We start from the raw sequence: 57,297 nt of genomic DNA on the forward strand, positions 1-57,297 counted from the left end.
TTCCTGGCTATCAAACTGATACGGCTCACGCAGGGTAGCGACAATTGCTTCTGCGAGTGCTTTTGCCTCGTTGGTAGCGCTACGCACAACGCGTTGAATGATGGCAAACTCATCGCCACCAAGGCGCGCCACCAAATCATTGTGGGTAAGCAGCCCCTGCACTCGCTGACTGACTTCAACTAACAGAGCATCACCCGCCGCGTGACCAAGGCTATCGTTCACTGCTTTAAAATGGTCAAGATCAAACAGCATGACATTAAATACGTCGCCTTGAAGCAATGAGTTCACCGCTGTTTTCAACGCATTATTGAGCTGCACGCGATTGGGCAACTTGGTCAGCTCATCATGATGAGCAAGGTGCTGAAAGCGGAGCGCTTCGTCTTTAACTTCAAGTAAGTGTTCACGCTCAATGACTTTTTTACGAAGCGCATCTATGGCCTTTGCCATCCGGCCAATTTCATCGTTTCGGTCAGTATAAGGCGTCCTATCAGCGGTATGATTTTTAGCAATTTCGGTGAGCGATCTAATTAATACCGGCACAGGGGTAAATAACTGACGCATTAAAATAGTGACTAACAGCGCTGTTGCGATCAACACCACCAGCAGCGCCATAAATGCTTTTCTGATCAGATCGTTACGCATCTGATACAACCCTTCTTCCTGGCCTATAGTGGCGACTAGAGTACCTAACAGTTGGCCATCGGGAGTAACAATGGGCAGCGAACTAATAAAATGCTCTTCTCCACCAATGCTGGCAAATCCAACATAAAAATCAGCGGCATCCGATGCTGTATGCCATGTATCGACCGTCAAGTGGTCAGGGGTGTCTGATGGTGTATTAAGTGCATCTGCCACTACGGTAAGAGCTCCCTCTGATGCCTTCGCGAACAGCCATACATTGTTACGCGTTTGAGCACTTGCCAGCGCCAATACATCAATTGGGCTAAACCCAGTTTCCAGAACCGACTCTTCATCGCCAATCGGGCGCTGGGAAATGATATGTGTGACTTGACCAGTACCATCTGTCTTAACTGCCACGGATGTATAAATACGCCTAATCGTCGCGCTCACTATCTGAGCATTGACCTGCGCTTCGCGCGACCACTGCTCCCGTGCCCCGCGTTCAACCATAAAAACACCCGACAGTGCCCCCGTTAGATACGCAAACAGCACGCCCAGCAGCATAAACATCACCACCTTACCCACCAGGGTATGATGCCAAGGAAGTTTAGCCGCAGGCAGTGAAACACTCCTATACTGGGGTTCTGGCATCTACTCCGGTTCCTTCATGGCTATAGCTGCAGCGGGCCTATCTAGGCTTAATCGCAGTGAGCGATCATTTCTTTAACAAGCGAGCTTTTTGACCTAACTGTTTTATGCGGCAAGCGTACACAAACAGTTAGGTTTTATTTACTAAAGTATCATTAAAATGAGTTGATATGTCTTAAAAAAATGACAAGATTAATCATGCTTAACCACCTACCCTTTTGGCATATCTCTTGCTTTATAAACAGCTAACAGGTTCGCTTATTTATGCTAGGAGAGCGTGATGCAGACGTCAGATTATCCCCTTAGTGAAGTCCCTACCAGCGCCCGCAAGGGCCTGCTTTCTACCTCGGCAGTACTGCTTGGATTTACGTTTTTCACCGCCACCATGTGGGCGGGCGGCACGTTAGGCCAAGCCTTTCCGATTGGCCAACTGCTATGGGTCATCGTGATTGGCAACTTGCTGCTGGGGATGTATGCGGCGGCACTTGCTTATATCGCTTGTCAAAGCGGGCTCAATTCGGTGCTGATGGGGCGCTTCTGCTTCGGCGAAAAAGGCAGCAAACTTTCCGACTTTATTCTTGGCTTTACCCAGATCGGCTGGTACGCCTGGGGCACCGCCACGATTGCACTAGTGTTAGTACGCACCACAGGGATGCCTGAGTGGCTGGAAATCCCCTTAATGGTGCTGTTTGGGTTTGGTTTCTGCGTGACCGCCATGATTGGCTACAAGGGCATGGACTGGCTTTCACGCTTTGCCGTTCCCGCCATGATGATGTTTATTCTGATAAGCCTATTTACAGGGCTGGTGGATGTGCGCGGCTTCGCGGGGCTGAGCCAGCAAACGCCCACGGAAAGCATGAGTGTAGCGGCGGCGATTACCGTCATCATTGGCACCTTTATCAGCGGCGGCACCCAAGCCACCAACTGGAGCCGCTTCGCCAAGACCCCGAAAATTGCCGTCATCTCCACCCTGGCGGCTTTTTTTGTCGGTAACGGCTTAATGGTACTGACCGGCGCACTGGGTACCATGATTTACCAGCAGGCGGATATCGTCGATGTGCTGATCGCTCAAGGGTTTGTCTCTATCGCCGTGCTGATGCTGTTTCTGAATATCTGGACGACCCAGGACAACACCATCTACAACTTCGCCGTGGCGGGCTGCAATTTGCTGCGTACCGAAAAGCGTCGGCTGGTTACCGTAGGCGGCGCAGCGATTGGCACCGTGCTGGCGGTAGGGGGCATGTATAACCTACTCATCCCGTTTCTGGTGTTACTCGGCACCTTTATACCCCCCATGGGCGGGGTGATCATGGCGGACTTCTGGCTTAAGCATAAAGGCCGCTATCCCGCATTGGATAAAGCACGACTACCCGACTTCAACCGGCGAGGGTTAGCTGCCTATGCGCTGGGCGCCGGGGCGGCTTACCTCTCCCCGTTACTGCCTCCGTTGGTGGGTGTGATAGTGGCAGCGGGCAGCTACGCCGTGTTACTTCGTTTAAACCACGCTACGCTAAGCGATACGCTTCCCTCTACTGCCAAACAATAAGTGAGCCCCTGTTTTATATGAGCATGCAAATTATCAACGCCCGCCTACGCCAGCGCCCTGAGCTTTACCGACTTGAGATTGAGAACGGTAGGTTCACTGCTATTACCGCCCAAGATGCCCCGCAAACAGCCATTGAGGGGCAGATTGATGCGGGCGCCAAGCTCGTTTGCGCGCCCTTTATTGAGCCCCATATTCATTTGGACGCTGCCCTTACGGCGGGCGAGCCTAGCTGGAACCAGAGCGGCACGCTGTTTGAAGGCATTGAGCGCTGGGGCGAGCGTAAGCCTATGCTCACCGAAGCGGATATTCGCGAGCGAGTACTGAAAACGCTTAACTTGTTGATCGGCAATGGCGTGCAGTTTGTGCGCACCCACGCAGATACCAGCGACCCAAGCCTGATTGGCCTTAAAACCCTGTGCGCCTTGCGCGATGAATTAAAAGATAAAATCGACATTCAGGTGGTGGCCTTCCCTCAAGATGGCCTGCTCTCCTACCCCGGCGGTGACAGGCTTATGGAAGAGGCGCTGGAAATTGGCGCCGATGTGGTAGGTGGCATTCCCCACTTCGAATACACCCGCGAGCTGGGAGTGGCCTCCATGAAACGGGTAATCGAACTGGCGATCAAGTACGACCGCCTGGTGGATGTGCACTGTGACGAGATTGATGACCCCAATTCGCGATTTCTCGAAGTATTGGCCTGCGAAGCACTGTTTAACGACTTAGGCAGCCGTGTCACCGCCAGCCACACCACGGCGATGCACTCCTACGACAACGCCTACTGCTCCAAGCTGTTTCTGCTGCTCAAGCGTTCGGGTATTAACTTTGTCTCCTGCCCTACCGAAAGCATTCACCTGCAAGGGCGCTTTGACACTTACCCGAAACGGCGCGGCGTGACGCGTGTTAAGGAGCTCAACGCAGCGGGCATTAACGTCTGCTTTGCCGAGGACTCCATCTTTGATCCCTGGTACTCCCTGGGAAATGGCAAGCTGTTGCGAACGTTGGATTTTGGCCTGCATATCTGCCAGATGATGGGCTATCAGGACTTCAGCCAGGCGCTCTCACTGATTACCGACAACAGCGCCCGCACGCTCAATATTGAAGCGCGTTACGGCATCGAGGTCGGCAAACCCGCCAGCTTCAATCTGCTGGAGGGCGAGGATGACTACAGCGTGCTGCGCACTCAAGGCGAAGTGCTGCTTTCCGTACGCCACGGCGAGATCATCATGCAGCGTGAGCCTGCCAAAATCACCACGCCCCAGTGGCTTGGCTAATCCACCAAAGGCACGTTAGATTAGTCATTTAAGCGTCTAATGTTACCGACGAATGTTAATGACCGAGGAAATCCAAGATGGGCATCGAAACCGTTCGTCAGTTTTTTGCCGAGCACGCGCCGGATGTAAACATCGAAGTACTTGAAACCAGCACAGCTACCGTTCAGCTCGCCGCTGACGCCCACGGCGTAGTGCCAGGGCAAATTGCCAAAACCCTAGCGTTCAAAGTCGGTGAAAAACCGCTACTCATTGTCGCCAGTGGCGATGCGCGTATCGACAACCGCAAAATTCGCGATACCTTCGGCGGCAAGGCCAAAATGCTCGACGCCGAGACGGTCATGGAACTCACCAGCCACCCCATAGGCGGCGTTTGCCCCTTTGGCCTCGCCACTGACCTGCCGGTGTACTGCGATGAATCGCTCCACGCTTTTGATGAAGTGCTGCCCGCCGCAGGCTCGCCCAACAGCGCCGTGCGTCTAAGCCCCAAGCGCCTGGCCGAGCTGGTCAATGCCGAATGGGTGGATGTGTGTAAGTTGCCGGAGAACGCCACTTAAGCACGCATCTATGCGCAGTATTATTTAACGTCCAGCAAATAGCCGTAAAAAGCAGTATTACGCTGCCAGCCCAATGATTCATAAAGGTGCTGGGCACACTCGTTCTCTACCTGGGTCATTAATATCAAGCGTGCTACGCCGTGATCGTGGGCAAGCTGGGTGGCGGCTTCCATTAACGCCCTGCCCGTGCCCGTATCGCGACACTCTGGCAGCACAAACAGATCATTGAGCGTCCAGCGCGCATTCAAGCCCACCGTGGAAACGCCTGGGTATAGCTGCACAAAACCGGTCAGCTTCCCATCAGCGCCTTCACTGACCAAGACGCGCGAATCGGCCTGACCAAAGCGCTGGCGCAGAAAAGTACGTGCCGCATCAAGGTCACTCGGCTGCTGATAAAACTGGCGATAGCCATCCAGCAGAGTTGTTAAAGCATCAAGATCGTTAATGGTAGCTAAACGAATCGTGGTCACTGTGTAGCCTCCTGGCATGCATTACTGAATAAACTGCCTACTTTCTAACCTGAGTTTTTCAACATTCAGTAAACAACGTATCGCCAATGAAATACAGTATGTGTAACAGAAACGGAGAGGTTGCCATGCCCGCATTTATCGCCCCCGATGGACACTCTCGCTGCCAATGGTGTGGCGGCGCGCCGGAGTTTCTACCCTACCACGATAACGAGTGGGGCTTCCCGGTAGACAATGATCAGCGGCTATTTGAGAAGCTTTGCTTAGAGAGTTTTCAGTCTGGCCTGAGCTGGCGCACCATTCTCAATAAACGTGAGAACTTCCGCACCGCTTTTCACCATTTCGATTTTCATCAGATTGCCCACTTTAGCGAAGATGACGTGCAACGCTTGCTGCAAGACGCGGGGATTATTCGCCACCGAGGTAAAATTGAAGCCGTCATTAATAATGCCCAGCGGGCACAAGCAATGGTGGAACAGGAAGGTTCTCTGGCTGCCTTCTTCTGGCGTTACGAGCCAGACGCTGATTCACTCGCCGCTCCGCAAACCCAGACCACCTCGCCTGAATCCATCGCACTCTCCAAAGAGCTGAAAAAGCGCGGCTGGAAATTCGTTGGCCCAACAACCGCTTTTGCTTTTATGCAGGCGATGGGACTGCTCAATGATCACTCGCCAAGCTGCATCACCCGCGAGCGGGTCGAAAAGGCAAGACAGCGGTTTCAGCGACCGGTGTAACAAAAAAGGCGTGAGGCACTATACTTCTTGCATGCTTGGCAAACGAAGACGCCATAGACAGATGGCCTACCTGCGTATTATCTGGGCATCTTCTTGTAGTAAGGTATGGTTCTTTAAGCACTCATCTATAAACCGAACAGCACGGGGACACCACGTTCCCAATGGGGTTAATGTGGCTCAACCGCTCTCTTCGCAGGCAGAATCCCGCGCATCGATTTGCAAGGCATGGAGCGTCCACGTATTTACTGCCAGCGGAGTGCTGCTCGGCACGATGGCGCTACTCGCACTGGTCGATGATAATCCCGTTGCTTGCCTGCTCTGGCTAGGTGCCGCAATGATGATAGATGGGGTCGATGGCACGCTAGCACGTAAGTATGAAGTGAAAGCCATACTGCCCCATTTCGATGGCTCAACGCTTGATATGGTCATTGATTACCTGACCTGGGCCTTTATTCCTGCCCTGTTCATCTACTACTTCGTTGAATTGCCACCCTATTTAGGGCTGCTATCCGTATTTATCATTCTGCTGTCATCGATGTTCTGTTTCTGCAATGTCGATATGAAAAGCCAGGATAATTACTTTGTTGGCTTTCCTGCCGCCTGGAACATCGCCGCCGCCTATTTCTATATTCTCGATTTCCCACCGTTCATCACCTTTGCCGCTATCGTCTTTCTGGCCATCCTTACCGTCACTAAGATGAAGTTCCTTCACCCTTTCCGGGTGCGCTTGTTCATGCCGTTCAATATCGCCATCACGCTAGTGTGGTGCGCGTGTACAACGTCGTTGGTACTCTCAAGCCCTGAGCACGCCACCTGGGCGCTATGGGGATGGGGCATCGCATCTGTTTACTTTGCCGGTATGTGTCTCTGGCGTACGGCGCAAGAGTGCTTTTATTGAACTCGCTGCCTAACATCACCAAGGAGCATGGAAGATGTCACTGACCCCGCGGCAACAGGAGAAGTTCAGAGCGCTGGCGGCAGAGATCGAAGGAATCGATATCGAGGTCTACAAACGCTTTGAGCGCGATCCTCTGGAGCCGATCATCGGTCTTGGCAAGCCGAACTTGCGCATTGGCTTTTTCGGGCGCGACCCGGGGCGCGATGAGGTACGCCATGGCGAGCCCTTTATCGGCGCTGGCGGGCAACTGATTCGAAAGGCACTTTACGCACACCTGTATGACGAGGAGATGCCGGACTTCGAGGCCTCGCGTGCCGTAGGAGAACACTTTTTCTGGATCAACACCGTTCCCTACAAGCCCGTCGGCAATAAGGCGTGGTCAATGAAGGTCAAGCGCCACTTTCACGGCCTGATGAACGAAGTTCTGATCTCGCGCTGGGAGGGGCGGACGCTGATCACGCTGGGACGCGAGGCTTTCCTGTGGTTTGGCATTGGTCGTTCAAAGGAGGAGCGTGCGCGCCTGGAGAGCTTCTGGAAGAGTGAGAATCGCTTTGAGAGCAGTATCGAAGTGACGCTGGAGGATGATCGGGGTGAAGAACAGGCCTTTACACTCTACCCACTGCCTCACCCCTCTCCCCTCAATCAGACCTGGTATACCCGCTTCCCGGGCCTCTTGAAGCAGCGTCTGGAGCAGTTGAATGTGCGTCCCGGCAATCTCACACTGTAAAGACGCGCCCATCCTCTTTAAGGCGACCGCTGAGGTTGGAAGCTAATCATGCAAGTGTGAAGTCCAGAAGCACCTTCTGGCCGCTTGGGCAAAGTGCCCTCTCGACCGCTTGCCGCCAATCTTGGCTAGGAAATACTTGATAATTTGGCATATCTACCTCGCTCAAAAGTCGCCAGATATGGGAGAACTTATGCTGCCAAACCTCGGCAGACATCCTGGCTAAACTGTCGCGTAGATGAAACCTTCTATAGTGAGCCCTAGGTTTGGTATCCAACTGAATGGCCTGCCCAGTCAATAATCCATAGGCAAAAAACATCGCGCCAGGCGCCATTAACTGCAGGATATTCGATGCCACTGGGCCGCCCAAAGAATCAAATACCAACTCAGACTCCAGCGCAACATCCGAGATCTTCGACGCATCTCGAATCGACACCGGTTTGATACCGAGCTGTTCCAAGCGGGCAACTCGACTCTCGGAGCGGTATATGCCAGCAACTTCCCTGGCGCCGTGATGATATGCCCATGCTCCAAGATAATCAGCGCAATTCGACCCAGCTCCACTTAGAAGAACACGCTTCCCCCTTACAGGCCAAGTCTCAAGCATTGTTAGGGCAGCTAAAGGGTTAATGTAGGCACGTGCTGCGACCACATCAGGAATAGCATCTGGGACGGGCACTGCGAGAGCAGGATCACAATCCAAAATGGTCTGCCAAGTGCCATCGCCTCGTAATGGGAGAACTCGCTTTCCGATCAAGTGGGCGTATTTTCGCGGGGCATAAATAACCCGGCCAACCCCTTCGTAACCAGCGACAGCGGGGAGCTTTATGCGGTGAGAATAAGCACCGGAGATGGGAATCAAGTCAGATGGGTTAACTGGGGCACATAACATCCTCACCCTGAGCTTACCCTCACAGCGTGGAACGTTCGCGGTTTCCATGTTCAATGTTTCAAGCGGCTGTCCGAACGCGCGATAGGTGAGAGCATGACGACGCATGGGTACCTCGAAAATAGAGGGTGAATTCCCATGATCTAATATGAATAAGAATAAATGCTCAAGGTTGCGGTCTAGACGTGAACTTAGATAATACTTGCCGAATGCGCCTGCGCTTCCTCCACCATCTCGGAAGCAAACTCCCCCACGGTACGCACGGCGTCTTCGATGCTGGGTGTTAACGTGAACGCATAGTTAAGGCGTAGGCATTGACGAAACTTACCCGAGGCGGAAAAAAGCGACCCCGGCGCTACGTGGATAGCATGCTGCGCCAAGCGTTGGTTAAGGCGTACGCAATCCACGGCGGCGGGTAGCTCTACCCATAGCAAAAAACTGCCTTGGGGGTAGCTGATCCCCGCATCCTTAGGGAAGTAACGCTGCACCCAACTGATCATGATATCGCGCTGACGCTGATATTGGCGGGTGGCATAGCGGACGTGGCGCTCGTAGTGGCCTTTGGCGACGAATTCCGCTATGGCCAGCTGCGGCAGCGTGGCGGAGGCACCGGTGGAGACATACTTCATATGCAGTGCCTGATCGCGGTAGCGGCCCGGCGCCAGCCAACCCACCCGCAGCCCTGGCCCCACGGTTTTGGAAAAGCCGCTGCACAGCATCACTCGCCCGTCGTCGTCGAAGGATTTTACGGTGCGCGGCCTGGGCAGAGTAAACGACAAATCGCCATAAATATCGTCTTCGATAATCGCCACATCAAAACGCTGGGCGAGCTGAAACAGTGCCCGCTTGCGTGCCTCACTCATGGTGTAGCCCAACGGGTTGTTGTAGGTGGGCGTGACCTGTATCGCGCGGATCGGCCACTGCTCCAACGCCAACTCCAGGGCTTCCAGACTGATACCCGTCTGTGGGTCGGTGGGTATCTCCAGGGCTTTTAAGCCGTTGGCCTTGAGTATCTGCATGGTGCCGTAAAAGCTGGGCGAGTCCACAGCCACCACATCGCCAGGCTGGGTAAGCGTGCGCAGCGCAATAGCGAGCGCCTCCTGACAGCCGGTGGTCACCATGATGTCGTCCGGGTGCAGCAAACAGCCAGAATTAATCGCCAGCCGTGCCACCTGCTGGCGCAGTTCGGGGCTACCGCTCAACTTGTCGTAGTTGAACCCGTGCAGGTCATTGCTGCGATGCAGGCCAGCAAGGATTTTAGACAGCGGTCGCAGCGTCTCATATTCAAAATTCGGTATGCCTCGCCCCAAAAGCAGCCGCACATCATCACGCTGGGTCGCGACAAGCTCCAGCACTTGATCCCATTGAGAAATATCCAGCGGGCGCTGGGCAGGCCGAGAGACCGATGGCAACACCGATGGCACGCGACTGGGTAGCACGAAGTAGCCCGATTTAGGCCGCGACTCAATCAACGCTACATCTATCAGTTGCCGATAGGCTTCCTGGGCCGTTGAAATACTAACGTCTAGCTCCTGGCACACCGCCCGGATAGACGGTAGGCGGTCACCCACGCGGTAAATACCGTGCTCGATACGTTCCCGCAAAATGGTAGCGACTTCTTCATAGCGCGTCATAATACCCTCCCACCCACAGTCCGATAACAATACAGATGCCCTTTCCAGCGACCATACAGAGGTATAACACGCCCTTCTGTATCCTGAAAATAATAAATCCTATATCTGTATTCAAACAGTCGCACTGAGTAATCTGGTTAGGCACTTAGCATTCAAGGAGAGCCGCCATGCCACGCTTCAGCCTTACTCAGCTTCGCTACCAGTTAAGCTATCAACTGCGCCAGTATCGTCACTACCGCCGTAGCCGCCGTCAACTGCTATCACTGGATGACAGGCTTCTTGAAGATATCGGTATTAACCGTACACAGGCGCTCAAAGAGGGTCATAAAGCGTTTTGGAAGCATACACCACTAGATGAGAGGTCTTATGAAAACCGCTGAGTATTATCTACTCGACGTCTTTACCGATCAGCCGTTTACCGGCAACCCATTGGCGGTGTTTCTGGATGCCGATGGCTTGGCAACCAGTACCATGCAGACGCTGGCCAATGAGCTTAACCTAGCCGAAACGGTGTTTTTAAGTTCCGCCACTGAACCAAATCACTACCCGATGCGGATCTTTACGCCTACTCGTGAACTCCCTTTTGCAGGCCACCCCACGGTAGGCACTGCGCATCTGCTAGCGGGACTGAATTTAGTGAACCGCGAGCAAGGCGTTGTGTTAAAGCCTCCCATAGGCGAGCTAGTGGTTAATTACGAATATGATAGGGCAACGTTTAAGACCGCCCAGCCCGCCATGGTCACCGACAGCACTATTGACCGCATCACTGCCGTTGAGCTGCTGGGATTGGACATCCATCAGGTGATTGGCGATCCGGTGATTGCCTCCTTCGGGCTGCCCTTTCATTTAATCGAACTCGCTGACGTGGCAGCGTTAGAGAGCGTGCATATTTCGACGACGACTTGGGCAAGTGCTGTTATGTCTAGCAGTGCCGTCCAGATTTACCTGTATGTGATTGAACAACAAGGCGAGACAGAAACGGTGATTAAAAGCCGCATGTTCTGTATGCATGCCAGTATTTGCGAAGACCCCGCTACCGGCAGCGCCGCAGCCGCCTTAACCGGTTATTTAGCATCACTCCAGCCAAGCGTATTGCAGTGCAAGATTCATCAGGGTGTGGATATGGGGCGGCCCAGCGTTATCTATACCGCCGCCAATGGCGAGATTAAGCCCGGTTATGTAAAGGTTGGCGGTAACGCTGTGGTGGTGGGGAAGGGCACGCTTTATCTAAAGCAATAGCTAACAAGACAAAAAAAGAGTGCCCACGGTATCGCGGACACTCGGCCTGATAGTCATCTGTAGCTAACTGTTATGCCGCCTGCACCTCAATACGGCGCGTGCGGTGGCTATCTTTCTTGGGCAGCGTTAGCGTCAACACGCCATTAACAATAGTGGCAGTAATAGCATCACCATCAACCTCGTGACTGAGGCTAAAACGCCGTGCGAAGCGCTGGCCACTTACCTCGGCATGCAGTGCGCTTAGCCCTTCTGGCATATTCAGCGCTATCTCACCTTCCAGGCTCAACACATTGTTGTCGAGCTCTACTTTCAGCGTTTCGTGGGTAACGCCAGGCATATCTGCCACCAGCTTAAGAGCATTGGACTCCTCGATAATATCCACCGCTGGCAGTAGCGTTTCTCTGCGTCGCTGATCATTGCCACGCTGCTGAAGCGGGGAGTGGTTGGATGAACGAACAACGTTATTCATGGTTTATACCTCCTGATCAAGGTTAACAAACATGATTTACGCCGCCTGAACATCAATACGCCGCGGCTTGAGCTCTTCCCGTTTAGGCAGCACGATTTCGAACACACCATGGGCATGGCGAGCCTCTGCCCGCTCGGCATCTAAACCGTCGGGGAGCGCAATAGCGCGCACGAACTCACCGCTGGCGCGTTCACGGCGAAATACCGGGCGCGTACTGCCGTCCTCATTACTTCCCTTCACAGCATCACGTTTGCCACGCAGCGTCAGCACATTGTCTTGAATATCAATGGTCAGATCCGAAGGTGCCAGCCCCGCAGCAAATACGTAGACACGCACGGTGTCATCGCTACGCGCCACGTTGATCATGGGAAAACTACCTCGCGGCACCGCGCGAATATCCATCGCGTTGCCGTCGGGGAAGAAGCCATCCAGCAGTTGACTAAACCAGTCAAACTGACGAGGCGAACCGGTTTCAAAACGCTTGAGATCATCGAACATATCGAACACCTCCTACGTTAAGCAGACTGTGAGACTTGCGATAAGAGGCGGCCTCTTATCCACTCCACCGAAGCAGCCTCTACAGTTTGCAAAATAGGAGCGCTCAATCGATTTTCAAGGGTCTGGATGGCAATTTTTTTGGACTTTTAAACCTGCCAAGGACAGCACATCAAGACCGCTTTAAAAACCGATGCTCACAGCGTTCAAGCAACCGTCACGTCGGTAGAGAGGTAGACATCCTGAATCGCATGCAGCAGCTCAACGCCTTCCTGCATTGGCTTTTGGAAGGCCTTACGCCCTGAGATTAAGCCCATACCACCGGCACGTTTATTGATCACCGCCGTGCGAACAGCTTCGCCAAGATCAGAGTGCCCCTTGGAGCCCCCGCCGGAGTTGATCAAACCAGCACGGCCCATAAAGCAGTTAGCTACCTGATAGCGGGCCAGGTCAATGGGGTGATCAGATGTCAGCTTGCTATAAACATTATCGTGGGTATGCCCGAAACCAACCGCGTTGTAGCCGCCGTTATTCTCAGGCAGCTTCTGTTTGACGATATCTGCTTTAAGGGTTGCAGCCATATGGTTCGCCTGGCTGGTGAGGTCGGCTGAGGCATGGTAATCGGTACCGTCCTGTTTGAAGGCCGGGTTGCGCAGATAGGCCCACAGCACTGTGACCATTCCCAATTGGTGAGCGCGCTCGAAGGCTTCGCTGATCTCCATAATTTGCCGACGGCTCTCGTGGGAGCCAAAGTAAATGGTCGCCCCCACCGCCACGCAGCCCATATCGTGGGCCTGCTCCACATCGGCAAATAGTGTTTGGTCATATATCGCTGGGTAGCTCAACGTCTCATTGTGGTTCAACTTGAGCATCATCGGGATCTTGTGGGCATAGCGCCGCGCCACGGAAGAGAGAACCCCAAGCGTCGATGCGACGCCGTTACAGCCCCCTTCAAGTGCCAGCTCCACGATGTTGGCGGGGTCAAAGTAGCGCGGATTGGGTGCGAAGGAAGCACCCGCTGAGTGCTCAATGCCCTGATCCACCGGCAGCAAGCTAAGGTAACCGGTACCTGCCAAGCGGCCATGATTAAAAAAGCTCTGCATACTGCGTAACACCGCTGGGCTGCGGTCGCTATCCACCATGACACGGTCAACAAAATCTGGGCCCGGTAGGTGCAAGCTATTCCGTGGTACCCCCTGGCACGTGTGATTAAGCAAGCTATCGGCGTCACTGCCAAGCAAAGCGGCGATATCGGTCATGATGAACTCCTTTATATTTATGTAACAAAAAGTAAGTGTATGCCAAATAGTGCTGAAATGAAGCCTATCGTTGTCATAAAGCCTAGGCTTTATCTGAAAAGTCGGCGAGCGAAGGCCAGACAAGGCAAAAATCGGCGAAAAGACGGATCGGACTCGCGCACGAGCCGATTTTTAACGCCGTATGGTCGAGCGCAGCCAGTTTTCAGACAGAGCCTAGCCCTTCAATAGAGCATAGGGGAAGCACCGCCGCAATCTGATGGCGCTAGGTTTCCCTGCAGTTGACAAGGCTACGACTAAAGGATGAAAATACAATGACGAATGAGTTTTAGTCGCAAATAAGACTAAATCCTTTAACCTTGTGTTCTCACCTGGAAACACTTTTTACAATGCCCGCCTCACCGCCGCTTGCAGCTCCGTTGGCCTCCTCCTATCGGCGCTTTATCGTTATCCGTTTGCTGATTGTCGCAAGTTTAGCCTTGGCTTTGATTATCTCTCTGCTGGCTGATATTGCCAGTGGCCCTGCGCATATTCCCCTTGGCAAACTGATCGCTCTGATTGTTGACTCCCAGGCCCAAGGGCCGATTCAGCAAGCCATTGTGTGGGAAATACGTATGCCTGCGGCACTTATGGCAGCGCTGGTAGGCGCTACCCTAGGCCTGGCGGGGGCAGAGATGCAAACGGTGCTGAATAACCCACTGGCCAGCCCGTTTACCCTGGGCGTGGGCGCGGCGGCTACCCTGGGCGCTTCGCTGGTAATTGTCTTTAACCTCACCTTGTTTGGTCTGAACGCCCACTATGCCACCGCCTTAATGGCGTTCGTATTTGCGGCAGCATCGATTTTGACCATCAATGCACTGTCGCGCCTTTACGGGGCCAGCCGCGAGATTATTGTGCTGTTTGGTATTGCGCTGGTGTTTGTACTCAACGCACTGGTCGCGCTTTTGCAGTTGATTGCCAGCCCCGATGCTCTGCAGCAGTTAGTGTTCTGGACAATGGGCAGCCTGTCCCGCGCCTCCTGGGAGACAGTAGCTATTGTGGCGGCGGTCTTGGCCGTTTGCCTGCCCTTCTCGCTGCGCAGCGCCTGGGCAATGACGGCGCTACGCTCAGGGGATGAACACGCGCGCAGCTTCGGCATTGCGGTTGAGCGGTTGCGGCTTATCTCGCTGCTTAGAGTGAGCCTACTCGCCGCAGCCGCGGTGGCGTTTGTGGGCACCATTGGCTTTATTGGGCTGGTTGGCCCGCATATGGCGCGCCTAGCGTTGGGTGAGGATCACCGCTTTTACCTGCCCGGCAGCGCTCTGGCCGGGGCGCTGGTGCTGTCACTTGCTTCTATCGCCAGTAAAACACTGGTTGATGGGCTGGTGTTGCCGGTGGGTCTGGTGACCTCGCTGGTGGGCATTCCCTTCTTTATGGCGTTGATCATGCTGCAGGGGCGAGCACGATGAAGGCAGGTTTTACACTCAGCAACGTCACGACGGGCTACCGCAAACGACGCGTCTTCGAGCAGCTAAATCTACCCACCCTGCCACCCGGTTCGCTGGTCGCGGTGCTGGGGCCCAATGCGGTGGGTAAATCAACCCTGCTAAAGGCCATCGCGGGCTTGCAGCCTGCCAGCGGGCAAATGCAGCTTAACGATATCGACCTTGCCACCCTCAGCGGCGCAGCGCGCATGCGTCATGTGGGCTATCTACCACAAACGCTCCCTCAAGCCACAACGTTAGTGGCCTACGAAGCGGTGCTGAGCGCCTGCCGTGCTGTTCGCCCCGATCTCAGCCGGGTAGAAATAGACACGTTAATCGAGCGGGTTTTCGATGCTCTGGCCATTCGTACGCTCGCCCTGCGCCCGTTGAGCGAGCTCTCCGGAGGTCAGCGTCAGATGGTCGGCCTGGCCCAGGCGATTGCCCGCCAACCCGAGCTGTTACTGCTGGATGAACCCACCAGCGCGCTGGATCTGCGCTGGCAGTTGGCGCTGATCGATACCGTGCGCGCCGTGATAGCAGAGCGTCAGGCGGTCTGCCTGATGGCGATTCACGACATCAACTTGGCCCTGCGTTTCTGCGACCAAGTGCTGCTGTTTGGTAACGGCGGATTGCTGGCCGCAGGCGACCCACACGACGTGATTACACCCGACGTACTGCACACCGCCTATGGGGTCGAGGCGCGAGTAGAGCACTGCTCGCTGGGGCGGCCGGTGGTGCTAAGCGATCGCGTCAGCCATCTCTCCGCGAATACCCACTAGGATACCGACATGCGCCGCTTGGCTATTAATTTGCTGTGCTGGATGAGTTTGTTAAGCGCTGCAGCATGCCTGGCGGGTGAGCCAGCAGAGGGTTTCCCTAAACAGGTCACCGATTTAGCTGGCCGCCAAGTGACCCTTTCAGCACCGCCGACTCGGCTGTTTCTAACCCAGCCGCGCCAGCTGTATGCCTTGGCATCGCTACTGGATGACCCAATCCCGCACTTGGCGGGCTGGGCTTATCCGCTGGCCGTGTTTGACCCCGCCATGGCGCAACGCTTTGCCTCTCAGTGGCCTGCACTTGCCCAACTGCCCACGCTGTCCAGCGCGCCGACACCTCAGCTGGATAGCGAAGCACTGCTGAATCTGGCCCCGGATCTGGTGCTGTTCGACCTCTCCCGCGTGGGTAGCGTAGAAGGCTCCCCGCTGGCACGCCTGCTAGACGACCTGGGTATTGCCTACCTGTTTATCGACTTTAACCGTCATCCGCTGGAGAACACGCCCAAAAGCCTTGCCCTTTTAGGCCAGGCATTAAACGCAACGCCCAGGGCCAGCGCGATGATTGCCCTGATTGAACAGCGCTTGGCGCGTATTGACCGGGGGTTGGCTGAGCGGCCCGCCGACGCCCCCACCGTCCTCATCAATGTTGCCCCTGGGGTAAAAATTGACTGCTGCCGCACCAATCTACGCAACGGGCTAGCCGACTTAGTGGCCCGGGCCGGTGGCGATAATATTGCCGATGCCTTAGCCCCTGGCGCATCGGCGACGCTCAGCAACGAGTGGGTGCTTAGCCACCCGCCCGAGGTCGTTATCAATACCGCGGGGCAGTGGGCAGCAGGCGATGGCATCCGCGTGGGGCTTGGGATCAGCGATGCGGAGATTGCCCAAGACCTGCGCTCGCTTAGTCACGAACTGCCCGGCTGGCAGCATCTCGACGCCGTTCAGCAAGGGCAGTTCTACGCGCTCTGGCACGGCTTCCACCAAGGCCCCTTTGCCATTGTAGCGCTGGAACGCATCGCCCAGTGGCTCTACCCCGAACGCTTCTATGATCTCGACCCGGCCGCCACCTTCGACGCACTGCTACCCACCCCGCCAGCGCTAAGCCGCCCGGGGCACTTCTGGGGCGCACTCAACGCTCAATAACGCTTGCTCACTCCACCCACTGACGACAAAAAGGATCGCTCCCCCATGCTCCGCTCCCGAACCCTTGCACTGTTTTCGCCGCTGCTACTGCTGAACCCGCTGCCCTATGCCTTCGCGCAGCAAGCCAACGAGCCCGCTTCAGAAACAGTCTCAGAAACGGTCTCAGAAACAGTGATCGTCACCTCAGATCGGCTCACGGACGTGGCCCCACAGAGCTATCGGGCCCAGCGCTCCCGTTTGGCCAGCAAACAGCCGGTGTCGTTTCTGGAAGAAGCCCGCACGGTGGAAACCGTCACTGCCCAGGTAATGGCCGATCATAATATCGACAGCCTCACCGAGGCGATGGCGATGGTCGCAGGGGTGACCGAAGGCAACAATATGGGCGGCACCGAGGACGGCTTTATTAAACGCGGTTTCGGCAGCAATAGCGATGGTTCGATTCTCATCGACGGCATTCGCCAGCCGCGGGGCACCTTCTCCATGGCAACGGTGGATCATGTCGATGTACTCAAGGGGCCAGCGTCGCTCTTTCAAGGCCAGCAGGATCCTGGCGGGGTGATCAACCTGGCGACCAAACGCCCTGAGTACCAGTGGCAGCGCGAGATCAGCGCCGAAGCCACCTCCCTGGGCGGTGGCAATGCCAGCGTGGATATCACCGGCCCGCTTGCCGATAGCGGCCTGGCGTTCCGCTTTATCGTCCATCATGAAGATGAAGACTCCTTTCGCGCCTTCGGTAATAACCGACGCACGATTGTGGCCCCTTCGCTGCGCTGGGAAGGCAGCGATAGCCGTGCACAGATCTCCTATGAGTATCGCGACTACGACTTAGACCTGGATCGCGGCACGGTGATTGTCGACGGTGAGCCCGCCAAGGTGCCCAACGACCGCCGTTTCGACGAACCCTGGTCACGGGTATTCGGTCACGACGAAGCCGTCACCGCCTGGTGGGAGCAGGATATCAACAACGATTGGTCGACACGCTTGACCTACGGCTGGAACCGCCGCCAGTACAGCGATGGCCAGCCGCGGGTGCTGCGCGTGAACGAAGACACCGGCGCACTCACCCGGCGTGCCGATGCCAATATCGGCTTTGACCGCCGTGTGCAGTATACCGCCTGGGACACCACCGGCACCGCCACTCTGGCAGGTATGCGCCACGACCTCACCGTGGGGATTGATCACGAACGCCGCCGCGACTATCTGGCCGAGGTGTATCGTGGCACGGCGGTGCCTGATCAAAATATTTATGACATAAGCTACGGTGGCCTGAATCTGGATAGCGATAGCCTTAACACTTCGCGCAGCAACCGCTTGGATGAGATCAATACCACCGGCGTTTACCTCAATGACCGCTGGCACTTCAATGACCGCTGGACGCTGGGGCTAGGCGGGCGCTACACCCACTACGAGCAGTTTGGCGGCCGTGGTCAGGACTTTGTCACTGAAACCGATATTAGCGACGATATCTTCCTACCGTCAGTCAGCCTCCTGCATCGCCTGAGCCCAGAGACGTCCATTTACGCCAGCTACAGCGAAGCCTTTGTGCCTAATGGCGCCGACAGCGATACTGGTCAGGCGCAGGCCCCTGAACACAGCATGGGCAGCGAAATCGGCGTCAAACATCTGTGGAATGACCAGTTCTCGTTGGCCGCTGCGCTGTTCGATATCCGCAAGGAGAATGTGGCCGTCTCCGACAACGGCGTGACCCGCACGGTAGGCGAAGCGGGCTCCCAAGGTGTGGAACTAACGGTTTCCGGCCAGTTGACCGATCAGTTATCGCTACTGGGCGCGTACGCCTATACCGACACCGAAGTGCTCAAAGATACCGAAGGCACCCAGGGTAACCGGCTGACCAACGCCGCACGCCACACCGCCAGCCTCTACCTGGCGCACGACCTGACCACCGTGCCTGAACTGGGCAATTGGCGCCTGGGTGGCGGGGTACGCTATGTGGGCGAGCGCGAAGGCGACGCTGACAACAGCTTCCAGTTAGACGCCTACACCGTCGCGGATGCGTTTATCGGCTGGGATACTCCTTGGCTGGGCGACAACCTGCACCTACAGCTCAACGCCAAGAACCTGTTCGACACCACTTACTACCCCTCAAGCGGTGGCAGCACCCGGGTAGTAGTCGGCGACCCGCTGGAAGTTAGCTTGCAAGCATCGGTTAAGTTTTAAGTATTAATTTCCCAGCGCAACAACTTGCTCTTAATTAATGTTTGTGACAACTTTCATACATGAGAAAGATATCATGGACTTAACAGCAGGAACGCGCCGATGAAATGTACCGCATGCCAACAAGGGAACTTAGTCCCCAGCTTTATTGATGCTCTTTTCCGCAGCCATACTTGCAACAACTGTGGCGGCAATTGGATCTTGATTGAAGATTACATCAGCTGGAAAGAGCGTCACCCCGAACACGTATTTGAGGATATTGGTGTCGAGAGCATTGAAGCTGAAGACACCGCAGGCGCGCTTATTTGCCCAGTGACCGGCGGCATTATGAGTAAGTTTCGCATTACCAAAGATAATGCCCACCGAATCGACTATAGCGCCCGCGTTGGGGGTGTTTGGCTAAATAAAGGTGAGTGGGAAATGCTGGTTGCGGAAGGACTTGCAGGCAATTTGAACAGCATACTGACAGACGCTTGGCAAAAGCGGATTCGCCAGGAAAAAACCAGTGAAACCTTTGAAAATCTTTATCGCAGCAAGTTTGGTGATGCTGACTACCAAAAAGCCTGTGACATGCGCGAGTGGCTACATAACCACGCTCAAAAAGCCGATTTACGCGCTTTCTTAATGGCAGAAAATCCTTTCTCCGCTATTGATTAAGTGCTTTAGGCAGATGCTAGGTCAGGGGTATTCATAAAATGAAAGAGGATTACCTCGGTATCGAGGTAATCCCATCAAATGGTTATAGTCCCAAGGCTATCGCTTTATCAATATCCTGAAAAAGCCAATGCATCGACTAATGATCCACACCAGAACCGCCGGAATCCCGAAGAAAAACAGGGATGCAAACAGCCATCCTAGAAATACAGAAGCGATAGGCCCGTACTGGTAATCGCAGGAAGACATGTCGGTTGTGTACGCGCAGAACTCTCCTTGAGGATTATGATCAAGTGCTACGTAAACCATCAGTGATGCAATGATCAAGGCAAGAGCAATCGAAGCAAGTAGATATATCACTTTGATCCGTTTTTTATTCACCTCCACCTTCCCATAGTTTTTGATCGTAAATTGACTGCACTCGGGCACCATAATCATTTACATGTTCTGCACCAAGAGCATTGTAGATACTTGCAACCTTCTCGATGCTGGAAGGTACAACCCTAGCCTGAATCCTTTTCAGCAGGACTGCAGCAACGTAGATGTTGGGGTATGGATAATTGACCACCTCATACCGTGTGAAGCCCGCCTCATCCGCGATGGGCTTCCAATATTCATAGTTTATGTTCATGGGTCGGAATGATGTATTCCGGGGATGAATCCTATCGTAATAACCATGCGTTGTTTCAATGTGCGCGATGGCCTTCAACAACCTAGACTCTATGCCCACCTCTCTAGCAACCGCCTCAAATGCTTGCTCGTTCTCATTAACTTCTTCGAATGCATCCAATGCATACCATGGTTCTTGCCCAGAAGCATGCGGGTTGTCGGCAATCTCAAATATCGCTGGTGTATCGTTGACAATGCTCTCCCACCTATCCTCTGCCATATTAACGACAGGTGGTTGCTGCTCCTCTCTCAAGACTTGCTCACTAGAGCTATTGTCGCCATTAACCAAGGATTGTGGCGATGATTGAGCAGAAGCCACATGGTTTGTTTCTTTGCCCAGCCCATCGGCTCGGCTAGCATTGGGTTCCGCCTTATGATTACTCCCGGATCCCATTCCTTTGTCATCCGTGGTTAATGTTCGCACCGGAGATGCGCCGCCGATAGCAACGTCACCAATGATGACCGTTCCCGAGCCACTGATAACGTTATTGCCGTGGGCGCCGACACTGCCCAGGGTAGCGGCGGGTTTTCCATTGATTAGCACAGAGGAAGCAACCGCTTGGGTAATCGGGCTTCCACAAGCAGATTTGTCACCTAGCCTTGCCGCAGACAGCCCGTCGTAAAAAACATCCAGCGAGCCGTCTACCAATGGGTTTGTGCCGTGTCCTGGCACAGGGCACGCGGTAGGATCAGTAATACGTGCTGCTGGTTTTCCACTCATATTAAAACTCCTTACTCAAACGCCTTTTATTGATCAATAAACCAAATAGATAAGAGTGAAGACTGCTCTTCAGACGACATTAACTCTCCTCAGGCCTTACCTTCCCCCATTGCCCAATGCCTTCCGCAATTAAGCTTAGCTGGCGAACCACCAAGGCACCGGTCTCTTCGTTGCCTCCGGTTAGCTGCCGACGTTGGAACTCACGCTTGATCTCTGCCCAGCGCTGTTTTTCTTCCTCGCTCAAGGTGCCTCTCAGCTCTTTCAGCTTGAGTAGGTTCTCTTCGGCCCCCTGGGTTAACAACTGCGCTTCACCGACGTAGTGATCATCTATGATCGCTTCAAGCTCGTCGTCGCTGAGGATTGGCGACATCTTCTCCGCCAACCGATTCATATTGCGGTAGCTGCCCTGCAACCGGAAAGAGGGCTCGGTGCGGTACTCGTCGGCCTGGGCGCTGGAGGCGATATACTGCTGATTCACGCGCAGCACCACTTCACGGGCTTTAAACATATTCTTCAGCACCGCGACGATCTCTTCGCGCTCTGCGGCACTATAGTCGTGCTCAAAGTCGGTGCTCGGCACCTCGCGACCCATGGCGATATCTACAAAGCGGTAGAAATCGTCCATGCCCCGCGTTGCCAAAGAGGCAAGCACCGTATTGGCGCTCATGGCGTTCTCGATGTAAGAGAGCGCAAACACCTCCTCCATACCACTCAACACATCGCCCAGGTTATAAACATCGGCGCGGTTGGCCAGCATGTCAGGCACTTTGAACACGTCGCCGCTTTCGGTGTAGGGGTTACCCGCCATGGCGATACAGAAGCGCTTACCACGCATATCGTAGGTCTTGGTGCGTCCGTTCCAGATACCGTCTACCCGTCGGCTGCCGTCGCATAGCGAGATAAACTTCTGCAGAAACTCCGGATGCGTATGCTGGATATCATCCAGATAGAGCATGACGTTGTTGCCCATTTCAAACGCCAGATTCAACTTGATCAGTTCGGCCCGGGCAGTGGAGTGCGTGGCGGCCTCAGGATCCAGCGAGGTCACATCGTGACCAAGGCTGGGGCAGTTAATCTTCATAAAGATCAGCCCCAGGCGGTTCGCCACATACTCCATCAGGGTGGTTTTACCGTAGCCGGGCGGGGAGATCATCATTAGCAAACCGCTATTATCCGTTCGCCGCGTATCACCTACCGTGCCCATCTGCTTGGCCAGGTTATCGCCAATAATGGGCAGGTAGCTTTCGGTAATTAGCTTATTGCGTACAAAGGAGTTGAGTGGCTTCGGCAGGTACTCTTCGAGCCGCAACCGCTCCCGCTGCTCGCGTAGAATGAGCTGACGACGCTCTTGCAGTGCCGTCCAGTCGCGTATAACGACCTGCTCATGGTGGCGCAACCGCTCCTGAAAGTCGTCGAGCTGAAGCGATAACTCCTGCTGTTCTAAGCGCCCGTGCTGCCCCAGCAAACCGGTGACGGTGAAGGCTAGCTCGACATTATGGGTGGCGGTACTTAACCGGTCAGCCGTATTGAGCATAGCAATCGCTTCAGGCAGGTAGTGTAGCAACGCCTCTTGCTTGGCTTGCCCCGCGTGAGCCTGCAGCCAGTGGGAAGTGATCACCCAGCGGGCGCCGGGGTTACCCGCCACCACTGCCAAGGCCTCTTGGAAGTGGGTGTAGTGGCCCTGCTGCTGCATGGAGGTGGTAAAGCTCTCTACCAGGCTGGCGGCGTATTGGGTGACCGGAAAACGTTCGCCCTCTTCCGCCAACTGGCGCACCAGAAAATCAGTGGCACTGCTTATCTCACTCACCGAGCAGTTGATCTGTTGTGCCGCTACAAAAGCAGCCAGCTGCGGTTGTACTTCCTGGATCAAGGCGTTGAGCAGATCCTCATTATTCATAATGCGGCACAGAATACCCGCCGACAGGCAGCGGGCACGCAGGTTGCGGGTCGCCTCTTCATCATGAATAAGGTCGGCCCAGAACAGCATTGCCAGCGCCCGGGGCAGCGGCCCAAAGCCTAGCAAGCCAGCACTTTGGCGAGCCGGCCAAAGGGTGCGTACGATTAACGCAGCGTCGTGGTCGTGGATGCCTTTTTCGTAGCTTTCGCGATAGCGCGGCGAGGCAAAATTGGCTATCTGACGCTGCAGTTCGCTGAAATCTTCCACATTAATGGGCTTGGCACCGGGCTGCGCCAGCTCGCCCATAAAGCGGTAGGCAAGGTACTCGGCGCGATAAACAGCGGGACTTTCCGAAGGCAGCAGCATCCCCCAGTAATCTTGCAGTTCGGTCAGCCGCTCATCTTCCAGCGGCTCGTAATACTGGGTGCCCGTCAGGTGCAGCATGATGCGCTCTTGGCGCGGCACCAGGGTTAAGTCGAGATGCTGCTGGTTGACGCTGAAACGGTGGCGCGGCCCTAAGCGAATAACATCGCCACCGGATTCATAGATATCGGAACGGTCGCGCACGCTACGCATGGCGGCATCTTGGGAGGAGCGAAGCCGCCCGGCGATATCGTCCGCCTCCAGGTTGCCGCCCATTGCGCGTAGCTCATCGACCATGCTACGCACTTTGCCCACCATGGCATCCGCCGCGAAGAAGCTATGCAGCTCCTCCAGGGTTTCAAAGCGTTCCGTGCGCCGTTCCACATTGGCCAGGATTCGCTGACTGGCGTCGGTTAGGGTAGAGACGCGGCGTTGACGCTCATCCTGCAACTGCTGGCGACGTGCTTCGATGCTTTCGTGGGCACTTTCACGCTGCTCAAGAATAGTGGTCAAAAATTCATCAAATTCACCGAACTGACTCTCCAGCTCCTGGAGCTGATCGAGCATACGGGTCATTAACTGATCGCAGTCATCGGGCTCGCGCAGCGCGCCGACACCGTTGGCCAGGCTCTGCTCAAACAGGCGAATCTGGGCCGCAAACTGCGCCTGAGCCTCGGCGCTCCCCTGCTCTCTTAGACGGACCTCAGCCTCGGAGCGCTGCTGATTAATCGAGGCGTAGATGCTGGAGATATTTTCGGTGATCCGCGTTTGCTCGATAGCATCACCGCCGGGCATCGACGACAGCAGCCCTTGGATCATATCCAGGCCCGCCGTCAATTCGCGGTAACGCCCTACGCACTCTGCCAACTGCTGGCGATTCTCCGCCTCGCCCACCTGCTCTTTCAACGTCGCCAGGGTTTCCCGATAGCCATCCAGCGCTTCTGGCTGAGCAAGAAAGCTAAAGGTCTGCTGGGTCAGCGATTGTTCCGCTTTATCCAGCGCTTGCTCTAACGTTTGCAGGCGCTCTTCATCCAGGTAGCGGCGCTCACGCAGCGCCATCAGTCGGCCACGATGGTCGCGTAAGTGTTTTAGGTAGGTAACGAATAAGTCGGGGGTTTTCCAACTACTGGGCTTGAGCTCCCGCAGCAGCGCCGCCTGCTGTTTCTCAACCTCGTCTAGCGCCTGGGCTGTCTGGGCACGAATCGCCTGGACTTTCTCATACTCATCGAGCATCAGTTCAGCGGTGTGCTTTAGCTGTTCAAGCGCGGCGTGAATGGTTTTAAAGTCAGCTTCACCAATCCAGTGGAACTGGTTCAGCGTGCGGTCGACTCGACGAATAATGGCGTTAAAGTGACGCTCGGACGCCTGCTGCTCGTTAGCGAGCTGCACAATGCTATTGAGCTCGGCAATGCCGCGCACCAGGTCAGGATTGCCGATCCGCCCTAGTGGCGTATCGTTGCGCACCTCATCCTGGGCATGAAAGCGCTCCGACATAAAGGGAGTCGCCCATACCTGGATGGGGTGAACCAGTGTAGGCTCATCTTCGGCATAAAAAATCGCCAGATGGCCGTTTTCAAGTATCGCCGCCCCATGCCCCACCATGGGGGTATCGACCTGCTTGCGAATCAAGTTATAACGGTAAAGCACCACCTGCCCGGTTTGCGGCGCGTAGAAGACATACAGAACATCTTCACCGTTTGGCGAGCGCACCATGCGCTTGAAACGCAGATCTTCCTCGGGCACTTCGTAGGTGGTCAACTCCCCGGTATTTAAATAGTAGCCTGAAGGGAAAATCAGGCCGTGGTTTTCCGGCAGCTCAACCACCGAACCCGCCATGGCATCAACGCGTTTAACGTGTTGTTCAGCGCGATTGAAAAGGTAGTAGCGCCACTGCGACTCATTAAAGGGCAGAATACGAATCAGGATGACGGCACCAAGATCAGCGTATTCAAAGCTGGCATCGTCCAGCGACTGGGAGTCTGACTCCACCGGATCGGCAAATACCCCCTCGCCGCTGCTGGTGTTGTTCTCGATCTTGAAGGTAATGTTGCCGCGCAGGTTATCAACGAAGACGGTATCGAGGATATTCAGGTGGGGAGCACGGCCTTGCTCCTGCATATCCCGACCTGCTGTCTGCCAGGGGAAGGCGAAACGGTCGGGGAATACCAGATCGCGCTCGCCGCGATTATCGATATAGCGGCTCACCTCGCCGCTCGCGGCTAATTCCCAGCGGAAGACACGCAGGTCGCTAAGTTTTTCACCTATTTGAAAAGCGATCAGCAGCTTGTTGTTCAGTGTGACCAGTTGAACCAGCGTAGCGTGACTGTAGTATTTCTGGAGTTCTTTGAAATCCTGAACAAAGCGGCTCTCGGTGAGAAAGCTATCCGCCATCGGCGCTTCGCTTAACTCAAGCCCCTCTTCGTCGTCTTTGAGGTGATAAAGCGCAAAGATATCGCTCGCCTCAAGCTCTTTGCGCAACCCCAATTGCACATTAAAGCCAAACAGGATTTGCTCGCCAATGCGCACCATATCGCGGGCAATGGCGTTATTTTCGGTACGTACCCGGGCCCTGCCCAACAGCGCCATACTACTGCTACCAAAAACATCCGCGCGGGCTTCGTTCAGCTTACCAATCGAAGTGCCCAGCTCGCCGCCCTGGGTTCTCAAGCGCCGCTGTATCGTCTCGAATGCGGTGCTTTCTCTGACGATATTTTCAACCGAAGAGTGCTCCTTCGACATAGTAGTCATCCTGAAAAAGTGCTCACTAGAAATAGCAAAGACCGCAATGGGGTAACGATTGCGGTCTTGGAAAGGTGTCACCGGCCGCTTGGAACGACATAGGCCGAGACTCTCTGCATAGGAGGGAAAGTGACTCTCTGCTTAGAGAGTCACCCTGCCCTTTAGGCAGATTCGGAGGCTTTGCCAGCGTCAGCGTTCAGGGCACGATTCGCCAAGCCCGCCAAGGTAGCTTGCAGTGCTGGCGACTTATCGAGCACGCCCTGCACTGCTTTACCGTAGCCTAGACCAGCGGTGAGTTTTTCAAACACATCACTGTCGCCACCAATCAGCTCAAACTTGGCATTGTGCATTGCGGCAGCCATTACTTTGCCATTTTCGAGCATACCGATGCGCTGGGCTTCGATTTGCGCCATGACTTCTTTTTCGTGGACTTCCAGGTTCATGCGGAACTCTTCGAAGTGGCGCGCCTCTTCGGACATATTGTCGTAAGCGCGCAGCTTCTCGACCAAGCCATTGGCTTCGGCTTTGGCCATCGCTTCCCGGGCTTGTGCTTTTGCGGTACCCAGTTTCTCTTCGCCCATCGCCTCAGCTTCAAGGCGCTGCTCAAGAATACGCACTTCCGCCAAGCCAGCATCTTCATCGGCTTTCGCATTGGCCGTTTTAACCTCAGCCTGGGCAAAGCCTTCGCTACGCTGGGCGTGAGCACGCGCTTCGAGCACTTGCGCTTCGGCTAAGCCGTCTGCCGCGGCAAGAGCTTGCTGGCCGCGCGCCTGCTTCTCTTCTGCGGCGGATTTCTTCTCTGCGGCGTCCAGGTCGGCTTGGGCGCGAATAACCGCCTCTTCCGCTTCCAGCTTGGAGCGCTCGAAAACAGCTTCCGCTGCACGCACTTCTTTGAGCTTGCGCTCTTCGGCTTCGGCTTGAGCTGCGGTCAGGCGAGTGACCTTCTGGCGCTCCGCTTCAGCGCGGTTGCGCACATCGTTAATATTCTCTTCTTCTTCAGCCACGCTGCGCTCAACCGCAATACGCTGGCTGGTAATTTCGGCAATTTCCTTGCGCTCTTCTTCCAGCGCTTTTTCCATGCCGATGCGTTCAATTTCTACCGCACGCTCACGATTAACGTCCTCAAGCTCTTTGGCCTGACGAATCCGCACCTCTTCGATCTGTACCGCTCGCTCGCGGGCCTTGGTGGCCATTTCGATCTGGCGCTGTTTGTTCTCTTCGGCAATCGCCAGCTCTTCGTCGGTTTTAATCCGGGCGGCTTCGCTTTTCGCACGCTCTTGCTGGAGCACCTGCTCGGCTTCGGACTGCTCACGCGATTGCAGGCTTTCAATCTCACGACGCTGCCGCGCTTCGGCATCGGCCTGAGTTCGCTCAAGCTCTAACGCAGCTTCACGAGCGGAGACATTCTTGCGCTGAATCTCCAGCTCTTGGTCGCGTTCCAAGCGGTTGGTTTCAACATTGTGGCGAGCGGTAATCTCGGTAATGCATTTGATACCTTCTGAATCCAGAATATTATTCGGATCCAGCGAGCTTTTCGGCGTTTGCTCTAAATAATCAATGGCCACGTCTTCGAGAATATAGCCATTGAGGTCTTGGCCAATGGTCTCAACGATGGCGTCACGGAACTGTTGTCGCTCTTCGAAGAGCTGCATAAAGTCCATCTTTTTACCGACGGTCTTCAATGCTTCGCTGAACTTGGCGTTAAACAGTTCATTAACGGCATCGCGATCGGAGGCACGGCCTACGCCAACGGATTTAGCAACCCGCAAGACATCCTCGGCAGTGGCATTGACACGCAGGTAAAACGCCACGCTAATGTCAGCACGAAGGTTGTCACGGCAGATCAATCCCTCTTTCCCGGTACGGTTCAACTCCAGGGTGATCACCGAGATCTTCATGGTTTCCGAACGGTGAACAACGGGTAGCACCATGGCACCGGTAAAGTAAACCTTGGGGGTCGTGGAAAGGTCATTGACGATCAATGCCTGCCCCTGGTCGATCTTCCGATAAAAGGCTTTAAACAGTGACAGTATTACAAGCAGTGCAATAACAATCACACTGATGCTAACCAGTAGTGGCATGATCCACGACAAATCCATCTTTATCTCCTGCAGCAAGGCAATTAATCGGCTAAGCCGGCTTCAAAATCTTTCTCAGATACCACCCAGTACGCATCTTCATTAATCAAGTACTGAATGATGATGGCTCGCTCACCCCGCACCAACGCTGAGTCGCTTCGCACTTGTAAAATAAGATGGTCACCATCGATATGGGCATCAGCGCGACCTTTCTCTTTGTCCACCACTGCCGAACGAACGGTGCATTGCTTACCTGTCAGACGCTGCTCAATTGGCAGGTGTTGAGCGGGGCGGAAGAGGGGCCGTAAAGGGCGAATGAGTAAGGAAGTTGTGATAGTGGCAATCACAAACCCCAGGATCAGCACGACGCCATTAAACAGCCACAACAACGCACCTGGGTTAAGTCGTATGCCCAACAGCAGCGTTGCGAAGTAGCTAAACAGCCAGCCGGTCAATGCCAACAGTGTAATCACCAGCGGCAGGGGAACGCCGTGTAAGCCCAGCGTTGCCAGTAAGCCGCCAAAATCTAACGCGCCACCATCGCCCTCTACGGCATCGCTATCGACTAACCCTGATAGCGAAATTAGCCAGTAAATAACGGCGACACTTAGCAAAATTGTAAAAATGACGGTAGGAAAAGTAGTGATAATAGAGATAAATAGAGGCATGCGCCTGAAGCCCAGTAAAGCTAAATATAAACGCCATCACTACTGAATGGCGCCATGAGTCATTACCCCTTTCCATTTTTCTGAGAAAGGGCTCTTCGATAAAAAGCAGTCTTCACTCGACGCCATTTATTTTATTGCTCGTACAACGCATTGCTCTGTTAGCAAAGCCAGGAAAACCTACAGCATCCGCTCAAAAAATCAATTCAGTCATCGATTTTTAAGAGATCTCTTACAAAACCAATAGCGAATGTCTTACAAAATTCGGCATTTTGGGCAATTAGGACTGATCATCAACGTCGAATCGCTGTTCAAACCAAGAACACTTGGCTAAGGCGTTTACTGTCGCTTTCGCTCATCTAACCGAGCGATGAGCCCAGGCCAACGGGCAATCACCGCGACAACCACAACGGCAAACAGCAGCCGTGCCCACAAGACGCCCGCCACGTCGGCCCCGAGCATTAAGATCAGCAGCGTGTCTTCTATAACGCTATGGCAGAGGCCGAGAAAGCATAGCGCAAGCGTGCTTTCTCGCTTGCTAAGCACACCGTTTTGCACGTCACGGATCAGCAGCCCGGCGCCATAGCTTAGCCCTAGCGTGAACCCAATCACCGTTACATTAGCGGCCGAACGGCCAATGCCTAATAGCTTGAGTAGTGGCAGCAAAACAAGATGAATCCAGCGCTCCAGGCCAAGTTTTTTCAGAAGTTTTAACAGCAGGATAAGCGCTAAAATAATCACAAAAATAAGTGCTAATGTTTCAAGCTGTGCCACTGCCCAACCGCTTAGCGTGGGCTTTGATGAAAGGTTTGGCTGCCATATCAGCTCTACCGGTGCCTGCAGTAAATCAAACGTTGAGTAAAAACAGTGTAACAACCAAGCGAACAGCAAAGCCCCACCGACACGCAGGACTAACGTGGCCCACCAGGGCACCCCCGCCCGCTTGGCAACGGCCCCCTCAACAGGAATCGAGTGTCCTACCAGCATCAACGCCCCCAACACCGTTACTTGCTCGCCACTCAAGGGCACATCACCGGCTACTTGAAAAAACACTGCAATGGCGGTGTACAAGTTGGTAAAGAGCGCCGCCGCCCATACAACGCCCAACTGCTCGGGCAGGCCGAGTAAGCTCATTAAGGGAGCCAGCACTGCTCCCAACCCATCGACAATCCCCAACCATTCTAACCCTTTGACGATGAGCAGCGCCGGGATCAGGATTTTGAGTAGTGTCACATATACCCGCAGTGCGTCTTTAAGAACGCTACATAAACTATTCGATAGGTGATAAATGCACTTACGCATTTAGTTCTCCATTGCCATCGCCTGAATAATCGTTATGGTAAAGGAGGCAGTGCAGAATCTTCTTTTCAATACCGCACTAACAATCACTATTCGTTCTTTATAGGCAACTAAAGAGAATTTTATTTCATGGATGCCATTGATCGGCGAATCCTTAACCAGCTGCAGCGTGACGCCAGTCTGAGTAATCAAGCGTTAGCGGATGAGATAGGGCTCTCTCCCTCTGCCTGTTTAAAGCGGGTTAAACGATTACGCGACGCGGGGATCATCGAACGGGAGGTGGCGCTGCTCAACCCTAACGCCCTTGGCCAGTGCCTGCATATGGTGGTGGAGGTGACGATGGAGCGGGATAACAAATCACTCTACCAGCGGTTTTTAACATCCACGCTAAGCGCCCCAGAAGTGAAGCAGTGTTATCAGGTGACCGGAGAGTGTGATTTTGTATTGATTGTGACGGTGGCGGATTTAGATGAATACGACCGCTTCTGCGACCGTGTGCTCTATGGCGATGACAACCTGCGCAAGTTCCGCACACTACTGTCGCGTAAGCGGCATAAGTTTGATACGTCTGTGCCGATGGAAAGCTTGCGCTCTACATAGCGAGATTTACGCTACTGGAACGATGGGGTACGTCAACCAGCCGGCGGGCGGCTCAAGGCCCTGCCAGTGTGCAAGTACCGCCTGGCTGGCCGGGAATAGCGGCGTGGGAAGTGTACCGGGACGGAACCAGCGCCATTGAGTGAATACTTCCGGCTCAAGCACTAATGCGTCAGCCTCCTGCTCCACGTTGGCGAGTACTGCCCCTGTCACTATAGAGGCTGCACTATTCAAGTTTTGGGTAATCGCCAGCAGTTTTGGACGCTGCAGCTTGGAAATCCCCGTCTCTTCAGCAACTTCGCGAATAGCCGCCGCCTTAAATGACTCTCCTGCATCAACATGTCCACCCGGCAAACACCAGCTTGGCGATTCACCGGGTTTATCGCGATAGCCAAGCAGCACTGCTCCGTCAGGTCGGACAACAATAGCGCCAACACCAATTACAGGCTGTCCGAAATTGTCCATCGTTAAACCCTTCTTCAGATCAGCTAGAACACTTAGGTAGATTAAGCCGTCAGCCCAATCCCGCGCAATATCACCGAGGTGACCGATTGCACGGCTTTCTCAAACTGTAAGTCGTCAAGCGGTTGGTCGTCGTTGAGCAGATAGATCTGGTAGTCGAAGTCGGCGTAGTGCTGAGTGGATGCCCAGATCATATAGAGCAGGTAAGAGGGCTCGACGGGGTTGATTTGGCCTGACTCGACCCACTCGCGAATTTTCGACTCTTTGAGCTTGGCCCATTCGTAAAGGTTGTCGCGTAGGCGCTCTTTCAGAATCGGGGCGCCCTGCATCACCTCGGCCGCCCATACTTTCGAGCCGTGGGCACGATTGCGGGAGTGGTTCATCTTGGCGCGAATATAGGTGGAAAGCACGACGCGGGGGTCATCGTAGAGCTCGAAGCAGAGCGCATCTTGCTTCCAGACCTCTAAAAGCTCCAGTAACACATCCTGGTACAAGGCTTTTTTGGTGGAGAAGTAGTAGTGCACGTTGGACTTGGGAAGTTCAGCCATCTGGGCGATTTCCCCCATAGAGGCACCGGCGTAGCCTTTTTCGGCAAATAGCTGCTCCGCGGCTAAGAGAATCTTCTTAACGTTGGTCTGGCGAATTTCATCCTGGGTTCTTGCCACGCTGCACTCGTTCCTTACATCGAAGATAGGCACTGGGCTTTGTACGAAAACTGCCAGCGCCTTCGCTCGCCGACTTTTCGTACAAAGCCTAAAAAAAGCACCGTCGCAGTGCGACGGTGCTGAGAAGATCTCCTATTTACCCTAGGACGTCAACTTTGATTGGCGGGGAACGAGAACTCCGCTCGGGTCGCTTCGCTAACCGACGGCCAGCGCTGGGAAACCGCTTTGCGGCGGGTATAGAAACGCACTGAGTCAGGACCGTAGGCGTGAAGATCACCAAACAGCGAGCGCTTCCAACCGCCAAAGCTGTGGTAGGCCACCGGTACCGGCAGCGGCACATTGACCCCCACCATGCCCACTTCAACGCCATCGGTAAAGCGGCGGGCGGCTTCGCCATCACGGGTAAATAGGCAAGTGCCATTGCCATATTCGTGGTCGTTAATCAGTTGCATGGCATCGTCCAGGCTAGCGACCCGCATGACACAGAGCACCGGTCCAAAGATCTCTTCTTGATAGATGCGCATCTCGGCGGTGACGTTATCGAACAAGCAGCCACCCACGAAGTAGCCCTCCTCGTAACCAGCGACTTGCAGATCACGGCCATCGGCGACCAACGTTGCCCCGGCATTAACACCATCTTCGATAAAACTGAGCACTTTAGCACGGTGCTCGGCGGTTACTAGCGGGCCCATATCCAGGTCTTTTTTAGTGCCGGGGCCGACTTTCAACTGAGCGATTTTAGGCAGCATGGTTTCGACTAAGCGATTGGCCGTTTCATCACCGACGCACACCGCCACTGAGATCGCCATGCAGCGCTCGCCGCAGCTACCAAACGCTGCCCCCATTAGCGTATTGGCGGCGTTCTCTAAATCGGCATCAGGCAGCACCACGGCGTGATTCTTCGCCCCACCCAAAGCCTGAACGCGCTTGCCTGCAGCAGAGCCCCGGCTATAGATCGCTTCCGCGACCGGCGTTGACCCAACAAAGGAAATAGCTTTTACAGCCTTGGCATCCAGCAGCGTTTCCACGGCTTCGCGTCCGCCGTGAATCACATTCATCACGCCTTTGGGCAGCCCCGCTTCTTGCAGCAGTTCAGCTACCGCCATCGCCGCTGAAGGATCTTTCTCTGAAGGCTTGAGGATGAAGGTGTTACCGCAGGCGATTGCCATCGGGTACATCCACAGCGGTACCATGGCGGGGAAGTTAAACGGCGTAATGCCCGCCACCACGCCTAACGGCTGAAAGTTAGACCACGCATCAATACCTGGCCCTACGTTGTGGGAGTACTCGCCTTTGAGCAGTTCCGGCACGCCGCAGGCGTACTCAACGTTTTCGATACCGCGCTTAAGTTCGCCCATGGCATCTTCCGGGGTTTTGCCATGCTCTTCGCTAACCAGTTGCACCAGGCGGTTAGCGTTATCTTCGAGCAACTGCTTAAAGCGGTACATCACCTGGGCGCGCTTGGCGGGCGGGGTATCGCGCCAGGCGGGAAATGCCGCCTGAGCAGCGGCAATGGCACGCTCTACATCGGCTGCATTGGCATCCGCCACTTGGCGAATCACTTTACCCGTTGAAGGGTTGGTCACGTCCAGCGTGCGCTGGCTTTGCACTAATTCACCGTTAATCAGGTGGGAAACATTACTCATATTTAAACTCTCTGAAATTTAGATCAGTCACTTATGCCAACGAATCCAAGGTGGACGCCACCGCGTCAAAAAGCCGCTCTAGCTCAGCCTCAGTGGTGCCAAACGGAGGGCCAAACTGTAACGTGTCGCCGCCGTAGCGCACGTAGAACCCCGCTTCCCAGAGTGCCATGTGGGCATCTCTTGGCCGGATAATGGGGTCGCCGTCTCGAGGCGTTAGCTGAATAGCGCCAGCCAAGCCGTAGTTGCGAATATCGACAATGTGGTTGCGGCCTTTTAGCGCGTGCAGCTTCTGCTCGAAGCTGGGCGCAATGGCGCTAACCTGAGCGGGGAAGTTTTCACGCTCCATCATTTCAAGGGCCGCTAGCCCCGCAGCGCAGGCCACCGGGTGGGCGCTGTAGGTGTAACCGTGGGAGAACTCGACGGCATGCTGGGGGCCACCGGCGTGCATAAAGGTGTCGAAAATCTCACTAGAGGCGATCACTGCGCCCATCGGGATAGCGCCGTTGGTGATCTGTTTCGCCACGTTCATGATATCTGGCGTTACGCCAAACGCTTCGGCGCCAGTAGTCGCACCACTGCGGCCAAAGGCGGTGATCACTTCGTCAAAAATCAGCAGAATATCGTGGGCAGTACAGATCTCGCGCAGCCGATCCAGATAGCCTTTGGGCGGCACAATAACCCCTGCAGAGCCGGACATCGGCTCGACAATCACCGCTGCAATGGTAGAGGCATCATGCAGCGCGATTTGATCAAGCAGCGCATCGGCCAGCTCTGTACCGGTTTCCGCCTGTCCACGGGTGTAGGCGTGGCCCGCCTGAAGGGTGTGGGGAAGATGCGTTACGTCCAGCAATTGGCCGTAGTGTTTACGGTTACCCCCGATACCGCCCAGACTGGTGCCGCCAATATTCACCCCATGATAGCCCTTGGCACGGCCGATCATGCGGGTCTTCTCAGGCTTCCCTTTTAAACGCCAGTAAGCCTTGGCCATTTTGACCGAGGTGTCGGCGGCTTCTGAACCGGAGTTGGTGAAGAACACATGATCCAATCCGGTAGGCGTTAGGCTAGCGACCTTTTCTGCCAGCTTGAACGCCAGTGGATGGCCAAGCTGAAAGCCGGGAGCAAAGTCGAGGCTGCCGAGCTGCGCCGCCACGGCTTTTTGGATCTCTTCGCGGTTGTGGCCCGCGCCGCAGGTCCATAGGCCGGAGAGCGAATCGAATAGCTTACGGCCCTGATCATCAATGTAGTAACGCCCTTCCGCCCCGGCGATCACGCGCGGATTGGCATGGAAGTCGCGGTTGGCGCTGAACGGCATCCAATAGTGCTGGTTTAGCGCTGTTTTAGACGACGTATCTGATGATGAGGTACGCGAGGTTTTAGGTGTCGTTTTGCTTTTTATTCCAAACATGGTGTCCAGCTCCATCGTATGAGGCATGACCTCAGCATGCGCCACCGAACACGTTTATAAAATTACACTTTTCTTTTGTTCACGTTAGAGAATCTATACGTATAAGTGCCGCCTCGCTTACCCCTTGGCCTTGACGCCTGATAAAAAAACACCTAATCATTATATTTATACGAATAAATACAACAAATCAGTGGAACACGCCCAAACAGTGCTCGGCACCGATAACGTTGCTTTCAAGTAGCTCCGTGGTGGGTCGACGCGTACTGGAATCTCTGCTCACAAATTCAACATAAACAGATCAACATAAACAAAGGGCTAACGCGCGATGAAATATTTTACCCCCTTAAAGCTGTCGATTTATGGCGGCATGCTTTTCAGTTTTATTATGCTGGAAAGTCCCATCGTTATGCTGGCTAACCGCATAGAGCCCATGGTGATGGGACTCCCCTTTCTTTTAGTTTGGAACTTGTTGTGGTGGTTTGTATTAACGGCGCTGTTTTTGGTGGCCTATTTCACCAACTGGGGCAGCCCCGCACCAACCACTGCTCATACCACTAAACAGCCATAGCAAGGGGACTGACCATGACCGGTAGTTTATTAATTATTGCAGCGTTTATGATTATTCCCTTGCTGGTGGGGGTTTTATCAGCACGTCAATCGCAAGAAACCAGCGAAGATTTTTTCGTTCAAGGCCGCGCGATGGGCAGTATTGCGGTGTTTTTCACCGTGGCAGCAACCTGGTGGAGTGCCTTTGCGTTCCTGGGCTCTAACGCCACCTTTTATACCAATGGGCCAGTATTTCTTACCGCGCTCGCCTGGAACCTGCTGTTTGGTTTTATGTACTACTGGATTGGTAAGCGGGTTTGGTTTTTAGGCAAGCGATTCAATTATTTAACACCTTCGGATTTAATTGGTGACTTCTATAACAGCGAGGCGCTACGCATTACCGTTGCCGCTATCACGCTGATTTTCACCATCCCTTATTTGCAGATCCAGCTAACTGGCGGCGCCTATTTAATCGAAGTCGCCTCTGGTGGGTTGATTCCGTTTTGGCTCGCTGCACTGCTGTTCTACTTCATCATTATTATCTACGTATGGATTGGCGGCATCCGTGCCATCGCCTGGACCGACGTTATTTATGGCGCCCTGCTGTTCTTCGGCATGCTCTATGCCGGTTACTATATTTCCACCCAGGTAGGCGGGCCAACCGCTCTCTTTAGCCAGCTTCAGCAAACCTCCCCTGACCATCTCACCATGCCTGGACCTAACGGCACCATGGGCTACCCCATGTGGTTCTCGCTGTTTGCGATTACCGCGATTGGCGCCTTTATGGGCCCGCAAATCTGGCTGCGCATGTACTCAGTCAAACACGGTAAGCTATTCAACTTAATGCCCTTTTTACTCGGCTTAGCCGCCTTTGCCTATGTGGGGTCAGTGCTATCTGGCTACTCCGGCGTGATACTCGAACCCAATGTGGAAAACCCCGATCAAATTCTGCCCATTATGTTGATGGAATATGCGCCTTACCTGCTTGCCTCGCTGATTATGGCAGCAGGCGCTTCGGCTGCGATGTCCACGGCCAACTCGCAGATTCACGCGGTTTCTACTGTGGTCACAATGGATATCTACAAACGCTATGTGAACCGTGAAGCAAGCCAGGCACGTATTGTTTATATCGGTCGTTTATCGCTGGTGGGCTTCTCTCTGGCGGCTTATATCATGGCGCTTACCGTACCCGGCGTACTGGTCACCATTGGTATTGCTGCGCTGGCGGGCACTGCACAGCTGGTGATTCCTACCATCGGTGCTATCACTTGGAAAAAAGCCCACCCTACCGCTGCGCTCGCTGGTTTGTGGGCAGGCGTTGCCTGCGTGCTGCTGATGACCTTTGGCCCACTAAGCGCTCCCTTTGGCTACCATGCAGGTATTTGGGGCCTATTGCTTAACGCTGCGCTATTTGTTGGCCTAAGCCATGCGCTGCACCGCCGCGATACAGCAGTAGTGGAACGTTTTACTCAAGCGCGCTATGAGTACGATGCCGAGTACCACCCTGAGCGTTTACCCGCCTATGGCTACGAAACGACCAGCACCGCTAACAACAAATAAGGAGTGGGTTGATGGCTCAAGCCCCTGTTTCAAAGACAGTTTCAACCTCTGGTTCAGCCTCAAGGCGCCGACCCAAACTCGCCGAGCTGATCAGCGACGATATCAAGCGCTGGATTGCCGCCGAGTCTTTGGGGGAAGGCGACCGGCTGCCGAACGAAAAAGCGCTGATGGAGCTTTACGGTAGCGCCAAGGCTACCGTGCGCGAAGCGCTTAAGATTCTTGAGGTTGAGGGGCTAGTCACGTTAAAAACCGGGCCTAAAGGCGGGGCGGTCATTAATCAGCCAGGCATGGAGCCCGCCAGCCGCATGCTGCGTAACTTTCTGCATTTCCAACAACTGGATGGCAAGCAGGTTTACCAGTTGCGCAAACTGCTGGAAGTAGAGCTTGCGGCATCCGTGGTGGGAAGGCTCACCGAGCACGACTTACAGCAGTTGGAAGCCAATATGTCGGCCTGCGCTTGCTGCGCGAGTGATGAAGAGGATCACCGACACCAGCGTTTTTTAGAGCTGGAGTTTCACCAGCTATTGGCCCGCGCCTGCCCGAATCCGTTGCTCGCGTTTATGTGCCAGTTCTTAAATGACATGCTGCGCGATTTGGTGGTGATCAAAAAGGCGTACGTCCCAGAGCGTAAGCAATTCGACCACGCCAATCAGGACTACCACCGCCAGTTGGTGGATGCCTACCGCGCTGAAGATACCCAGCGAGTGCGTCAGGTAATGGCCGAGCACATGGCCGATGCCGAGCACCATATGAGCGCACTGGAAGCGCAAATGGCCGCGCAGATGCTGATCAGCAACGATTCACCCAATCTTCAGAATCACCGTTCCAAGCTACATGACCTACCAACGGAGAATGCATCCGTTTAATCTTGCGAGGAGAGTGAAATGAATACCTACGTTACACCAACCAATCATATCAACGACCTACATACCGACAGCGACCGCCTTTGGGAGTCGCTGATGGAAATGGCCAAACTAGGCGCCACGCCTAAAGGCGGGGTCAATCGCCAAGCGCTCACCGATTTAGAACGTCAAGGCCGCGACCTGTTTATCCAGTGGTGCCGCGCCGAGGGCTGCACGATTCGGATTGATAATATCGGCAATATCTTTGCCCGCCGGGAAGGCAGCGACCCCAACGCCAAAACGGTCATGGCGGGCAGCCACTTGGACAGTCAGCCCACCGGTGGTAAGTATGACGGCTGCTTTGGCGTGCTCTCAGGGTTGGAAGTGATTCGCACCCTTAACCAGCACAACATCACTACCCAATCGCCTATTGAAGTTGTCGCCTGGACGAACGAAGAGGGCTGCCGTTTCCCGCCTTGCATGATGGGTTCAGGCGTATTTAGTGGCGTGCTGGAATTTGACGCCATGCTAGCGCGCACCGACGCCGAGGGCGTCACGGTAAGCGATGCCCTCGATGCCATTCATTACCGCGGTAGTGATGCGGTCTCCCCCGACGAGATCAAAGCCTATTTTGAGCCACACATTGAGCAGGGCCCTATTCTCGAAGACACCGACACCACGATTGGCGTGGTCATCGGCGGGCTTGGCCAGAAGTGGTTCGATTTAACCCTGACAGGGCTTGAAGCCCATGCGGGCCCCACCCCGATGAACCTTCGCCGGGATGCCATGATGGGAGCCGCAGAAGTCACTCAAGCACTCAACCGAATTGCCCATGAGCACCAACCCCACGGGCGCGGCACAGTGGGTTGCATGACGCTGCACCCAGGTTCACGCAACGTGATTCCCGGCCAGGTCAAAATGACCTTGGATATGCGCCACTGGGAGCCAGAGGCCCTTATCGCAATGGGCCAAGCCGTTGCCAATGCCGTTGAAGAAATTTGCCAACGCCACGGGCTTGAATACGAGCTAACCCCCACCGCGGATTTTGCACCTGAGCATTTCAATCAAGCGTGCGTGGTTAGCGTGCGCCAAGCAGCTGAAAAGCTTCAGCTGTCACACATGGATATCATCAGCGGCGCAGGCCACGATGCAATGTTTGTTGGCCGTGTGGCACCCGCCGCGATGATATTTATTCCCTGCAAAGATGGCATTAGCCATAACGAGATTGAAAGCGCGAAGCCTGAGCACGTACACGCAGGCTGTAATGTGCTACTGCACGCCATGCTTGAAGCGGCCGGTGTTGAGGGTGGTGAATAATCATGCCCGAAACCTTTGAAACACTAACGGCCGTTCAGGCATTGGCCCGTTTCGGCGAGGGCTCACTCTCGCCGGCGTCACTCGTCAAGGATTGCTTGACGCGAATTGAACGGGATAACCCTAAGGTCAATGCATTTACCTGCGTTAACGATGTAGAGGCGCGACGTCTCGCCATAGAATCAGCGCGGCGCTGGCAAGCAGGCACACCCTGCGGCCCGCTGGATGGCATCCCCATTACCATTAAAGATCTGACTTTAACTAAAGGTTTACCGACACGCCTTGGATCGACCACTACCTCTGCCGAGGGCCCTTGGGAGGTAGACGCCCCGATCAGCCGCCACCTGCGCAACGCCGGGGCCATCGTGATCGGCAAGACCACCTCGCCTGAGTTTGGTTGGAAAGGCGTTACCGACAACCCGCTGCATGGCATTACCCGCAACCCCTGGAATACTGAACTAACGCCAGGGGGATCATCAGGCGGCGCGGGGGCAGCCGCGACGCTTAACCTTGGCCTGCTGCATCAGGGCAGCGATGCGGGCGGCTCCATCCGTATTCCGTGCAGCTTTACCGGCACGTTCGGTATTAAACCCACCTTCGGCTGGGTGCCCCAGTGGCCCGCCAGCACCATGAGTACGCTCTCTCATCTAGGCCCCATGACCCGCACCGCAGCCGACAGCGCGCTGATGTTGAGCGTAATGGCGCAGCCCGATACTCGGGATGGTTACTCAGGCAATCCCAGAGGGCCAGATTGGCTCACGCCGCCACCGGCTAGCCTGAAGGACTGGCGCATCGCCTTTAGTGCTGACCTTGGCTATGTAGACGTAGCGCCTGATATTGCCCAGCGAGTTGAGGAAGCCGTCGCCCATTTAGAAGCATTGGGCGCGACGGTAGAGCGAATTGATCCTGGCTTTAGCGATCCGCTTAAAACCTTTAATACGCTGTGGTTTGCGGGCGCCACCCAAGCGCTCGAAAAACTCAACGAACAACAGCAGGCGGCACTCGACCCTGGGTTTCTGGATATCGCACGGCGCGGGCAAGATGTATCGCTTTCCGCCTACCTCGCCGCCCGGCGTGAGCGCAGTGAATTAACGGCGCAGATGGCGGCGTTTCATCAGCGCTATGATTTGCTGGTCACGCCTACAATACCCATTGCGCCTTTTGCCGCGGACCACAACGTGCCGCCAGGCGAGCGCTATAAAGACTGGATGGACTGGACGCCATTTAGCTACCCCTTCAATCTCACTCAGCAACCAGCAGCCTCAATGCCTTGTGGGCTGGATAACCAAGGCCTGCCAGTAGGTTTGCACCTTGTAGCAGGCAAATACCAAGATCTAAAAGTGCTGCATGCCGCTCAGTTGCTTGAGCGCTATTTGCCACCATTAACACCACCGGGAATGGCATAACCACATGTGTTAGCTACTTATTGACCAACTGCGCCCGCGCCAGTTCTGCAAACTGTGTGCGGGAGGGTTTAAAGCCTACTTCTGAGGATCGTATTGGCCATGATAAAGTCGGGCAGTGCTTGCATATCCAGGCACTTAACACTTGTTCCGATATGGCCATCGATAAATGCTACTGAGCGCTCACGCCATGCGGGGTGGCTGGCTCGGAGCCAGTGCGCTGGCGCATTAGCCTTGGGCTACGTCGCAGCAGCGCTAACATGACGATGAACAGCCATACCAATGGTGCAATGAAAGCCAGCAAAGCGGCTGTAGATTGCAGCCCTACGGCAGTGTGGTAGACCAACCGCACACCGCCGTCAGAACGTGATTCGACAGCAATGAGCACGGCTCTCTGCAATCGACTCAGGGTGCCGACATCCGGTACCTCTATGGCAAGCTCATCCGCGATATCTCTCAACTCGGGCCATTGGCCTGCACTGTTGCCCTTCGACAGCGGTTTGAATCCTGACCAGGGGGTGTACGGTACCATGTCCCGTAAGGCGAGGCTGCGTGCCTGAGCATCGGCGTAGACCGCAACTATCCCGGCCACGCGTCTTTCCAGCTGCGCGCGAACGTCCTCGTCCAGCGTGCGCAGCAGCTCTCTCCGATCGATGTAATCGAGCGTTCTAAGCGACAGCGGCAAAGACGCAGTGGCCGTCGGTTCGTCTTCCGTGAGTGCCGTCCAGCTTGGCACACCCAGTAACGAGGTGATCATCTGCTTGGTGGACAGGCAGTCGTCGCTTTGCGGGCAAAGACGCTGGAGGTCGGTAATGATCAGGTCATCCAAATTACTATACAACACCCCCAATGACAGTCGCCCTGGGGACTCTTCTTCCCAGAGCTCCTCTAATGCATACAGCGTAGGCAGATCTGCGTAGGCCGAGTAATCAATAGAAGCCATGGCTTGGCCCCAGTAAAAGTCCCGGCAGGAGGTACTGTAGGATAGCGCCGGCCTTGATGGCTCGGGATTCGCGAACAGACCACAAGACAGTTCATTTCTGGTCGGCTTGAAGATGAGCGGGGTTCCGGCCGGTGGCACGTACTCGCCGAGATCTTCAGGGGTATGCAGGACGAGTGGCGGATAGTCCAGCGCAGTGGCCTTGAGACCATGAAAAATCGCGGGCCACAGGCGCTGCCCATCCCATAGTATTAGCGCAGAGCAAACACTCACCAGTACCAGTAAGGCGCTCAGCCGAGAACGTCTGCCTTGGAGCGTCAGTAATCCCAGGCTCGCCCCATAGACCAGCGGCAACCCCAACAGCAGCCCGGGCAGGCCCGCGCTTAGCTGCGGGGCCCATATGAACAGCAGATAGTGGCTGCTGGCAAGAATAGCCAGTACGCCGCAGGCCAGAGCTGCTGCCATGGCGATTGCGCCCCACGAGTAGCAACGTCCCAGCAACCAGAAAACATAGCCCGCAGCCAACAGGGCGAGCGATACCCAGAGCACCGAATCGGGTGCAGCCAATAGCGCTAACATTGTCCTACCCACATGCCACACCTGCTCAGTGTGCTGCCATATGCATGCACGTAGTGCCGGATCAGACGGCCATCGGATTCCAGCTCATAAGAGACACCATGGCGCTGGCCATTATTGTCATAACGCGCTACGCCCAGCAGTTGTTCAGAGGGCGAAGTGGCCAGCCAGGTTCCCTGCTCTTTGCCTTTATGAAACCAGCCCTGCCAGCGTGAGTCGGTGTCGGCCCTGAGCACCCAATAGCCCTCTCTGGCGTCATCGATGTACTGCCCGCATTCGACCAGATCGCCCGCTTCATTGCGCACCTTGTGAATGCCTTTTTCGCTCAGCGCGCAGCCATCCGCATCCAATGGCGGCGGCGCCAGTTCATCCAGCAGCGAGGGGGAGATACTCGCCATTGTCCAAGCGGGGGCTGCAAACAGCAGCGCCAATGCAATATGCCGCATGTCAGTAAGCCTCCAAGGACATGAAACGGTAGCTCCAGCGTTGCGAATGCGCCGTGGAGTCGTCTATCTGCAACTGTTCTATACGTGTTACTTCGCCATGAAACTTGAGCTGGCTCTCAGGAAACACAAAGGACTCCAGGGCGGGGTCTGTCAGGTCTGCGGCTCGCGCCATGGGCATCAATGCCTCTCCATTGGCATCGAGAAAGCGAAAGCGACCAAAGAACTCGCGCGCGGGTTGGGCAGGATCCACGCTGGCCTCGGGCAACGCCTCCAGCGGCACCAACCATGGCAATTCACTCTGCTGGTAGGTTAAGGGCTGCCAGGTTACTCCGGCAGGACAACGCAACTCGCTCGTCACCTCAAGGTCGTGAAAGAAGCGCTGCTCGCCATCCATGCTTTGCAGTTCCCAACGCACACGGCCGAGATACGCCTCGGGCAGCTTGGCGTAGCGCGAGTACGGCTCGGCGGACAGGCGTTGCCGATAGTCCTCCACTTCTTCGTCATAGCGGCCTATGGAGTAGACAAACAGGCGTTCTACCGGGCGCCATTGCAGCGGCAGATCAGCCTCCACAACCTGGAGTTCACAGGTGTAGCTCATGGCGATGGGGAGAAAGAGCTCATGGTACTCGAAGTCCTGGGCGTGCATGGGCAAGTCAAGAGTCAGGTCTGTGTCCGTATGCTGCAAAGGCAGGTGCCAGGTCGGCGGTATCGAGGCCCTGGTGCGCTGATCCCGTTCAGTTGAAAAACGCACATCGGCAACGCGCACCTCTTCTGTATTCAGCAGCGTTACCGGCAGTTCTGCGGGCACTGCAGCATTGAAGCGCAGCTGATAACGTTCAGCGATCGGGTCGGGGCTGGGTTGATTGCGAGCAGCATTCCAAAGTGATGAAGATGGGTAACGTTTAGCGCGCCAGCCTTGATGAGCAGGAGGCTCGGCAGCAGTAAACTGCCAGCGTTGCTGACCCGAGTTGGCGATCTCGACCCACCATTCCCAAGGCAGGGCACCGGGTTTTGCGGTCATTGAGCTGCTGCCAGCTTGCAGTTTATGCGGTTCGTCGGTGAGCTCCAACCGACGCGGCTCCGTTGAGGTCGTCTGGCGCTGTACAACATCAGCCAGTACCGACGCTGGCTGCTCATAGGGACAGTCCTGGAAGCGCTGATCCCACCGCACCTCCAACCGGTACCCTGTCGCCGATGGCATCCAGTAGCGGGTGCTTTGCTGCGACAGGTCAAGGTCGGCTTTAACGCCTACGCTGCTGGGATCTGCGGATAGCTGCAACTGCACGTTGGGAGCGCATAGCAGACTACCATCCTGCGCAAGCAGGCGAAGGTTTTCCAGGCCGACAGGTGCGTCCATGGTCAGTCCTGGCACGTCGTTGGCGGGCAAGAGCAGATTGAACCAATGACGCCCATCTCCCCCGCTTGTGTATGGGTAGCCTTCAAAGCCAGCGGCAGGCTCCAGCGTACCACCAAGCTCGGTGGGCAGAATCACCTGTGTGTCCTGCGCTGAGGGCAGTTGAAAGGGCTTAAAATCCTGGTCAGCTAGAGTATTTTGGCGCCCGTGAGAGATGAATAGACCGAAACCAAGCAAAACAGTCAGCCAGACCAGTGCAGCTACCGAGGCGCCGATGAAGCGCGGCGTGCAAATCTCAGCGCACAGCCTTGTTCCGGCTTGCCTAAACGCGCTTGTAACGCGGGCGCGAATGGTTGGGCTAGGCTCTACTTCGGTGTCACGCGCCTCCTGCATGCTGGAGCTATCCTTGCTGATTTTTGGCGCTGGTAGATTACAGGGCCAGCTTTGTTGCTACAAGCCGACCCGGCCATTGCGCCGGGCGCCGGTATCGCCATCTTCCAAGCCCATCGGCATTTAGGCCCCCCCCCTGCAAGGATGGCATTCGCCACGACGAGATTGAGAGCACCACACCTGAGCATGTTCACGCTGGCTGTAACGTACCACTTCACGTGATGCTAATGCCGCTGGTATAGAAGAATAGATACCTAAGAGGCCACCACCAATAGGTCGCATGGCTACTTGTTGGCCAACTGCGCCCGCGCCAGCTCAGCGAACTGCTTGCGGGACGGTTTAAAGCCTACCCCTGGCGGCCAGGGCAACCAGGCATCGGGCACCATAAAGCCGGGCAGCGCCTCACGCACCCAAGCATTTAGCGCCTGCTCGGTTGCGGCCTCCCCGTGCCAATCGATAAATGCCACCGGGCGCTCGCCCCACTCGAGGTGGGGCACCGCTACCACGAGCGCCTGGGCAACGCCAGGATGGTCGACTAAGCGCTGCTCGATACTTTCCGGCTGGATATTCTCGCCACCGGAAATAAAGCCGTTATCGAGCCGCCCTTCCACCACCAGCGCCCCTTCCGCATTGAAGTGGCCCTTGTCGCGGGTAGCAAACCAGCCTTCGTCATTGAGGGCTGGATCAACCACGCCATCATTCAAATAGCCGCAGAACAGGGTCTCGCCGCGCAGTTGGATTTCGCCATCAACGACCCTAACCTCCCTGCCCGGCAGCGGTTTCCCGACCACACCGGGCGCAGTGGGAATACCAGTACAGACCTGACTGGCCATCTCGGAGAGCCCATAGCTAACCTTCGGCGTTAGCCCCAGTGAGGTCATCTGCGCCACCAGCGGCGCGGGAATCGCCGCACCGCCCAATAGTAGCTCGCGCAACTGGGTGCGCTGGGGCGTAAAGCCTGCTTTCAACAACCGCCACAGTTGAGTGGGCACCAGGGAAAGATGGCTAATCGCCTGCTGTTCAAGACGCTCCGCCAGTGACTGGGGGGCATCGTCTAGGATCATCCGCCCACCGGCAAGAAAGACGCGAAACGGGATCGCGTAGCCGCCGATATGGAACAGCGGCAGCGACAGTAGCCAGCCACTGCTTTGGTCAACGGGAATCAACGAAGCCGAGCCGCGTGCAGAAGCCAAATGATTGCCCACACGGTGCAGCACCGTCTTCAGCGTGCCGCTGGAGCCGGAAGTAAAAATCGTGTTGCACAGCTGGTTGCCATCCAGCACCGGTGGCTCTTTCACATCGGCTTCCCCCCAAAAATCGAGGCTAACCGGTGTGAGCTCGGCAGGGTAATGATGGTCGCTTTCCGTTTGGCAAACCCGCCCAGCCTGCAAGCGTTTGGCCAGATTGAGCTGCTGGGCAATAGGAAACGCAGGATTCAGCGGACAAAAAACAACCCCTGCCCGCAGGCAGGCCCACGCCAGCAGCAAAGACTCAAGCGAGCCTTTGGCGGGCACCACTAAGCGATCACCGGGCACAAAACCTGCGCGCGCAAGCTGCTGCGCTAAAGAGGCTACCCGGCGATTGAGGGTTCGGTAGTTAAGAATCACCGAGCCAGCCTCTACCGCAATATGCTCAGGCGCCGATTTGGCCCAGTTGTGAATGGGGCAGATGTCTAGCATGCAGCGCTGTCCTTGCTAACTCTATTCATTTTGCAATCAAACTAGTTTAACACGACGTTAACTTGCATGAAGACCCGTGCACAGATACCAGTGCTCCAATTCTGAGGGTTCGCAAAAAAAATACCCATTCTGTAGGTTATTAGAATCTCTTTTCTCTTTAATGGCGTCTTCTATAGAAGGTACTACTTCTGCCTCAATCCCTCCGCTTGGCGCATATTGCAGATACCACCAAGGCGTATAAATTGGAAGAAATGCGGCTTCAAAAGGTCTGTTAATATAAAAAACAGCATTCAAATAGCACTTTGATCGACAAAGGCGTTTAAAACTTGCATGTTTTATATTAATTTTTGATTCTTCTATGCTCTCTATAATAGACACTGGAAGCCTCTCTCTCAGCTCAACGGTCTTCCAATGCCATCCATCAAGCACAAAGGCTTCGGCCTTTCCATTCTTTATAAAAACGCGCCCTATATCATTTTGAATTATGAACTCAAAAATAGCTTCAGTTGGCTCTGTGAGATTTGGATCTGGCCGATAATCCATTGTTGAAAATATATAATTCTGCCAAATTACAAAAGTAGCAATGATAATGATCGGAACGAGAAATATTTTACGGCGATAAAATGGCATTAGCTTTATCGACTCCTTGCTTTCTGACAATCATGGGGAATTTTTGAGTCTCTTTCGGTTGGATAATCTACGTGAGAAATCTCATTCATTAGAACAGAAGCCGTTAGCTGGTGCGGAGAAAAACTCTCAAACAATGATATTCCCAAACGGACAGAAAGGTAGTCGGTTACATCGTCAAAGCGACGGAATCCAATGCCATTAGTATCAACTCGATCAGTTGGAATGCTGCGATTTGCAATATCGCTTCCGAGCTGCGCTAGCCCGGCACCGTCCAACAAACTATCTTCAGAGAAACCTAGGTAGCGACCAACGTAACCGTAGTGAATATTAGACCAAATGTCATAATAGTACTCATACCCTCGGTATTTGTGGTGCCAAGGATAAGCTGAGACCCCCGTGCTGTTAAATTCGTCATACTTCTCACCACCTTCTTGAAAGTACTGTTTATGATCCCACACGCCATTTGGCCTCACCAGCCAAGTCCAACCAGCAATTGCCGCCCTTCGGGCATTTCGTTCGATCTTCATGAAATCAGGCCTTGCCATATCACGGGCAAGGCGTTGGATGCTATTTAACGTTTCACCTTCCCTCCGCCAACGCTCCATTGCCTCCTGAGCGCTGTAAGCATTCTGCTGCTTTATGCGCTGAGCAGCAGCGGATTCTACATTGATCTGAATTTCCTCGACGATCCAGGCAGCGACTTCCAGCGCTTGATCTCTGTGCGGGCAGGGAACCGTAACAATGAAGGGATCATCCAGCGTGGCTGGGGTGGTGACGGTTTGCGCTATACGTTGCCACTCGGCCATATCAATTCCCTCTGATCAGAATATCGACCACCTTGGCGGCAAGGTCTGAATCCATAAGTTCGGCTTCACCCTCGGCGTTGGTTTGCCCCTCTTTTGTATCACCACCTTCAAGCACCAGTCGGTAGGGTTCATGAGCCAGAGGCGCGCCGAATTCGTCACGAAACACCATTCGACGGTTGTAGCGCGGCGGCTGAACAGTAGGGAGTGATGTGGTGCTTGCGCCACCTCTCGGTTGGCCAGTGATCGCACTAGCAGCCGCAATCACCACCCCGCCGCATGAGGTCTCGCTGCCGTGAATAGCGGCCGCGGCACCTTCAATGGGATACCAGTCGAGGCCGCTGACGATGCTGGCACCGCAGGAGCTACGGTCACCAACGCGGGCAGCGGGTAACCCATCAACAAAGGTGGTAGAGGCTGCACTAACAATGCGGTGAGGGCCGCCATTACAGCGGCAGGCAACCTGATCGCCCAATTTGGCTTGTTCCATGGCGGTATAAGCGTCCTATTTAAACCGATAGACGGTTCAAACAAACTTAGTCCATTCAATTTGAAATGATTATTATTTAACATACCAGGATGATCTTGTGCAGTAAATAATGATATTAATAAAACTGAGCCTGAGAACACACGTGTGGAACTGATATCCCTTTAGCGGCTAGGAGTTAAAGATAGGAACACTCAGTATTCAGATCAAGGCAGTGCAGCGAGTTAGTCTTCACTTCGCCCGTGGCAGTGGTAACGCGCTCGGTGAGCCAATGATCCGTATCCAGTCCCGGCGGCTCATGGGGCGCCCACTCACTGGCCAGCCGACTCAACAGCCCAAGACCCAGATCAGATTCAAAGCTGGAGGAGATCACCACGCGAAGGCTGTCCACTCTCGCCCGTTTAACGAGCGCTTCGCAGGCACTTAGCGAGCCAATCAAGGTGGGTTTGATCACCAGAGCTTTAAGCTGCGGGTGATAGTGCCATGCTTCCCCGCGGGATAGCGTTTCGTCCAGAGCGATGGAGACTCCCGTTGCCTCAGCCACGGCAATGCTGTCAGCAAAAGCAGCGCAGGGCTCTTCCAGGTAGTCGATATGCTCAAGGGGAAGACATGCACAGACATACTGAGCCTCTTCCCGCGTCCAGCCGCCGTTGGCATCCAGAATTAGTTGGGTGGCAGGTAGCCGAGTAGCAAGCTGGTTAATCAGCGCCAGCTCCTCTTTCATGGCGTAGCGTGCCACCTTGAGTTTGATTCGATTTGGCGGCAACGCCTCCCAACCGGCTAAGATATTATCAAGGTTGGCAATCAGCGCCGCAGGCGCCCCTTGAAGCAGTGGATAGGGGGGCAAAAGCGCGGGCAGATTTGCAGGCCATTGGCGCTGGGCGCAGTCGAAACCAAACTGCACTGAGGGTAACGTTGGCGTGGCTTTCTCGCCGCGCTTAATGGCAGCAAGGCAGGCCAGGCTTTCAGCTTCTGCTTCCGCCAGGGTTTCCATTGAGAAGCCAGGCAGCGGGGCTATCTCGCCCCACTGGCCGTTGATCGTCACGAGCAACCCTTCTCTGCTGACCAGCCGCTGGCCTTTAAACATCAACGGCTGGCGTAGCGGTAGCGAGTAGCGATAAAGCGCCAGTTGCATTATGGGTTGCGCGGATAGCGGGTGAAATCCGGGCGGCGCTTCTCGTTAAAGGCGTTGCGCCCCTCCTGGCCCTCTTCGGTCATGTAGTAGAGCATGGTGGCGTTACCCGCCAGCTCTTGAAGCCCGGCCTGTCCGTCGCAGTCAGCATTGAGTGCGGCTTTCAGGCAGCGCAGCGCCATGGGGCTATGCTGCAGCATCTCCCGACACCAGCGCACGCTCTCTTTTTCCAGCTCTTCGAGCGGCACTACGTGGTTGACCAACCCCATTTCCTGAGCTTTGGCGGCATCGTACTGGCGGCATAGAAACCAGATCTCTCGCGCCTTTTTCTGACCCACAATACGCGCCATATAGGAGGCGCCGTAGCCGCCATCAAAGGAGCCGACTTTAGGGCCGGTCTGGCCAAAAATAGCGTTATCGGCGGCGATGGTCAGGTCGCACATCATATGCAGCACGTGGCCACCGCCAATGGCGTAGCCCGCCACCATCGCGATAATCGGCTTCGGGCAGGTGCGAATATCACGCTGGAAATCCAGTACGTTAAGGTGGTGAGTGCCCTCTTCATCCTGGTAGCCACCGTAGTCGCCACGGATGCGCTGATCACCGCCGGAACAGAACGCTTTATCGCCAGCACCGGTGAGAATAATCGCGCCAACGGCGCTGTCGTGGCGGGCGCGATTAAGCGCTTGAGCCATCTCGCTCACCGTTAACGGGCGAAAGGCGTTGCGCACCTCGGGGCGGTTGATGGTGATACGCGCAATGCCATCGGCAGTGGTGTGATACAAAATATCCTGATAGCCATCGGAGCAATCCTGCCACTCTACCGGCGCATAGAGTTCTGATTCAGTAAGTCCGTTAATCATGCCACTCTCTTTTTCTTTGCCAGGTTTTTTAGTTAGTTTTCTTTATCAGGGATGGGGTGTTTACAGTGAATCGTTTAACCCAGCATACCTGTAACGACTAAGCCCAGCGCCACAATGCTTAACAGCGCAGCCCCACCGTACATCAGTTTTTTGTTAAGTGCGTCACTGCCCACGCTGATATCAAACATCCCATGGCGCAGGCGGTGGGCGGCGTGGAATAGCGGCAAACACACCACTGCGCCGACAAACAGAAAGCCAGGCACGCTAAACAGCAGCGCTGATGCCCGCTCGTAGCTCAGCGCCTCGGCAGGCAGCAAGCCCAGGGGCAGTAGAACGGCGATAAACAGAATAACGGCGGGCAGTAAAACAGCGAAACAGACGCCGCCCGCGCTGAAAAGTCCCCACCAAAGCGGTTCATCAAAAGCTTGTTTATGCTGAACATCGTGCTTGTTCATATTCATGCCCCCCTTCCCAATAGCCAGAAAAATAGCAGCGCGACCGCTACGACTCCCGCCCACTGCCCGGCGACGATGGCCTGATCAGGCAAGCTATGCCCGGCGATACGCAGCGGCATTACCCGTGGGAATAGCACAAAGAAAGTGGCGGCGTGGAACAGGCTGGCAGCCAATGCGACAAGGTTCAGCAGCAAGACAATGGGCGAGCCCATAAAGGCGATCCACCCCTGCCAGTTCTCCTCCCCTTGCAACAGAGCAACCATACCGGCGAGTAAACAGAGCGTAAAAAACACCAGCGGTAGCACCGTGGCTTCACGCAGCATATAAAGCTTGAAAAAGCGGTGTTTTAGCCACCAGTTGCGTTTCAGCGGCGGCAGGCGTTGCGATGATGATTTATTCATATTCGTTCTCCTCAGCCTACCCTTTAAACAACGCAATAAGCGTATGTTTAGCAGCCTCGACCTTGCCCTGATTTACTGCGGCGGCGGGGTCAACGTGTTTGGGACACACCTTTGAGCAGAAGCCCACAAAGGTACAGCTCCATACGCCGTCGTGGCGGTTAAGCTCGGCCATGCGCTGTTTTTTGCCGTGGTCGCGGCTGTCCAGGTTGTAACGGTGAGCCAGCGTTAATGCCGCCGGACCAAGGAACTCCGGATTAAGCCCGAATTGGGGGCAAGCGGAGTAGCAGAGACCACAATTAATGCAGTTAGCGAACTGCTTATAGCGAGCGAGCTGTTCAGGTGACTGCTGGTAGGTTTCCGGCGCTGTGGGGTCGTAGGATTTTACTGGGTTGTCATCGATCAGATAGGGCTTCACCGCCGCCAGGTGCTCAAGAAAGATCTCCATATCCACCACCAGATCCCGCTGCACCGGGAAGTGGGCCAGCGGCTCAATACGAATATCGCCCTCGTAATCGCGCAGAAAGGTTTTGCAGCCCAGCTTGGGAATGCCGTTCACCATCACCCCGCAGGAGCCACAGATCGCCATACGGCAGGACCAGCGATAACTCAGCGTGCTATCAAGCTGCTCCTTGATATGGTTGAGAGCATCCAGCAGCGAAGTGCTGTCGTCCACCGGCAGGTCATACTCCTGCCAGTACGTCTCAGTCGAGGTGTCCGGCAGGTAGCGTTTGACGCTGATGTGTTTGGTTCTGGCGTTGTTAGTACTGGTCTTATTAGTACTGGAGCTATTAGTACTCTCACGCTTGGCAGTGATCTGATCGGTACTCATGCCTTTTCTCCCTTGCCCGCATCGCCATAAGCCCGCTCCGCCGGGGCGGAGAATCGTACATCGACGTCCTGCCAGCGCAGCTCAGCATGAGCTTCGCCTCGGTAGAATACCTGGCTATGCTTGAGGTAGTTAACGTCATCGCGCTTCTGCATGCCTTCATCCAAGCGCTGGTGGGCGCCGCGGGACTCACGGCGCTCAAGCGCGCCCAAACAAGAGGCTTCGGCAATATCCAGGCCACACTCCAACTCCAAACACTCAAGTAGCTCGGTATTAAAAATCTTGCTGGTATCGTTAACGCGAACCTTGTTAAAGCGCGCACGCAGTTGGCGCATGGTATCCAGCGAATGACGCATGCCCTCTTCGGTGCGATAAATCCCGCAGCCGCTCTCCATAGCCTGCACCATGGCGTGCTTGAGTTCCACCCAGCTCTCCTCACTGCCGGTGCCATCACATAGCCGCAGCAGTTTGGCTTGCTGGCGGTCACCCTGGGCTTCCAGCAGGCGCTCATCCGCCCACTCGGTTTGCGCTGCGCGCTTACTTGCCTGCTCACCCGCCAGGCGGCCGAAGACCAACAGCTCAGTTAGCGAGTTAGAGCCCAGTCGGTTGGCGCCATGCAGGCCCACCGAGGCACACTCCCCGGCGGCGTAGAGCCCGGCAATGGAGGTTTCGCACTGAGGGTTGGTTTCAATACCGCCCATGGTGTAGTGCACCGCCGGGCGAATGGGCACTGGCTCTTTGACTGGATCGACGTTGATATAGGATTTGGCCAGCTCGCAGATAAACGGCAGGCGCTCCAGAATGTATTTTTCACCCAAGTGGCGCAGATCAAGATAGACCACGTCGCTGTCGCCAAACTTACCGGTGCGGCCCGCCTGCTGCTCCTGCCAAAAAGCCTGGGAGAGCTTGTCCCGCGGGCCCAGTTCCATGTACTTGTTCTCCGGCTTGCCAAGCGGTGTTTCCGGGCCAAGACCGTAATCCTGTAGATAGCGATAGCCATCTTTATTAAGCAGAATGCCACCTTCGCCCCGGCACGCTTCGGTAATCAAAATGCCGGAGCCAGGTAAGCCGGTGGGGTGATACTGAACAAACTCCATGTCCCGCAGCGCCACACCGTGCCGGTAGGCCATCGCCATACCGTCGCCGGTGACAATGCCCGCATTGGTGTTAAAACGGAATAAACGCCCTGCACCGCCGGTAGCCAGAATCACCGCTTTGGCACGCAGCACGGTTAACTCGCCAGTGGCGATTTGTAGCGCAATCACGCCAATCACAGCGCCTTCGTGTACCGCCAGGTCGAGCACGAAGTATTCGTCGAAACGCTCGATCTCAGGATATTTCAACGAGGTCTGGAACAGGGTGTGAAGCATATGGAAGCCGGTTTTATCAGCGGCGAACCAGGTGCGGGCGGTTTTCATACCGCCAAAGCGGCGCACCTGCACCTGTCCATCGTCCTTACGGCTCCAGGGGCAGCCCCAGCGCTCCATCTGTACCAGCTCTTGGTAAGCATGGTGAACAAAGTAGTCGACAACGCCCTGCTCAACCAGCCAGTCGCCACCCGACACCGTGTCGTCAAAATGCGCCTGGTGAGTATCCTCGGCACTGGTCACAGCAGCCGCCCCGCCTTCAGCCGCCACGGTGTGCGAGCGCATGGGGTACACCTTGGAGAGCAGCGCAATACGCTGAGGGGTGCCCTGGGTTTTGGCCTGCTCGGCAGCGCCAATAGCAGCACGTAAGCCTGCGCCACCCCCACCGACAATGACGATATCGAAATCTCGCTGCTGCATGACAATCCCTTCCATTAGCCAAGTCAAAGGTGGTACCGGCGGCACTCTTCGGTGCCCTTTCATTACTTCAACTTACCACGCCCTTGGCAGGCCCTGCTCATTAGTCCAAAGAACTATTGACGTGCGTCAAGCAAGTGGAAAATCGAGTCGGTATTGCTGTTCCCCCCACGTTGAAGCACCTACTCTTCAAGCCACTCACTGCAAGGCAGATAGCTATCCGCCAGGCAATACCAAGCAATAAAAGAAGCCCAACCAGACTCAAGAAAACTAAAGAGAGGTGCCGCATGATGACGAATGCTCAACCCTCACCGCGATGGAAACTATTAGCGCCGCTTGCAGTCGCTATCATCGTCGCGCTGATACCCACGCCCCCGGGGCTTGCCCCTCATGCGTGGTATTTTTTCGCCGTTTTCCTCGGCTGCGTAGTGGGCTTGATTCTTGAACCGCTACCGGGCGCGGTGGTGGGCCTAATCGGCGTCACCCTGGTGGCGCTGCTTTCAAGGTGGGTGCTGTTCTCTCCGGAACAACTGGCAGCTGGTGGGTTTAATGCCGCTAACCAGGCCTTTTCATGGGCGGTGTCGGGCTTTACCAACTCGACGGTATGGCTGATTTTTGGTGCCTTTATGTTTGCCTTGGGGTATGAAAAAACCGGCCTGGGTAGGCGGATATCGCTCTGGTTGGTCAAGGCAATGGGGAAGCGTACCTTGACCCTTGGCTACGCGGTGATGATTGCTGATGGCATTCTGGCCCCCTTTACGCCCTCCAATACGGCGCGCAGTGCGGGCACGATCTTCCCAGTGATTCGCAACCTGCCACCGCTTTACGATTCGCACCCCAATGACCCCAGTATGAAGCGCATGGGTAGCTTTTTGATGTGGACAGCACTTGCGTCTACCTGCGTAACTAGCTCGCTGTTTTTGACCGCCCTGGCCCCTAACTTACTGGCCATCGCGCTAACCGAAAGCGCCACTGGTATCCATATCAACTGGGGGCAGTGGTTTATGGCGGTAGCACCGGCGGGCATTCTGCTGCTTCTGTTGGTGCCGCTGTTGAGCTACTGGCTATGCGCCCCCGAAGTGAAAGCGGGCAGTGAAATTTCCGACTGGGCGGGCCAGGAGCTAACCAAACTGGGGGCACTGACCCGCCATGAAATCATGCTGGTCATGATGGTGGTCACCGCCCTGCTGCTATGGATTTTCGCAGGCGACATTATCTCTGGATCGCTGGTGGGCCTACTGGTGATCTGCGGCATGCTGTTAACCGGCATTGTGACCTGGAGCGATATTCTCGATAACCGAGCCGCCTGGAATACCTTTGTATGGTTTGCCACTCTGGTGGCGCTCGCGGGTGGTCTCAGCCAGGTGGGATTCGTTAACTGGTTTGGCGGTGTGGTCGGCGGGCAGTTAAGCCACTTCAATCCGCTGATGGCCATGGTGGCACTGGTGGTTATCTTCTACCTACTGCACTACTTCTTTGCCAGCGTAACGGCCCACGTTACCGCCCTGCTACCGGTGATTCTGGCGGCGGCATCGGGCATTGCCGGGCTGGATATGCAGATGTTTATCCTGCTGCTACTCCCCACCCTCGGCTTTATGGGTATTCTCACCCCTTACGGCACTGGGCCCAGCCCGGTTTACTACGGCAGTGGCTACCTGCCGAGCGCACTGTTCTGGCGGCTAGGAGCCATCTTCGGGCTGCTTTTCCTGGTGGTTTGGCTCGCGATCGGCCTGCCCTGGTTAATGGTGATTAGCTGATAAACATTAGCCTAGCGCGCGGTACCAGGCATTGAGCTGCTGAGCAATCATCCCCGGTTGCTCAGCATGAAGATTGTGGCCCCCCTCCAGCGTGATATGGCGCAGGCGCGGGGCCATCCTTGTTAGTTGCGTCGCCAGAGTGTGGAACTTGGTGTCCCGACGACCTGAAAAATAGCTGACCGGTAGCGAAGCACTTTCCAGCCACTGCCAAAGCAAAGGCTGATGCCCCAAGGATGTTGACCGCAGCATTTGGGCGACGGCTGGCCCTCGATTCGCTAAGCGGCGTTGAATCTGCCGAAGCCGCTGGGCCTCCGTGAGATCGACAAACACCGGCTGCTGATACCAATCGATAAGTACGTCTTCCAACGGCTCTTGCTCAAAGCGTCGCGCCCAGCGTTCATCATGAGCAATACGGCCAGGACACTCACTGGCGGGTAGCCCAGGGTGAGCGCTCTCCAGCCAAAGCGCTTCCAGCCCCGGCGGTTGGCGGCTGGCATGGTACAGCGCCAAGCGCCCTCCCAGGGAATAGCCCAGCAGGCAGTAACGGCTTACACCGTGGCTTATCAGCGTATCGCCAAGCCAGTGGTGAAACGCTTCAAAAGAGGCTACCTGCTCCTGGTGATACTGGCCGTGGCCGGGCAAATCCAGCGCGAGGCAGTTAATACCTGCCAAGCCAGCGATGACCTCACCCCAGTCCTGTCGATCGCCCAACAAACCGTGGAGCAGTATCAGGGTCGGCGCCTGCTTGTGAGGTTTACAGCTCACGCGACGCCCCTCGAACCGCTGCGCCAAGCGACTTGAGATCATCGGCGACCTGCTGGTGGGGCACGTTCACCTCGATCAACGTAACGCCCGACTCTAACGCCTGGGTATAAGCCGCTGCGAAGGCTTCCAGTGAGCTGGGCGCCGAGTAGCCAAGCCCAAACATCTTGGCGGCATACTCGAAGTTAAGCCCATGTGGCTGGCGATAATAGCGCTCCAGCAGCTCCCCCTCTTTGGGCACCGGCAGCATATGAAAAATACTGCCGCCATCATTATTGAGAATAACCACCACCAGCGGCTGAGCCGCCTGCTTTAACAGCGCGAGGCTATTGAGATCATGCAGTGCGCTGGTATCTCCCAGCACAATGGTAGTGGGTTCTGAGCATGTGCAGCTGACGCCGTAGGCCGTGGCGATTAAGCCATCGATACCGGAGGCGCCGCGATTGGCCAATACCCGCAGCGGCGTTTGGCGATGCGCTCCCAGCATATTCATTAACCGTGCAGGCAGGCTGTTGCCGATAAATAGCTGCCCTTCCGCCAGTTGCGCTAGCTGGTGACAAACACCCAGCTCTGAGAAGGCCGCGCACTGCCCTTCTACAAACTGGCTGGTGCGGCGCTGAAGGCTATCCAACTGATGCCAAGGCGTTTGTTCGGAAATGTTCGGCAAGCCAGCTATAAAATCCGCGGGCGAGCTTATCAAACGGCGCTTAACGCAGTAATCAGGATCAAGCCGTAGGGGCAGCGGATCAACCAGCCAGACATCCTGCCAGGGCTGTTGGGCAATAAACTGCGTGAGTCGCTTGGAAATTAACCGTCCACCAAACTGCAGCACCACCTCTGCCTTAGCCAGTTCCGCGCTAAAGCGTTCGTCATGGAGCGCCAAATCAAAATGGATCAGGTTATGAGGATCAAAACGCACCTGGCTCTGCACATCCGCCAGTAGCGGCCAGCCCAGTTGCTTGGAGAGCGCTACCACTTGCTGCGCCTGTTGCGGGTCATCAATGCTACCCGCGACGATAATTCCGCGCTGCTGGGCAAATGCTTCCCATACATCACTAAGCGCTGGAATGGTGGCGCTTGCCTGTCCAACACCCCATGACCAATCACTCCAAGGCGCGGAATCCTTCAGCCAGCGCCCCAGCGGGGCGAGATAGTCACTGGCATCCACCACGCATTCGCCGGGGTAAAGAGGCTCGCGGTAACGGCAGTTGATATGGATGGGGCCAGGGGTGCGGCGCTGCTGATCAACCGCTTGATCAATCGTGCTGAGGAGAAACGCTGCTTTTATCTCAGCATCTGGCGTTGGCAGGTCGTGGTGAACAGTCGTGTGGCGGGAGAAGATATCCCGTTGGTCAATGGCCTGGTTGCTACCGTTATCCAGCAGCTCAATGGGGCGGTCGGCAGAGAGCACAATCAGCGGCACACCGAGCAGGTTGGCTTCTACCACCGCCGGGTAGAGATTCGCCACGGCGGTGCCAGAAGTCG

At 55.3% G+C, this 57,297-nt stretch carries 51 protein-coding genes and 1 pseudogene (2 of these 52 only partly in view); 20 read left to right on the forward strand and 32 right to left on the reverse strand.

Annotation, left to right across the window (positions count from 1 at the left end; genetic code table 11):
* Nucleotides 1-1,272, reverse strand: the 5' portion of a protein-coding gene (locus ACFIOZ_RS18835) for a diguanylate cyclase domain-containing protein (RefSeq protein ID WP_386080399.1). 171 nt of this gene lie to the left of the window's left edge; only the first 1,272 of its 1,443 coding nucleotides appear in the window; it begins with the start codon at nt 1,270-1,272; its stop codon lies beyond the left edge, outside the window.
* Nucleotides 1,273-1,549: 277 nt separating this feature from the next.
* Between ACFIOZ_RS18835 and codB the strand changes: the two genes are divergently transcribed.
* The 3 genes from codB (at nt 1,550) to ACFIOZ_RS18850 (ending at nt 4,640) form a co-directional block, all read left to right on the forward strand.
* Nucleotides 1,550-2,815, forward strand: a complete 1,266-nt coding sequence (codB, locus tag ACFIOZ_RS18840; RefSeq protein WP_386080401.1) for a cytosine permease — start codon at nt 1,550-1,552, stop codon at nt 2,813-2,815.
* Between the two features lie 17 nt (nt 2,816-2,832).
* Nucleotides 2,833-4,086 (forward strand): cytosine deaminase, encoded by a 1,254-nt coding sequence (gene codA / locus ACFIOZ_RS18845; RefSeq protein ID WP_386080402.1) that lies wholly within the window; start codon nt 2,833-2,835, stop codon nt 4,084-4,086.
* Between the two features lie 77 nt (nt 4,087-4,163).
* Entirely contained in the window at nt 4,164-4,640 is a 477-nt protein-coding gene (locus tag ACFIOZ_RS18850) for a YbaK/EbsC family protein (protein WP_386080404.1), read from the forward strand.
* Between the two features lie 20 nt (nt 4,641-4,660).
* Here the strand turns inward: ACFIOZ_RS18850 and ACFIOZ_RS18855 are convergent, their stop codons facing one another.
* Nucleotides 4,661-5,110 (reverse strand): GNAT family N-acetyltransferase, encoded by a 450-nt coding sequence (locus ACFIOZ_RS18855; RefSeq protein ID WP_386080405.1) that lies wholly within the window; start codon nt 5,108-5,110, stop codon nt 4,661-4,663.
* A 125-nt stretch (nt 5,111-5,235) separates the two neighbouring features.
* Here ACFIOZ_RS18855 and ACFIOZ_RS18860 point away from each other — a divergent pair, with 125 nt between their 5' ends.
* The 3 genes from ACFIOZ_RS18860 to ACFIOZ_RS18870 all read left to right on the forward strand — a co-directional run bounded on the left by ACFIOZ_RS18860 (nt 5,236) and on the right by ACFIOZ_RS18870 (nt 7,466).
* Nucleotides 5,236-5,841, forward strand: a complete 606-nt coding sequence (locus tag ACFIOZ_RS18860; protein WP_386080407.1) for a DNA-3-methyladenine glycosylase I — start codon at nt 5,236-5,238, stop codon at nt 5,839-5,841.
* A 172-nt stretch (nt 5,842-6,013) separates the two neighbouring features.
* Nucleotides 6,014-6,739: a phosphatidylcholine synthase gene (gene pcsA / locus ACFIOZ_RS18865; RefSeq protein WP_386080409.1), complete on the forward strand. Its 726-nt coding sequence runs from the start codon at nt 6,014-6,016 to the stop codon at nt 6,737-6,739.
* A 34-nt stretch (nt 6,740-6,773) separates the two neighbouring features.
* Entirely contained in the window at nt 6,774-7,466 is a 693-nt protein-coding gene (locus ACFIOZ_RS18870; protein ID WP_386080410.1) for a uracil-DNA glycosylase family protein, read from the forward strand.
* A 46-nt stretch (nt 7,467-7,512) separates the two neighbouring features.
* On the opposite strand, the gene ACFIOZ_RS18875 is transcribed toward ACFIOZ_RS18870, so the two are convergent.
* The 3 genes and pseudogenes from ACFIOZ_RS18875 to ACFIOZ_RS18885 form a co-directional block, all read right to left on the reverse strand.
* Complete coding sequence (locus ACFIOZ_RS18875) at nt 7,513-7,923, reverse strand: hypothetical protein (RefSeq protein WP_386084163.1); 411 nt, start codon at nt 7,921-7,923, stop codon at nt 7,513-7,515.
* 288 nt (nt 7,924-8,211) lie between these two features.
* Nucleotides 8,212-8,460: pseudogene (locus ACFIOZ_RS18880) on the reverse strand (alcohol dehydrogenase); the annotation flags it as partial.
* An 83-nt stretch (nt 8,461-8,543) separates the two neighbouring features.
* Nucleotides 8,544-9,986, reverse strand: coding sequence for a PLP-dependent aminotransferase family protein (locus ACFIOZ_RS18885; protein ID WP_386080411.1), 1,443 nt, complete (start codon nt 9,984-9,986; stop codon nt 8,544-8,546).
* Nucleotides 9,987-10,153: 167 nt separating this feature from the next.
* Here ACFIOZ_RS18885 and ACFIOZ_RS18890 point away from each other — a divergent pair, with 167 nt between their 5' ends.
* Nucleotides 10,154-10,366: a DUF1127 domain-containing protein gene (locus tag ACFIOZ_RS18890; RefSeq protein ID WP_386080413.1), complete on the forward strand. Its 213-nt coding sequence runs from the start codon at nt 10,154-10,156 to the stop codon at nt 10,364-10,366.
* Entirely contained in the window at nt 10,353-11,225 is an 873-nt protein-coding gene (locus ACFIOZ_RS18895) for a PhzF family phenazine biosynthesis protein (protein WP_386080415.1), read from the forward strand. Before ACFIOZ_RS18890 ends, ACFIOZ_RS18895 begins: the two co-directional genes overlap by 14 nt.
* Nucleotides 11,226-11,295: 70 nt before the next feature.
* Here the strand turns inward: ACFIOZ_RS18895 and ACFIOZ_RS18900 are convergent, their stop codons facing one another.
* The 3 genes from ACFIOZ_RS18900 to ACFIOZ_RS18910 form a co-directional block, all read right to left on the reverse strand.
* Nucleotides 11,296-11,694 (reverse strand): Hsp20/alpha crystallin family protein, encoded by a 399-nt coding sequence (locus ACFIOZ_RS18900; protein ID WP_386080417.1) that lies wholly within the window; start codon nt 11,692-11,694, stop codon nt 11,296-11,298.
* Nucleotides 11,695-11,730: 36 nt separating this feature from the next.
* Nucleotides 11,731-12,192: an Hsp20/alpha crystallin family protein gene (locus ACFIOZ_RS18905; protein WP_386080419.1), complete on the reverse strand. Its 462-nt coding sequence runs from the start codon at nt 12,190-12,192 to the stop codon at nt 11,731-11,733.
* 203 nt (nt 12,193-12,395) lie between these two features.
* Nucleotides 12,396-13,448, reverse strand: a complete 1,053-nt coding sequence (locus ACFIOZ_RS18910) for a class I fructose-bisphosphate aldolase (protein WP_386080420.1) — start codon at nt 13,446-13,448, stop codon at nt 12,396-12,398.
* A gap of 386 nt (nt 13,449-13,834) precedes the next feature.
* Here ACFIOZ_RS18910 and ACFIOZ_RS18915 point away from each other — a divergent pair, with 386 nt between their 5' ends.
* The 5 genes from ACFIOZ_RS18915 to ACFIOZ_RS18935 all read left to right on the forward strand — a co-directional run bounded on the left by ACFIOZ_RS18915 (nt 13,835) and on the right by ACFIOZ_RS18935 (nt 19,659).
* A complete protein-coding gene (locus ACFIOZ_RS18915; RefSeq protein WP_386080421.1) occupies nt 13,835-14,893 on the forward strand; it encodes a FecCD family ABC transporter permease in 1,059 nt (352 codons plus the stop codon).
* Nucleotides 14,890-15,687, forward strand: a complete 798-nt coding sequence (locus ACFIOZ_RS18920) for an ABC transporter ATP-binding protein (RefSeq protein WP_386080423.1) — start codon at nt 14,890-14,892, stop codon at nt 15,685-15,687. Before ACFIOZ_RS18915 ends, ACFIOZ_RS18920 begins: the two co-directional genes overlap by 4 nt.
* Before the next feature lie 9 nt (nt 15,688-15,696).
* On the forward strand, nt 15,697-16,827 hold the full coding sequence (locus tag ACFIOZ_RS18925) for an ABC transporter substrate-binding protein (protein ID WP_386080425.1): 1,131 nt from the start codon (nt 15,697-15,699) through the stop codon (nt 16,825-16,827).
* Between the two features lie 45 nt (nt 16,828-16,872).
* Nucleotides 16,873-19,005, forward strand: coding sequence for a TonB-dependent siderophore receptor (locus ACFIOZ_RS18930; RefSeq protein ID WP_386080426.1), 2,133 nt, complete (start codon nt 16,873-16,875; stop codon nt 19,003-19,005).
* A 99-nt stretch (nt 19,006-19,104) separates the two neighbouring features.
* A complete protein-coding gene (locus ACFIOZ_RS18935) occupies nt 19,105-19,659 on the forward strand; it encodes a zf-TFIIB domain-containing protein (protein ID WP_386080428.1) in 555 nt (184 codons plus the stop codon).
* Between the two features lie 370 nt (nt 19,660-20,029).
* On the opposite strand, the gene ACFIOZ_RS18940 is transcribed toward ACFIOZ_RS18935, so the two are convergent.
* From ACFIOZ_RS18940 to ACFIOZ_RS18960, 5 genes are all read right to left on the reverse strand, one after another.
* Nucleotides 20,030-21,046 (reverse strand): PAAR domain-containing protein, encoded by a 1,017-nt coding sequence (locus ACFIOZ_RS18940; RefSeq protein ID WP_386080430.1) that lies wholly within the window; start codon nt 21,044-21,046, stop codon nt 20,030-20,032.
* A 79-nt stretch (nt 21,047-21,125) separates the two neighbouring features.
* Complete coding sequence (locus ACFIOZ_RS18945) at nt 21,126-26,045, reverse strand: DNA repair ATPase (RefSeq protein ID WP_386080431.1); 4,920 nt, start codon at nt 26,043-26,045, stop codon at nt 21,126-21,128.
* A gap of 161 nt (nt 26,046-26,206) precedes the next feature.
* Complete coding sequence (locus ACFIOZ_RS18950) at nt 26,207-28,144, reverse strand: hypothetical protein (RefSeq protein WP_386080433.1); 1,938 nt, start codon at nt 28,142-28,144, stop codon at nt 26,207-26,209.
* A gap of 23 nt (nt 28,145-28,167) precedes the next feature.
* Nucleotides 28,168-28,791 (reverse strand): hypothetical protein, encoded by a 624-nt coding sequence (locus ACFIOZ_RS18955; protein ID WP_386080435.1) that lies wholly within the window; start codon nt 28,789-28,791, stop codon nt 28,168-28,170.
* Nucleotides 28,792-29,127: 336 nt separating this feature from the next.
* Nucleotides 29,128-30,090 carry a hypothetical protein gene (locus ACFIOZ_RS18960; protein ID WP_386080436.1) on the reverse strand — a complete coding sequence of 321 codons (963 nt, stop codon included), beginning with the start codon at nt 30,088-30,090 and terminating at the stop codon, nt 29,128-29,130.
* Nucleotides 30,091-30,216: 126 nt separating this feature from the next.
* Between ACFIOZ_RS18960 and ACFIOZ_RS18965 the strand changes: the two genes are divergently transcribed.
* On the forward strand, nt 30,217-30,687 hold the full coding sequence (locus ACFIOZ_RS18965) for an Lrp/AsnC family transcriptional regulator (protein ID WP_386080437.1): 471 nt from the start codon (nt 30,217-30,219) through the stop codon (nt 30,685-30,687).
* Between the two features lie 6 nt (nt 30,688-30,693).
* On the opposite strand, the gene ACFIOZ_RS18970 is transcribed toward ACFIOZ_RS18965, so the two are convergent.
* The 4 genes from ACFIOZ_RS18970 to ACFIOZ_RS18985 form a co-directional block, all read right to left on the reverse strand.
* Nucleotides 30,694-31,149, reverse strand: a complete 456-nt coding sequence (locus ACFIOZ_RS18970; RefSeq protein ID WP_386080439.1) for a nucleotide triphosphate diphosphatase NUDT15 — start codon at nt 31,147-31,149, stop codon at nt 30,694-30,696.
* 41 nt (nt 31,150-31,190) lie between these two features.
* Nucleotides 31,191-31,811 carry a TetR family transcriptional regulator C-terminal domain-containing protein gene (locus ACFIOZ_RS18975; RefSeq protein ID WP_386080441.1) on the reverse strand — a complete coding sequence of 207 codons (621 nt, stop codon included), beginning with the start codon at nt 31,809-31,811 and terminating at the stop codon, nt 31,191-31,193.
* A gap of 149 nt (nt 31,812-31,960) precedes the next feature.
* Nucleotides 31,961-33,457 carry a CoA-acylating methylmalonate-semialdehyde dehydrogenase gene (locus ACFIOZ_RS18980; protein WP_386080443.1) on the reverse strand — a complete coding sequence of 499 codons (1,497 nt, stop codon included), beginning with the start codon at nt 33,455-33,457 and terminating at the stop codon, nt 31,961-31,963.
* Nucleotides 33,458-33,488: 31 nt separating this feature from the next.
* The gene (locus tag ACFIOZ_RS18985) at nt 33,489-34,862 is read right to left on the reverse strand and encodes an aspartate aminotransferase family protein (protein ID WP_386080444.1); all 1,374 of its coding nucleotides are present in this window, start codon (nt 34,860-34,862) and stop codon (nt 33,489-33,491) included.
* 325 nt (nt 34,863-35,187) lie between these two features.
* Here ACFIOZ_RS18985 and ACFIOZ_RS18990 point away from each other — a divergent pair, with 325 nt between their 5' ends.
* The 5 genes from ACFIOZ_RS18990 to ACFIOZ_RS19010 are packed head-to-tail and all read left to right on the forward strand — an operon-like array spanning nt 35,188 to nt 40,530.
* Nucleotides 35,188-35,430 carry a hypothetical protein gene (locus ACFIOZ_RS18990; RefSeq protein WP_386080446.1) on the forward strand — a complete coding sequence of 81 codons (243 nt, stop codon included), beginning with the start codon at nt 35,188-35,190 and terminating at the stop codon, nt 35,428-35,430.
* Between the two features lie 14 nt (nt 35,431-35,444).
* A complete protein-coding gene (locus tag ACFIOZ_RS18995) occupies nt 35,445-36,968 on the forward strand; it encodes a sodium:solute symporter family protein (RefSeq protein ID WP_386080447.1) in 1,524 nt (507 codons plus the stop codon).
* 11 nt (nt 36,969-36,979) lie between these two features.
* Entirely contained in the window at nt 36,980-37,834 is an 855-nt protein-coding gene (locus tag ACFIOZ_RS19000) for a FadR/GntR family transcriptional regulator (RefSeq protein ID WP_386080448.1), read from the forward strand.
* 18 nt (nt 37,835-37,852) lie between these two features.
* Entirely contained in the window at nt 37,853-39,127 is a 1,275-nt protein-coding gene (locus ACFIOZ_RS19005; RefSeq protein WP_386080450.1) for a Zn-dependent hydrolase, read from the forward strand.
* A 2-nt stretch (nt 39,128-39,129) separates the two neighbouring features.
* A complete protein-coding gene (locus tag ACFIOZ_RS19010) occupies nt 39,130-40,530 on the forward strand; it encodes an amidase (RefSeq protein ID WP_386080452.1) in 1,401 nt (466 codons plus the stop codon).
* Between the two features lie 169 nt (nt 40,531-40,699).
* On the opposite strand, the gene ACFIOZ_RS19015 is transcribed toward ACFIOZ_RS19010, so the two are convergent.
* The 13 genes from ACFIOZ_RS19015 to frdA all read right to left on the reverse strand — a co-directional run bounded on the left by ACFIOZ_RS19015 (nt 40,700) and on the right by frdA (nt 53,296).
* Nucleotides 40,700-42,046 (reverse strand): hypothetical protein, encoded by a 1,347-nt coding sequence (locus ACFIOZ_RS19015; protein ID WP_386080453.1) that lies wholly within the window; start codon nt 42,044-42,046, stop codon nt 40,700-40,702.
* Nucleotides 42,040-42,489: a toxin-antitoxin system YwqK family antitoxin gene (locus ACFIOZ_RS19020; protein ID WP_386080455.1), complete on the reverse strand. Its 450-nt coding sequence runs from the start codon at nt 42,487-42,489 to the stop codon at nt 42,040-42,042. Before ACFIOZ_RS19020 ends, ACFIOZ_RS19015 begins: the two co-directional genes overlap by 7 nt.
* A 1-nt stretch (nt 42,490) precedes the next feature.
* Nucleotides 42,491-44,236, reverse strand: coding sequence for a hypothetical protein (locus ACFIOZ_RS19025; protein WP_386080456.1), 1,746 nt, complete (start codon nt 44,234-44,236; stop codon nt 42,491-42,493).
* A gap of 281 nt (nt 44,237-44,517) precedes the next feature.
* Nucleotides 44,518-45,912 (reverse strand): AMP-binding protein, encoded by a 1,395-nt coding sequence (locus ACFIOZ_RS19030; RefSeq protein WP_386080458.1) that lies wholly within the window; start codon nt 45,910-45,912, stop codon nt 44,518-44,520.
* A 57-nt stretch (nt 45,913-45,969) separates the two neighbouring features.
* Complete coding sequence (locus tag ACFIOZ_RS19035; protein ID WP_386080459.1) at nt 45,970-46,542, reverse strand: hypothetical protein; 573 nt, start codon at nt 46,540-46,542, stop codon at nt 45,970-45,972.
* Between the two features lie 5 nt (nt 46,543-46,547).
* Nucleotides 46,548-47,348, reverse strand: coding sequence for a polymorphic toxin type 44 domain-containing protein (locus ACFIOZ_RS19040; RefSeq protein WP_386080461.1), 801 nt, complete (start codon nt 47,346-47,348; stop codon nt 46,548-46,550).
* 1 nt (nt 47,349) lies between these two features.
* Nucleotides 47,350-47,835, reverse strand: a complete 486-nt coding sequence (locus tag ACFIOZ_RS19045) for a PAAR domain-containing protein (protein WP_386080463.1) — start codon at nt 47,833-47,835, stop codon at nt 47,350-47,352.
* 175 nt (nt 47,836-48,010) lie between these two features.
* Nucleotides 48,011-48,967 carry an o-succinylbenzoate synthase gene (gene menC / locus ACFIOZ_RS19050; RefSeq protein WP_386080465.1) on the reverse strand — a complete coding sequence of 319 codons (957 nt, stop codon included), beginning with the start codon at nt 48,965-48,967 and terminating at the stop codon, nt 48,011-48,013.
* Nucleotides 48,967-49,827 carry a 1,4-dihydroxy-2-naphthoyl-CoA synthase gene (gene menB / locus ACFIOZ_RS19055; protein ID WP_386080467.1) on the reverse strand — a complete coding sequence of 287 codons (861 nt, stop codon included), beginning with the start codon at nt 49,825-49,827 and terminating at the stop codon, nt 48,967-48,969. Before menB ends, menC begins: the two co-directional genes overlap by 1 nt.
* Before the next feature lie 74 nt (nt 49,828-49,901).
* The gene (frdD, locus tag ACFIOZ_RS19060; RefSeq protein ID WP_386080468.1) at nt 49,902-50,288 is read right to left on the reverse strand and encodes a fumarate reductase subunit FrdD; all 387 of its coding nucleotides are present in this window, start codon (nt 50,286-50,288) and stop codon (nt 49,902-49,904) included.
* Nucleotides 50,285-50,683 (reverse strand): fumarate reductase subunit C, encoded by a 399-nt coding sequence (locus ACFIOZ_RS19065; protein ID WP_386080470.1) that lies wholly within the window; start codon nt 50,681-50,683, stop codon nt 50,285-50,287. Before ACFIOZ_RS19065 ends, frdD begins: the two co-directional genes overlap by 4 nt.
* Nucleotides 50,684-50,699: 16 nt before the next feature.
* Nucleotides 50,700-51,512 (reverse strand): succinate dehydrogenase/fumarate reductase iron-sulfur subunit, encoded by an 813-nt coding sequence (locus tag ACFIOZ_RS19070; protein WP_386080471.1) that lies wholly within the window; start codon nt 51,510-51,512, stop codon nt 50,700-50,702.
* On the reverse strand, nt 51,509-53,296 hold the full coding sequence (frdA, locus tag ACFIOZ_RS19075) for a fumarate reductase (quinol) flavoprotein subunit (RefSeq protein WP_386080473.1): 1,788 nt from the start codon (nt 53,294-53,296) through the stop codon (nt 51,509-51,511). Before frdA ends, ACFIOZ_RS19070 begins: the two co-directional genes overlap by 4 nt.
* A gap of 284 nt (nt 53,297-53,580) precedes the next feature.
* Between frdA and ACFIOZ_RS19080 the strand changes: the two genes are divergently transcribed.
* Nucleotides 53,581-55,050: an anion permease gene (locus ACFIOZ_RS19080; RefSeq protein WP_386080475.1), complete on the forward strand. Its 1,470-nt coding sequence runs from the start codon at nt 53,581-53,583 to the stop codon at nt 55,048-55,050.
* A 6-nt stretch (nt 55,051-55,056) separates the two neighbouring features.
* Here the strand turns inward: ACFIOZ_RS19080 and menH are convergent, their stop codons facing one another.
* Together menH and menD are read right to left on the reverse strand one after the other, a co-directional pair.
* Nucleotides 55,057-55,815, reverse strand: a complete 759-nt coding sequence (gene menH, locus ACFIOZ_RS19085) for a 2-succinyl-6-hydroxy-2,4-cyclohexadiene-1-carboxylate synthase (RefSeq protein ID WP_386080476.1) — start codon at nt 55,813-55,815, stop codon at nt 55,057-55,059.
* A protein-coding gene (gene menD, locus ACFIOZ_RS19090) for a 2-succinyl-5-enolpyruvyl-6-hydroxy-3-cyclohexene-1-carboxylic-acid synthase (RefSeq protein WP_386080478.1) crosses the window boundary here: on the reverse strand, nt 55,805-57,297 show its 3' portion. The gene runs 259 nt beyond the window's last position; 1,493 of the gene's 1,752 nt are visible here — the last part of the coding sequence; the start codon falls outside the window, past its right edge; it ends in the stop codon at nt 55,805-55,807. Before menD ends, menH begins: the two co-directional genes overlap by 11 nt.

This window comes from Vreelandella sp. F11, from assembly GCF_042466685.1.
GTDB lineage: Bacteria > Pseudomonadota > Gammaproteobacteria > Pseudomonadales > Halomonadaceae > Vreelandella.

What these genes read in the sequence shown, in the direction of transcription:
- ACFIOZ_RS18935 (WP_386080428.1), top strand. Translation starts at nt 19,105, where the DNA reads ATGAAATGTACCGCATGCCAACAAGGGAACTTAGTCCCCAGCTTTATT.
- ACFIOZ_RS18965 (WP_386080437.1), top strand. Translation starts at nt 30,217, where the DNA reads ATGGATGCCATTGATCGGCGAATCCTTAACCAGCTGCAGCGTGACGCC.
- ACFIOZ_RS18990 (WP_386080446.1), top strand. Translation starts at nt 35,188, where the DNA reads ATGAAATATTTTACCCCCTTAAAGCTGTCGATTTATGGCGGCATGCTT.
- ACFIOZ_RS18895 (WP_386080415.1), top strand. Translation starts at nt 10,353, where the DNA reads ATGAAAACCGCTGAGTATTATCTACTCGACGTCTTTACCGATCAGCCG.
- ACFIOZ_RS19020 (WP_386080455.1), bottom strand. Translation starts at nt 42,489, where the DNA reads ATGCGGCATATTGCATTGGCGCTGCTGTTTGCAGCCCCCGCTTGGACA.
- ACFIOZ_RS18985 (WP_386080444.1), bottom strand. Translation starts at nt 34,862, where the DNA reads ATGTTTGGAATAAAAAGCAAAACGACACCTAAAACCTCGCGTACCTCA.
- ACFIOZ_RS18980 (WP_386080443.1), bottom strand. Translation starts at nt 33,457, where the DNA reads ATGAGTAATGTTTCCCACCTGATTAACGGTGAATTAGTGCAAAGCCAG.
- ACFIOZ_RS18940 (WP_386080430.1), bottom strand. Translation starts at nt 21,046, where the DNA reads ATGAGTGGAAAACCAGCAGCACGTATTACTGATCCTACCGCGTGCCCT.
- ACFIOZ_RS19000 (WP_386080448.1), top strand. Translation starts at nt 36,980, where the DNA reads ATGGCTCAAGCCCCTGTTTCAAAGACAGTTTCAACCTCTGGTTCAGCC.
- menC (WP_386080465.1), bottom strand. Translation starts at nt 48,967, where the DNA reads ATGCAACTGGCGCTTTATCGCTACTCGCTACCGCTACGCCAGCCGTTG.
- frdA (WP_386080473.1), bottom strand. Translation starts at nt 53,296, where the DNA reads ATGCAGCAGCGAGATTTCGATATCGTCATTGTCGGTGGGGGTGGCGCA.
- ACFIOZ_RS18930 (WP_386080426.1), top strand. Translation starts at nt 16,873, where the DNA reads ATGCTCCGCTCCCGAACCCTTGCACTGTTTTCGCCGCTGCTACTGCTG.
- ACFIOZ_RS18920 (WP_386080423.1), top strand. Translation starts at nt 14,890, where the DNA reads ATGAAGGCAGGTTTTACACTCAGCAACGTCACGACGGGCTACCGCAAA.
- ACFIOZ_RS18915 (WP_386080421.1), top strand. Translation starts at nt 13,835, where the DNA reads ATGCCCGCCTCACCGCCGCTTGCAGCTCCGTTGGCCTCCTCCTATCGG.
- ACFIOZ_RS19065 (WP_386080470.1), bottom strand. Translation starts at nt 50,683, where the DNA reads ATGAATAAATCATCATCGCAACGCCTGCCGCCGCTGAAACGCAACTGG.
- ACFIOZ_RS18890 (WP_386080413.1), top strand. Translation starts at nt 10,154, where the DNA reads ATGCCACGCTTCAGCCTTACTCAGCTTCGCTACCAGTTAAGCTATCAA.
- ACFIOZ_RS18925 (WP_386080425.1), top strand. Translation starts at nt 15,697, where the DNA reads ATGCGCCGCTTGGCTATTAATTTGCTGTGCTGGATGAGTTTGTTAAGC.
- ACFIOZ_RS19015 (WP_386080453.1), bottom strand. Translation starts at nt 42,046, where the DNA reads ATGTTAGCGCTATTGGCTGCACCCGATTCGGTGCTCTGGGTATCGCTC.
- ACFIOZ_RS18910 (WP_386080420.1), bottom strand. Translation starts at nt 13,448, where the DNA reads ATGACCGATATCGCCGCTTTGCTTGGCAGTGACGCCGATAGCTTGCTT.
- ACFIOZ_RS18900 (WP_386080417.1), bottom strand. Translation starts at nt 11,694, where the DNA reads ATGAATAACGTTGTTCGTTCATCCAACCACTCCCCGCTTCAGCAGCGT.
- ACFIOZ_RS19010 (WP_386080452.1), top strand. Translation starts at nt 39,130, where the DNA reads ATGCCCGAAACCTTTGAAACACTAACGGCCGTTCAGGCATTGGCCCGT.
- ACFIOZ_RS19035 (WP_386080459.1), bottom strand. Translation starts at nt 46,542, where the DNA reads ATGCCATTTTATCGCCGTAAAATATTTCTCGTTCCGATCATTATCATT.
- ACFIOZ_RS19005 (WP_386080450.1), top strand. Translation starts at nt 37,853, where the DNA reads ATGAATACCTACGTTACACCAACCAATCATATCAACGACCTACATACC.
- ACFIOZ_RS18850 (WP_386080404.1), top strand. Translation starts at nt 4,164, where the DNA reads ATGGGCATCGAAACCGTTCGTCAGTTTTTTGCCGAGCACGCGCCGGAT.
- ACFIOZ_RS18870 (WP_386080410.1), top strand. Translation starts at nt 6,774, where the DNA reads ATGTCACTGACCCCGCGGCAACAGGAGAAGTTCAGAGCGCTGGCGGCA.
- ACFIOZ_RS18955 (WP_386080435.1), bottom strand. Translation starts at nt 28,791, where the DNA reads ATGCCTCTATTTATCTCTATTATCACTACTTTTCCTACCGTCATTTTT.
- frdD (WP_386080468.1), bottom strand. Translation starts at nt 50,288, where the DNA reads ATGAATATGAACAAGCACGATGTTCAGCATAAACAAGCTTTTGATGAA.
- menB (WP_386080467.1), bottom strand. Translation starts at nt 49,827, where the DNA reads ATGATTAACGGACTTACTGAATCAGAACTCTATGCGCCGGTAGAGTGG.
- ACFIOZ_RS18960 (WP_386080436.1), bottom strand. Translation starts at nt 30,090, where the DNA reads ATGCGTAAGTGCATTTATCACCTATCGAATAGTTTATGTAGCGTTCTT.
- ACFIOZ_RS19025 (WP_386080456.1), bottom strand. Translation starts at nt 44,236, where the DNA reads ATGCAGGAGGCGCGTGACACCGAAGTAGAGCCTAGCCCAACCATTCGC.
- ACFIOZ_RS18885 (WP_386080411.1), bottom strand. Translation starts at nt 9,986, where the DNA reads ATGACGCGCTATGAAGAAGTCGCTACCATTTTGCGGGAACGTATCGAG.
- ACFIOZ_RS19045 (WP_386080463.1), bottom strand. Translation starts at nt 47,835, where the DNA reads ATGGAACAAGCCAAATTGGGCGATCAGGTTGCCTGCCGCTGTAATGGC.
- ACFIOZ_RS19070 (WP_386080471.1), bottom strand. Translation starts at nt 51,512, where the DNA reads ATGAGTACCGATCAGATCACTGCCAAGCGTGAGAGTACTAATAGCTCC.
- ACFIOZ_RS18995 (WP_386080447.1), top strand. Translation starts at nt 35,445, where the DNA reads ATGACCGGTAGTTTATTAATTATTGCAGCGTTTATGATTATTCCCTTG.
- ACFIOZ_RS18905 (WP_386080419.1), bottom strand. Translation starts at nt 12,192, where the DNA reads ATGTTCGATGATCTCAAGCGTTTTGAAACCGGTTCGCCTCGTCAGTTT.
- ACFIOZ_RS19030 (WP_386080458.1), bottom strand. Translation starts at nt 45,912, where the DNA reads ATGCTAGACATCTGCCCCATTCACAACTGGGCCAAATCGGCGCCTGAG.
- ACFIOZ_RS18950 (WP_386080433.1), bottom strand. Translation starts at nt 28,144, where the DNA reads ATGGATTTGTCGTGGATCATGCCACTACTGGTTAGCATCAGTGTGATT.
- ACFIOZ_RS18860 (WP_386080407.1), top strand. Translation starts at nt 5,236, where the DNA reads ATGCCCGCATTTATCGCCCCCGATGGACACTCTCGCTGCCAATGGTGT.
- ACFIOZ_RS18970 (WP_386080439.1), bottom strand. Translation starts at nt 31,149, where the DNA reads ATGGACAATTTCGGACAGCCTGTAATTGGTGTTGGCGCTATTGTTGTC.
- ACFIOZ_RS18945 (WP_386080431.1), bottom strand. Translation starts at nt 26,045, where the DNA reads ATGTCGAAGGAGCACTCTTCGGTTGAAAATATCGTCAGAGAAAGCACC.
- ACFIOZ_RS19040 (WP_386080461.1), bottom strand. Translation starts at nt 47,348, where the DNA reads ATGGCCGAGTGGCAACGTATAGCGCAAACCGTCACCACCCCAGCCACG.
- codB (WP_386080401.1), top strand. Translation starts at nt 1,550, where the DNA reads ATGCAGACGTCAGATTATCCCCTTAGTGAAGTCCCTACCAGCGCCCGC.
- codA (WP_386080402.1), top strand. Translation starts at nt 2,833, where the DNA reads ATGAGCATGCAAATTATCAACGCCCGCCTACGCCAGCGCCCTGAGCTT.
- ACFIOZ_RS19080 (WP_386080475.1), top strand. Translation starts at nt 53,581, where the DNA reads ATGATGACGAATGCTCAACCCTCACCGCGATGGAAACTATTAGCGCCG.